At 57.1% G+C, this 57671-nt stretch carries 49 protein-coding genes and 1 tRNA gene (1 of these 50 only partly in view); 25 read left to right on the forward strand and 25 right to left on the reverse strand.

All coding sequences use genetic code 11. The features are described from left to right. The 6 genes from mukF to ACJ8PN_RS04200 form a co-directional block, all read left to right on the forward strand. On the forward strand, window positions 1-336 hold the final stretch of the coding sequence (mukF, locus tag ACJ8PN_RS04175) for a chromosome partition protein MukF (RefSeq protein ID WP_015377335.1). The gene continues 987 nt to the left of window position 1, outside the view; only the last 336 of its 1323 coding nucleotides appear in the window; its start codon lies off the left edge, out of view; its stop codon occupies window positions 334-336. Continuing rightward, on the forward strand, window positions 317-1045 hold the full coding sequence (gene mukE / locus ACJ8PN_RS04180; protein ID WP_004928226.1) for a chromosome partition protein MukE: 729 nt from the start codon (window positions 317-319) through the stop codon (window positions 1043-1045). The genes mukF and mukE overlap by 20 nt, the downstream gene beginning before the upstream one ends. After that, on the forward strand, window positions 1042-5490 hold the full coding sequence (gene mukB, locus ACJ8PN_RS04185) for a chromosome partition protein MukB (RefSeq protein ID WP_131164415.1): 4449 nt from the start codon (window positions 1042-1044) through the stop codon (window positions 5488-5490). The genes mukE and mukB overlap by 4 nt, the downstream gene beginning before the upstream one ends. A gap of 221 nt (window positions 5491-5711) precedes the next feature. Beyond that, on the forward strand, window positions 5712-7520 hold the full coding sequence (ldtD, locus tag ACJ8PN_RS04190) for a L,D-transpeptidase (protein WP_171453711.1): 1809 nt from the start codon (window positions 5712-5714) through the stop codon (window positions 7518-7520). A gap of 180 nt (window positions 7521-7700) precedes the next feature. Next, window positions 7701-8249, forward strand: a complete 549-nt coding sequence (locus ACJ8PN_RS04195) for a YcbK family protein (protein ID WP_004928217.1) — start codon at window positions 7701-7703, stop codon at window positions 8247-8249. A gap of 64 nt (window positions 8250-8313) precedes the next feature. Further along, window positions 8314-8961, forward strand: coding sequence for an MBL fold metallo-hydrolase (locus tag ACJ8PN_RS04200; RefSeq protein WP_015377338.1), 648 nt, complete (start codon window positions 8314-8316; stop codon window positions 8959-8961). 77 nt (window positions 8962-9038) lie between these two features. On the opposite strand, the gene ACJ8PN_RS04205 is transcribed toward ACJ8PN_RS04200, so the two are convergent. The 5 genes from ACJ8PN_RS04205 to ACJ8PN_RS04225 form a co-directional block, all read right to left on the reverse strand. Then, entirely contained in the window at window positions 9039-10229 is a 1191-nt protein-coding gene (locus tag ACJ8PN_RS04205) for an amino acid aminotransferase (RefSeq protein ID WP_131164412.1), read from the reverse strand. Between the two features lie 245 nt (window positions 10230-10474). Next, on the reverse strand, window positions 10475-11602 hold the full coding sequence (ompC, locus tag ACJ8PN_RS04210; RefSeq protein WP_274543117.1) for a porin OmpC: 1128 nt from the start codon (window positions 11600-11602) through the stop codon (window positions 10475-10477). Window positions 11603-11903: 301 nt separating this feature from the next. Then, on the reverse strand, window positions 11904-13304 hold the full coding sequence (gene asnS / locus ACJ8PN_RS04215; RefSeq protein ID WP_004928205.1) for an asparagine--tRNA ligase: 1401 nt from the start codon (window positions 13302-13304) through the stop codon (window positions 11904-11906). Window positions 13305-13519: 215 nt separating this feature from the next. Then, window positions 13520-14725, reverse strand: a complete 1206-nt coding sequence (gene pncB, locus ACJ8PN_RS04220; protein ID WP_004928202.1) for a nicotinate phosphoribosyltransferase — start codon at window positions 14723-14725, stop codon at window positions 13520-13522. A gap of 255 nt (window positions 14726-14980) precedes the next feature. Beyond that, entirely contained in the window at window positions 14981-16681 is a 1701-nt protein-coding gene (locus tag ACJ8PN_RS04225; RefSeq protein WP_442534632.1) for a GGDEF domain-containing protein, read from the reverse strand. A gap of 337 nt (window positions 16682-17018) precedes the next feature. Here ACJ8PN_RS04225 and pepN point away from each other — a divergent pair, with 337 nt between their 5' ends. Next, window positions 17019-19637: an aminopeptidase N gene (pepN, locus tag ACJ8PN_RS04230; RefSeq protein WP_325962035.1), complete on the forward strand. Its 2619-nt coding sequence runs from the start codon at window positions 17019-17021 to the stop codon at window positions 19635-19637. Between the two features lie 57 nt (window positions 19638-19694). Here pepN and ssuB read toward each other — a convergent pair whose 3' ends face one another. The 5 genes from ssuB to ssuE are packed head-to-tail and all read right to left on the reverse strand — an operon-like array spanning window position 19695 to window position 24007. Further along, on the reverse strand, window positions 19695-20468 hold the full coding sequence (gene ssuB / locus ACJ8PN_RS04235) for an aliphatic sulfonates ABC transporter ATP-binding protein (protein WP_351106681.1): 774 nt from the start codon (window positions 20466-20468) through the stop codon (window positions 19695-19697). Beyond that, window positions 20465-21259, reverse strand: coding sequence for an aliphatic sulfonate ABC transporter permease SsuC (gene ssuC, locus ACJ8PN_RS04240; RefSeq protein WP_351106685.1), 795 nt, complete (start codon window positions 21257-21259; stop codon window positions 20465-20467). The genes ssuB and ssuC overlap by 4 nt, the downstream gene beginning before the upstream one ends. Before the next feature lie 11 nt (window positions 21260-21270). Beyond that, window positions 21271-22419 carry an FMNH2-dependent alkanesulfonate monooxygenase gene (ssuD, locus tag ACJ8PN_RS04245; RefSeq protein WP_437189082.1) on the reverse strand — a complete coding sequence of 383 codons (1149 nt, stop codon included), beginning with the start codon at window positions 22417-22419 and terminating at the stop codon, window positions 21271-21273. Window positions 22420-22438: 19 nt separating this feature from the next. Further along, complete coding sequence (locus ACJ8PN_RS04250; RefSeq protein WP_442534633.1) at window positions 22439-23404, reverse strand: sulfonate ABC transporter substrate-binding protein; 966 nt, start codon at window positions 23402-23404, stop codon at window positions 22439-22441. Window positions 23405-23428: 24 nt separating this feature from the next. Continuing rightward, on the reverse strand, window positions 23429-24007 hold the full coding sequence (gene ssuE / locus ACJ8PN_RS04255) for an NADPH-dependent FMN reductase (protein ID WP_004928176.1): 579 nt from the start codon (window positions 24005-24007) through the stop codon (window positions 23429-23431). A gap of 258 nt (window positions 24008-24265) precedes the next feature. On the opposite strand from ssuE, the gene pyrD reads away from it, so the two are divergent. Together pyrD and ACJ8PN_RS04265 are read left to right on the forward strand one after the other, a co-directional pair. Beyond that, complete coding sequence (gene pyrD, locus ACJ8PN_RS04260; protein ID WP_015377348.1) at window positions 24266-25276, forward strand: quinone-dependent dihydroorotate dehydrogenase; 1011 nt, start codon at window positions 24266-24268, stop codon at window positions 25274-25276. A gap of 176 nt (window positions 25277-25452) precedes the next feature. Continuing rightward, complete coding sequence (locus ACJ8PN_RS04265; RefSeq protein WP_004928171.1) at window positions 25453-26001, forward strand: cell division protein ZapC; 549 nt, start codon at window positions 25453-25455, stop codon at window positions 25999-26001. A 6-nt stretch (window positions 26002-26007) separates the two neighbouring features. Here the strand turns inward: ACJ8PN_RS04265 and ACJ8PN_RS04270 are convergent, their stop codons facing one another. Further along, window positions 26008-27111 carry a YcbX family protein gene (locus tag ACJ8PN_RS04270; protein WP_351106691.1) on the reverse strand — a complete coding sequence of 368 codons (1104 nt, stop codon included), beginning with the start codon at window positions 27109-27111 and terminating at the stop codon, window positions 26008-26010. A gap of 103 nt (window positions 27112-27214) precedes the next feature. Between ACJ8PN_RS04270 and rlmKL the strand changes: the two genes are divergently transcribed. From rlmKL to rmf, 6 genes are all read left to right on the forward strand, one after another. Further along, a complete protein-coding gene (gene rlmKL, locus ACJ8PN_RS04275; RefSeq protein WP_121976464.1) occupies window positions 27215-29341 on the forward strand; it encodes a bifunctional 23S rRNA (guanine(2069)-N(7))-methyltransferase RlmK/23S rRNA (guanine(2445)-N(2))-methyltransferase RlmL in 2127 nt (708 codons plus the stop codon). 5 nt (window positions 29342-29346) lie between these two features. After that, complete coding sequence (locus ACJ8PN_RS04280; protein WP_048322769.1) at window positions 29347-31251, forward strand: ABC transporter ATP-binding protein; 1905 nt, start codon at window positions 29347-29349, stop codon at window positions 31249-31251. A gap of 76 nt (window positions 31252-31327) precedes the next feature. Continuing rightward, complete coding sequence (gene pqiA, locus ACJ8PN_RS04285; protein ID WP_369825817.1) at window positions 31328-32641, forward strand: membrane integrity-associated transporter subunit PqiA; 1314 nt, start codon at window positions 31328-31330, stop codon at window positions 32639-32641. After that, a complete protein-coding gene (gene pqiB / locus ACJ8PN_RS04290; RefSeq protein ID WP_049187516.1) occupies window positions 32628-34274 on the forward strand; it encodes an intermembrane transport protein PqiB in 1647 nt (548 codons plus the stop codon). The genes pqiA and pqiB overlap by 14 nt, the downstream gene beginning before the upstream one ends. Continuing rightward, the gene (gene pqiC / locus ACJ8PN_RS04295) at window positions 34271-34831 is read left to right on the forward strand and encodes a membrane integrity-associated transporter subunit PqiC (RefSeq protein ID WP_043137613.1); all 561 of its coding nucleotides are present in this window, start codon (window positions 34271-34273) and stop codon (window positions 34829-34831) included. Before pqiB ends, pqiC begins: the two co-directional genes overlap by 4 nt. Before the next feature lie 270 nt (window positions 34832-35101). After that, entirely contained in the window at window positions 35102-35272 is a 171-nt protein-coding gene (gene rmf / locus ACJ8PN_RS04300; RefSeq protein ID WP_004928150.1) for a ribosome modulation factor, read from the forward strand. A gap of 63 nt (window positions 35273-35335) precedes the next feature. Here rmf and fabF read toward each other — a convergent pair whose 3' ends face one another. The 4 genes from fabF to ACJ8PN_RS04320 form a co-directional block, all read right to left on the reverse strand. Beyond that, the gene (gene fabF / locus ACJ8PN_RS04305; protein WP_351106695.1) at window positions 35336-36613 is read right to left on the reverse strand and encodes a beta-ketoacyl-ACP synthase II; all 1278 of its coding nucleotides are present in this window, start codon (window positions 36611-36613) and stop codon (window positions 35336-35338) included. Continuing rightward, on the reverse strand, window positions 36610-37137 hold the full coding sequence (locus ACJ8PN_RS04310) for a winged helix-turn-helix transcriptional regulator (protein ID WP_351106697.1): 528 nt from the start codon (window positions 37135-37137) through the stop codon (window positions 36610-36612). The genes fabF and ACJ8PN_RS04310 overlap by 4 nt, the downstream gene beginning before the upstream one ends. A 312-nt stretch (window positions 37138-37449) precedes the next feature. Beyond that, complete coding sequence (fabA, locus tag ACJ8PN_RS04315) at window positions 37450-37968, reverse strand: bifunctional 3-hydroxydecanoyl-ACP dehydratase/trans-2-decenoyl-ACP isomerase (RefSeq protein WP_004928144.1); 519 nt, start codon at window positions 37966-37968, stop codon at window positions 37450-37452. A 68-nt stretch (window positions 37969-38036) separates the two neighbouring features. Next, on the reverse strand, window positions 38037-39785 hold the full coding sequence (locus ACJ8PN_RS04320; protein WP_033633428.1) for an AAA family ATPase: 1749 nt from the start codon (window positions 39783-39785) through the stop codon (window positions 38037-38039). 210 nt (window positions 39786-39995) lie between these two features. On the opposite strand from ACJ8PN_RS04320, the gene matP reads away from it, so the two are divergent. After that, window positions 39996-40454, forward strand: coding sequence for a macrodomain Ter protein MatP (gene matP, locus ACJ8PN_RS04325; protein WP_004928138.1), 459 nt, complete (start codon window positions 39996-39998; stop codon window positions 40452-40454). A gap of 102 nt (window positions 40455-40556) precedes the next feature. On the opposite strand, the gene ompA is transcribed toward matP, so the two are convergent. Together ompA and sulA are read right to left on the reverse strand one after the other, a co-directional pair. Further along, the gene (gene ompA / locus ACJ8PN_RS04330) at window positions 40557-41636 is read right to left on the reverse strand and encodes a porin OmpA (RefSeq protein ID WP_004928134.1); all 1080 of its coding nucleotides are present in this window, start codon (window positions 41634-41636) and stop codon (window positions 40557-40559) included. Window positions 41637-41992: 356 nt separating this feature from the next. Further along, on the reverse strand, window positions 41993-42499 hold the full coding sequence (sulA, locus tag ACJ8PN_RS04335) for an SOS-induced cell division inhibitor SulA (RefSeq protein ID WP_015377359.1): 507 nt from the start codon (window positions 42497-42499) through the stop codon (window positions 41993-41995). 229 nt (window positions 42500-42728) lie between these two features. Between sulA and ACJ8PN_RS04340 the strand changes: the two genes are divergently transcribed. Further along, entirely contained in the window at window positions 42729-43385 is a 657-nt protein-coding gene (locus ACJ8PN_RS04340) for a TfoX/Sxy family DNA transformation protein (protein WP_171453721.1), read from the forward strand. 4 nt (window positions 43386-43389) lie between these two features. On the opposite strand, the gene yccS is transcribed toward ACJ8PN_RS04340, so the two are convergent. Both yccS and ACJ8PN_RS04350 read right to left on the reverse strand, forming a co-directional pair. Next, window positions 43390-45525 carry a YccS family putative transporter gene (yccS, locus tag ACJ8PN_RS04345; RefSeq protein ID WP_154870720.1) on the reverse strand — a complete coding sequence of 712 codons (2136 nt, stop codon included), beginning with the start codon at window positions 45523-45525 and terminating at the stop codon, window positions 43390-43392. 26 nt (window positions 45526-45551) lie between these two features. Beyond that, complete coding sequence (locus tag ACJ8PN_RS04350) at window positions 45552-46004, reverse strand: YccF domain-containing protein (RefSeq protein ID WP_004928120.1); 453 nt, start codon at window positions 46002-46004, stop codon at window positions 45552-45554. 166 nt (window positions 46005-46170) lie between these two features. On the opposite strand from ACJ8PN_RS04350, the gene helD reads away from it, so the two are divergent. Then, the gene (helD, locus tag ACJ8PN_RS04355; RefSeq protein WP_171453722.1) at window positions 46171-48225 is read left to right on the forward strand and encodes a DNA helicase IV; all 2055 of its coding nucleotides are present in this window, start codon (window positions 46171-46173) and stop codon (window positions 48223-48225) included. Window positions 48226-48257: 32 nt separating this feature from the next. Here helD and ACJ8PN_RS04360 read toward each other — a convergent pair whose 3' ends face one another. Beyond that, window positions 48258-48716 (reverse strand): methylglyoxal synthase, encoded by a 459-nt coding sequence (locus ACJ8PN_RS04360; RefSeq protein ID WP_004928114.1) that lies wholly within the window; start codon window positions 48714-48716, stop codon window positions 48258-48260. Between the two features lie 124 nt (window positions 48717-48840). Further along, on the reverse strand, window positions 48841-49506 hold the full coding sequence (locus tag ACJ8PN_RS04365) for a DUF2057 family protein (RefSeq protein WP_171453723.1): 666 nt from the start codon (window positions 49504-49506) through the stop codon (window positions 48841-48843). 256 nt (window positions 49507-49762) lie between these two features. Between ACJ8PN_RS04365 and ACJ8PN_RS04370 the strand changes: the two genes are divergently transcribed. Continuing rightward, on the forward strand, window positions 49763-50176 hold the full coding sequence (locus ACJ8PN_RS04370; RefSeq protein ID WP_171453724.1) for a CoA-binding protein: 414 nt from the start codon (window positions 49763-49765) through the stop codon (window positions 50174-50176). A 60-nt stretch (window positions 50177-50236) separates the two neighbouring features. On the opposite strand, the gene hspQ is transcribed toward ACJ8PN_RS04370, so the two are convergent. Both hspQ and rlmI read right to left on the reverse strand, forming a co-directional pair. Beyond that, window positions 50237-50554 (reverse strand): heat shock protein HspQ, encoded by a 318-nt coding sequence (gene hspQ, locus ACJ8PN_RS04375; RefSeq protein WP_004928104.1) that lies wholly within the window; start codon window positions 50552-50554, stop codon window positions 50237-50239. 61 nt (window positions 50555-50615) lie between these two features. Continuing rightward, on the reverse strand, window positions 50616-51800 hold the full coding sequence (gene rlmI, locus ACJ8PN_RS04380; RefSeq protein ID WP_171453725.1) for a 23S rRNA (cytosine(1962)-C(5))-methyltransferase RlmI: 1185 nt from the start codon (window positions 51798-51800) through the stop codon (window positions 50616-50618). 379 nt (window positions 51801-52179) lie between these two features. Between rlmI and ACJ8PN_RS04385 the strand changes: the two genes are divergently transcribed. The 3 genes from ACJ8PN_RS04385 to yccX all read left to right on the forward strand — a co-directional run bounded on the left by ACJ8PN_RS04385 (window position 52180) and on the right by yccX (window position 54336). Beyond that, the gene (locus tag ACJ8PN_RS04385) at window positions 52180-52557 is read left to right on the forward strand and encodes a hypothetical protein (RefSeq protein ID WP_171453726.1); all 378 of its coding nucleotides are present in this window, start codon (window positions 52180-52182) and stop codon (window positions 52555-52557) included. Between the two features lie 381 nt (window positions 52558-52938). Further along, on the forward strand, window positions 52939-53901 hold the full coding sequence (locus ACJ8PN_RS04390; protein WP_171453727.1) for an acyltransferase family protein: 963 nt from the start codon (window positions 52939-52941) through the stop codon (window positions 53899-53901). 156 nt (window positions 53902-54057) lie between these two features. Next, a complete protein-coding gene (yccX, locus tag ACJ8PN_RS04395) occupies window positions 54058-54336 on the forward strand; it encodes an acylphosphatase (protein ID WP_049239714.1) in 279 nt (92 codons plus the stop codon). Between the two features lie 34 nt (window positions 54337-54370). Here yccX and tusE read toward each other — a convergent pair whose 3' ends face one another. Beyond that, complete coding sequence (gene tusE / locus ACJ8PN_RS04400) at window positions 54371-54700, reverse strand: sulfurtransferase TusE (RefSeq protein WP_004928095.1); 330 nt, start codon at window positions 54698-54700, stop codon at window positions 54371-54373. A gap of 111 nt (window positions 54701-54811) precedes the next feature. Further along, entirely contained in the window at window positions 54812-55471 is a 660-nt protein-coding gene (gene yccA, locus ACJ8PN_RS04405; protein WP_171453728.1) for an FtsH protease modulator YccA, read from the reverse strand. 225 nt (window positions 55472-55696) lie between these two features. On the opposite strand from yccA, the gene ACJ8PN_RS04410 reads away from it, so the two are divergent. From ACJ8PN_RS04410 to ACJ8PN_RS04420, 3 genes are all read left to right on the forward strand, one after another. Further along, window positions 55697-55784, forward strand: a tRNA-Ser gene (locus ACJ8PN_RS04410). Window positions 55785-56012: 228 nt separating this feature from the next. After that, window positions 56013-56225: a hypothetical protein gene (locus ACJ8PN_RS04415; protein WP_004928089.1), complete on the forward strand. Its 213-nt coding sequence runs from the start codon at window positions 56013-56015 to the stop codon at window positions 56223-56225. An 820-nt stretch (window positions 56226-57045) separates the two neighbouring features. Then, window positions 57046-57642, forward strand: a complete 597-nt coding sequence (locus tag ACJ8PN_RS04420; protein WP_369825806.1) for a fimbrial protein — start codon at window positions 57046-57048, stop codon at window positions 57640-57642. Window positions 57643-57671: the final 29 nt, after the last annotated feature.

Raw genomic sequence — 57671 nt, forward strand, 5'->3', positions numbered from 1 at the left:
GAACTGGCGCTGCGCAGCGATGAAGTGACCGGGGAACTGCCACCGGATCTGGAGTTTGAAGAGTTCAGCGAGATTCGCGAACAGCTGGCGGCGATGATCGAAGAGGCGCTGAAGGTGTACCAGGAACAGCAGATGCCGCTCAACCTTGCGGCGGTGATGCGCGATTATCTGGCGCAATATCCGCGTGCGCGTCATTTCGACGTGGCACGTTTAGTGGTCGACCAGGCAGTGCGCCTCGGTGTGGCTGAAGCAGATTTCTCAGGGTTGCCGGCGGAATGGCAGGCAATCAATGATTACGGAGCCAAGGTCCAGGCCCATGTCATCGACAAATATTGAACAAGTAATGCCAGTCAAGCTGGCCAAGGCGCTGTCCAACTCGCTGTTTCCGGCATTGGATAGCCAACTACGCGCGGGTCGTCACATCGGTATCGATGAGCTGGACAACCACGCCTTTTTAATGGATTTCCAGGATGAGCTGGAAGAATTTTACAACCGTTACAGCGTCGAGCTGATTCGGGCGCCGGAAGGTTTCTTCTATTTGCGCCCGCGCTCCACCACGCTGATCCCGCGTTCGGTGCTGTCCGAGCTGGATATGATGGTGGGTAAGATCTTGTGCTACCTGTATCTCAGCCCCGAGCGCCTGGCGCACGAGGGCATTTTCAGCCATCAGGAGCTGTACGACGAGCTGCTGAGCCTGGCCGATGAGAACAAGCTGCTGAAGTTCGTCAACCAGCGTTCTACCGGTTCGGATCTCGATCGGCAGAAGCTGCACGAAAAGGTGCGCACCTCGCTGAACCGTCTGCGCCGCCTCGGCATGGTCTATTTCATGGGCAATGACAGCAGCAAGTTCCGCATTACCGAGGCGGTGTTCCGCTTCGGCGCCGACGTGCGCAGCGGCGACGATCCGCGTGAAGCGCAGCTGCGCATGATTCGCGACGGCGAGGCGATGCCGGTTGAAACCAGCCTGTCGCTGAACGATGAGAATGACGCTGAGGATCAGCAGGTTGATAACGCTCCTGACGGTGCAGAGGATGAACAGGAATGATTGAACGCGGTAAATTTCGCTCGTTGACGCTGGTTAACTGGAACGGCTTCTTCGCCCGCACCTTTGATCTGGATGAGCTGGTGACCACGCTGTCCGGCGGTAACGGGGCGGGGAAATCCACCACCATGGCGGCCTTCGTCACCGCACTGATCCCCGACCTGACGCTGCTGCACTTCCGTAACACCACCGAAGCGGGCGCCACCAGCGGTTCGCGCGACAAGGGCCTGCACGGCAAGCTGCGCGCCGGCGTGTGTTACTCCACCCTTGACGTCGTCAATTCACGCCACCAGCGCGTGGTGGTTGGCGTGCGTCTGCAGCAGGTGGCAGGGCGCGACCGCAAGGTCGATATCAAACCGTTCACCATTCAGGGGCTGCCGACCGCGGTTCAGCCGACTGAATTGCTGACCCAGACCGTGGGTGAGCGCCAGGCGCGCGTGCTGTCGCTGCAAGAGTTGAAAGAGCGCGTGGAAGAGATGGAGGGCGTGCAGTTCAAGCAGTTCAACTCCATCACCGATTACCACTCGCTGATGTTCGATCTGGGCGTGATCCCGAAACGCCTGCGTTCGTCCGCCGATCGCAGCAAGTTCTACCGTCTGATCGAAGCGTCGCTGTACGGCGGTATCTCCAGCGCCATCACCCGCTCGCTGCGTGATTACCTGCTGCCGGAAAACAGCGGCGTACGCAAGGCGTTCCAGGACATGGAAGCGGCGCTGCGCGAAAACCGCATGACGCTGGAAGCGATCCGCGTCACCCAGTCGGATCGCGACCTGTTCAAGCATTTGATCTCCGAGGCCACCTCCTATGTGGCGGCGGACTATATGCGTCATGCCAACGAACGCCGCATCCATCTGGACGGCGCGCTGGCGCTGCGCAGCGATCTGTTGGGCAGCCGCAAGCAGCTGGCCGCCGAACAGTATCGCCATGTGGAAATGGCGCGCGAGCTGAGCGAACAGAGCGGCGCCGAATCCGATCTGGAAACCGATTACCAGGCCGCCAGCGACCACCTGAATCTGGTGCAGACGGCCATGCGTCAGCAGGAGAAGATCGAACGCTATGAAGCCGATCTGGAAGAGCTGACCTACCGTCTGGAAGAGCAGAACGAAGTGGTGGCCGAGGCGAGCGAACAGCAGGCCGAAAACGAAGCGCGCGCCGAAGCGGCCGAGCTGGAAGTGGATGAGCTGAAGAGCCAGCTGGCCGACTACCAGCAGGCGCTCGACGTGCAGCAGACCCGCGCCATTCAGTATCAGCAGGCGCTGCAGGCGTTGGAGCGCGCGCGCGCGCTGTGCCAACTGCCGGATCTGACCGCCGACAACGCCGAGCAGTGGCTGGATACCTTCCAGGCCCGCGAGCAGGAAGCGACCGAAGCGCTGCTGATGCTGGAACAGAAGCTGAGCGTGGCCGACGCCGCGCACGGCCAGTTCGAGCAGGCCTATCAGCTGGTGGGTAAAATCGCCGGCCAGGTCAGCCGTAGCGAAGCCTGGCAGTGCGCGCGCGAATTGCTGCGAGACTGGCCTTCGCAGCAACACCTCGCCGAGCGCGTTCAGCCGCTGCGCCTGCGCCTGAGCGAGCTGGAACAGCGCCTGCGCTCGCAGCAGGACGCCGAGCGCCTGCTGCAAGAATTTTGCAAACGCCATGGCCAAGAGTACCAGCCGGACGATCTCGACATGCTGCAACAGGAGCTGGAAGAGCGCCTGGAAGCGCTGTCGCAGAACGTCAGCGAAGCCGGCGAACGCCGCATGGAGATGCGCCAGGAGCTGGAGCAGATCCAGCAGCGCATCCGTGAGCTGACGGCGCGTGCGCCGGTGTGGCTGGCGGCGCAGGACGCCCTGAGCCAGCTCAGCGATCAGAGCGGAGAGCCGCTGGAAAACAGCCAGCAGGTGACCGAATACATGCAGCAGCTGCTGGAGCGCGAGCGTGAAACCACCGTCGAGCGCGACGAAGTGGCGGCCCGCAAGCGCGAAGTGGAAGCGCAGATCGAACGTCTCAGCCAGCCGGGCGGCGCGGAAGATCAACGCCTGGTCACCTTGGCCGAACGTTTCGGCGGCGTGTTGCTGTCGGAAATTTACGATGACGTCACCATCGACGACGCGCCTTACTTCTCGGCGCTGTACGGCCCTTCGCGCCACGCCATCGTGGTGCCGGATCTGTCGCTGGTGCGCGAGATGCTGGAAGGGCTGGAAGATTGCCCGGAAGATCTCTACCTGATCGAAGGGGATCCGCAGTCGTTCGATGACAGCGTATTCGCCGTCGAAGAGCAGGACAAAGCGGTGGTGGTGAAAATCGCCGATCGCCAGTGGCGTTATTCCCGCTACCCGGAAGTGCCGTTGTTCGGCCGCGCGGCGCGCGAAAACCGCCTGGAAGTGCTGCATGCCGAGCGTGAAACGCTGGCGGAACGCTACGCCACGCTGTCGTTCGACGTGCAGAAAACTCAGCGTTCGCACCAGGCTTTCAGCCGCTTTATCGGCACCCATCTGGCGGTGGCGTTCGACGCCGATCCGGAAGCGGAGATCCGCAATCTGAACGCCCGTCGCGGCGAGATCGAGCGTGCGCTGAACAATCACGAAGCGCAGAATCAGCAGCAGCGTCAGCAGTACGACCAGGCCAAAGAGGGCATTTCCGCGCTCAACCGCCTGATGCCGCTGGTGTCGTTGCTGAACGATGAAACGTTGCAGGATCGCGTCGACGAGATCCGCGAAGAGCTGGAAGAAGCGCAGGACGCCGCGCGCCACATTCAACAGCACGGGGTGTCACTGACCAAACTGGAGCCGCTGCTGTCGGTGCTGCAGAGCGATCCGCAGCAGCATGAACAGCTGCAGCAGGACTACGCGCAGGCGCAAAGCGTGCAGCGTCAGGCCAAACAGCAGGCGTTCGCGTTGACAGAAGTGGTGCAGCGTCGCGCACACTTCAGCTATACCGACTCCGCCGGCATGCAGAATGCCAACAACGATCTCAACGACAAGCTGCGCCAGCGTCTGGAACAGGCGGAAGCCGAACGCGCCCGCGCCCGTGAGCAGCTGCGTCAATATCAAACCCAGTTCACCCAATACAGCCAGGTGCTGGCCTCGCTGAAAAGCTCGTATGACGCCAAGCGCGACATGCTGAAAGAGCTGAGCCAGGAGCTGGTGGATATCGGCGTGCAGGCCGACGCCAACGCCGAAGCGCGCGCGCGTCAGCGCCGCGACGAGCTGCATGCGGCGCTGAGCAACAACCGCGCTCGCCGCAATCAGCTGGAGAAACAGCTGACCTTCTGCGAAGCCGAAATGGATGGCCTGCAGAAGAAACTGCGCAAGCTGGAACGCGACTATCATCAGCTGCGCGAGCAGGTGGTGACCGCCAAGGCGGGGTGGTGCGCGGTGATGCGCCTGGTGAAAGACAACGGCGTGGAACGCCGCCTGCACCGCCGCGAGCTGGCGTACATGGATGGCGACGAGCTGCGCTCGATGTCGGATAAGGCGCTCGGCGCGCTGCGTCTGGCGGTGGCGGACAACGAACACCTGCGCGACGTGCTGCGTCTGTCGGAAGATCCGAAGCGGCCGGAGCGTAAGATTCAGTTCTATATCGCGGTGTACCAACACCTGCGCGAGCGTATCCGCCAGGACATCATCCGCACCGACGATCCGGTCGAGGCCATCGAGCAGATGGAGATTGAGCTGGGCCGTCTGACCGAAGAACTGACCGCGCGCGAGCAGAAGCTGGCGATCAGTTCGAAAAGCGTGGCCAACATCATTCGCAAAACCATTCAGCGCGAGCAGAACCGTATTCGCATGCTGAACCAGGGTCTGCAGGCCGTTGCCTTCGGCCAGGTGAAGAGCGTCCGTCTGAACGTCAACGTGCGCGAAGCGCATGCCACTCTGCTGGACGTGCTCTCCGAGCAGCAGGAACAGCATCAGGATCTGTTCAACAGCAACCGCCTGACCTTCTCCGAAGCGCTGGCCAAGCTGTATCAGCGCCTGAATCCGCAGATCGACATGGGGCAGCGCACGCCACAGACCATTGGCGAGGAGTTGCTGGACTACCGCAACTACCTGGAAATGGAAGTTGAGGTGTACCGTGGTTCCGACGGCTGGCTGCGTGCGGAAAGCGGCGCGTTGTCTACCGGTGAAGCCATCGGTACCGGGATGTCAATCCTGGTGATGGTGGTGCAGAGCTGGGAAGAAGAATCCCGCCGCCTGCGCGGTAAAGATATCTCGCCGTGTCGCCTGCTGTTCCTCGATGAAGCGGCGCGTCTGGATGCCAAGTCGATCGCCACGCTGTTCGAACTGTGCGATCGTCTGGAGATGCAGCTGATCATCGCGGCGCCGGAAAACATCAGTCCGGAGAAGGGCACCACCTATAAACTGGTGCGTAAGGTGTTCCAGAACCACGAGCATGTGCACGTGGTGGGGCTGCGCGGTTTCGCCGGCGAGCCGCCGGCGCTGGGCACTGCGCCGGTCGAAACGCCGTAACGCAGAAAAACGCCCTAAAAATCCGAAAATAGCCGCCGCAGGGTGGCTATTTTTTTGTGCGCGTGGATGATAGTCCTGCTTTTTTATCCGTTGAAAAGCGGTTAGTTTAATCACATAAACAGTTATTCGACGCCCGCAGGGCGAAACGGCCTTTCTGTTTGTATACTGAAACTATATGCAGTTTTTGACGTTTTTTTTTGTGAGCATACAGGGGGCAAGGGATGTTGCTTAAAAAGGGAAACTCTCTACGACGTTTGGCGCTGAGTGGCGCTATCGCCTGTAGTCTTGTGTCGTCGTTTTCCGCCTTGGCCACCGTAACGGCGTTACCGGTGGCAACAGCAGGCATGTCCGTTGCGCAGAGTCGTTCTGAACTGCTGGCCGCGTTGCCGCGCGGTATGGATCTGCACTACCTTTCCACGCTGGCGCCGCTGTATGCGGCGAATCATATGCAGCCGATGTGGCAGGATCGCGAGGCCGTTCAGCAATTTCAACAGCAGCTGGCCGAACTGGCGATGTCCGGCGTACAGCCGCAGTTCACCCAGTGGGTGAAGATGTTGACCGATCCGGCGCTCAGTGAAGCGGGCCGCGATGCGGTGTTGTCCGATGCGATGCTGGGCTATTTGCAGTTTGTATCCGCCATCGGCGCCAACGGCAACAACTGGCTGTACAGCAATATTCCTTACAAGCTTGGTTTGCCGCCCACGGCGGTGATCAATCAATGGCAGTTGGCGGTGCGCCAGGCGCGAACCCTGAGCTACGTGAATTCGCTTGCGCCGCAGCATCCGCAATACGCCAAGATGCATCAGGCGCTGCGTGACATGCTGGCGGACAACCGCCCCTGGCCGCTGGTGGGCAGTGGCCCGAGCCTGCGCCCAGGCCAAATGAGCAACGATATCCCGGCGCTGCGTGAGATCCTGACGCGCACCGGCATGCTGGCCGCCTCGGCGCCGGAAGCGGAGCCGGAGCCGGCGGTAGTCTCGGCGAAGAGCAATGAACCCGACGACGGCGGGCTGACGGTAGACGAAGAGAAAAGCCGCGTGACGGTCAGCCCATCGGCGGCGCCGGTGACGGAGTTGACCGCGGAACAGACGCCGCCGCAGATTGGCAGCGTGGTGAGCGACAACCTCTATACCAACGAGCTGGTGGAGGGCGTCAAGCGTTTCCAGAAATGGCAGGGGTTGACGGCGGACGGCGTGATCGGCGTGCGCACCCGCGAGTGGCTCAACGTGTCACCGAAAACCCGCGCCGCGCTGTTGGCGCTGAATATCCAGCGCTTGCGCATCTTGCCGGGGCATGTCGGCACCGGCATTATGGTGAACATTCCCAACTACTCGCTGACCTACTATCAGAACGGCAACGAAGTGTTGTCCTCCCGCGTTATCGTCGGGCGGCCGAGCCGCAAGACGCCGTTAATGAGCAGCGCGTTGAACAACGTGGTGGTCAACCCGCCTTGGAACGTGCCGACTACGCTGGTGCGTGAGGATATCGTGCCGAAGGCGATGCGCGACGGTAACTATTTCCAGAAACACGGCTATACCGTGCTGTCAGGCTGGAGCAACGATGCGGAAGTGATCAACCCGGCGATGATCGACTGGAGCATGGTTTCTGCGCGCAACTTCCCGTATCGCGTCCGTCAGGCGCCGGGGGCCACCAACTCCCTGGGGCGTTTCAAGTTCAATATGCCGAGCTCGGATGCCATCTACCTGCACGATACCCCGAACCACAGCCTGTTCCAGAAAGACATCCGCGCGCTCAGCTCCGGCTGCGTGCGGGTGAACAAGGCTTCCGATTTGGCGAATATGCTGCTGCAGGATGCCGGCTGGAACAATAGCCGCGTTTCCTCCACGCTGAAAGAAGGCAATACCACTTATGTGAATATTCGCCAGCGTATTCCCGTAAAACTGTATTATCTGACCGCCTGGGTTTCGGATGATGGCCAACCGCAATTCCGTACAGATATTTACAATTATGATAATACGGTGAGATCGGGCGCACAAATTTTGGCTCAGGCCAAAAAATTAATGCAGTAAATGCAGTAATTATAAATAAATAACGGTCAGAATGTTTGGCTATACCGCAGGCCCTCGTAGCCGGGGGCCTGTAAACCTAGGCGTATCGCGGGTTGACTCAGCATACGCAGGCGGTTATGGTTCGGACAGTGCGCTGCTTTGTGCATTTATTTTGACATTCTTGCCGGGTTTAACAGAGTCATGGACAAAATTGATCATCATCGCCGTAAATGGCTGGCGCTAGGTGGCGCCGCTATGGGCATAGCACTGCTTCCAGGGCAGGCATTTGCCAGTCTTTCCACCGCTCGACCGCGTATTTTAGTGCTGAATAACCTGAATACCGGTGAATCTATTAAAGCCGAGTTCTTTGACGGCAAAGGCTACAATAAAGAAGAGCTGGTTCGGCTAAATCATCTGTTCCGCGATTATCGCGCCAACAAGGTTAAATCGATCGATCCTAGCTTGTTTGATCACCTCTATCGCCTGCAGGGGCTGCTGGGTACCAGCAAGCCGGTGCAGCTGATCTCCGGTTACCGTTCCGTAGATACCAATAACGAATTGCGCGCGCACAGCCGTGGTGTGGCCAAGCACAGCTACCATACCAAGGGCCAGGCGATGGATTTCCATATTGAAGGTATCCAATTGAGTAATATCCGTAAAGCGGCGTTAAAAATGCGCGCTGGTGGTGTAGGATATTACCCACGTAGCAACTTCGTGCACATCGATACCGGCCCGGTTCGGAGCTGGTAATCGCGGTGCCCTCAGTGAATAACGCCGCTCCTTGCGGAGGCGGTGTTATTGTCGTTGGAGCCTTATGAAATACCATCTTATTCCCGTTACCGCCTTTAGCCAGAATTGCAGCCTGATCTGGTGTGAAAACACGCAGCAGGCGGCGTTGGTCGATCCCGGCGGCGAAGCGGAAAAAATCAAAGCGGAAGTGGCGAAACAGGGTGTGACAATCACGCAGATTTTGCTGACGCACGGCCATTTGGATCACGTCGGCGCGGCGGCGGAGCTGGCGGAACATTATCAGGTGCCGATTTACGGCCCGGATAAAGAGGACGCTTTTTGGCTGGATGGTTTGCCGGCGCAGAGCCGGATGTTCGGGCTGGAAGAGTGTGCGCCGCTGACCCCGACCCGTTGGTTGTCGGAAGGCGATGAGATGCAGGTGGGCGAGATGACGCTCAAGGTGTTGCATTGCCCTGGGCACACACCGGGCCACATCGTCTTTATCAATGAGCAGGCGCGTTTGGCGCTGGTGGGTGACGTGCTGTTTAACGGCGGCGTGGGGCGCAGCGACTTCCCGCGCGGTGATCATCAGGCGCTGATCGCCTCTATTCGCACCAAGCTGCTGCCATTGGGCGACGATATGCGCTTTATTCCCGGCCACGGCCCGATGTCGACCTTTGGCCACGAGCGCCAGACCAATCCGTTCCTGCGCGAAGAGCCGGCGGTGTGGTAACGATTATTTCCCGGCCGAAATAATCAAGGGCGCATAGAGCGCCCTTTTTTTATGACTTATGACCTGCGTCGATGCTTTTAGAGCACGGCGACGATGGCTTCACACAGCGGTGCCATGTTGTCCGGCGTCATGCCGGCCACGTTCACCCGGCCCGAGTTCACGGCGTATACACCGAACTCTTCACGCAGACGCAGCACCTGTTCTTTGGTCAGGCCGCTGAATGAGAACATGCCATTCTGCTGGATGATAAAGCTGAAGTCCTGTTGTGCGCCTTTCTCCTGCAGGGTGTTCACGAACAGCTGACGCATGCGGTGAATGCGCTGGCGCATGTCGGTCAGCTCCTGCTCCCACATCGCGCGCAGGGCGTCGTTGCCCAGAATGGTGGCGACAACGGCCGCGCCGTGCGACGGCGGGTTAGAGTAGTTGGCACGAATGGCCGCTTTCACCTGGCTGAAGGCGCGATCGGCGGTTTCGGCATCGGCAGCTACAATGGTGCAAGCGCCGACGCGCTCATTGTACAGGCCGAAGTTTTTCGAGTAGGAGCTGGCGACGATCAGCTCTTGATGTTTGGCGGCGAAAATACGCAGACCCTGCGCATCCTCTTCCAGACCGTTGGCGAAGCCCTGGTAGGCGAAGTCGAACAGCGGCAGCCAGCCATTGGCGGCGGAAAGCTCAGCCAGCTGTGCCCACTGTTCCGCCGTTGGATCGATACCGGTCGGGTTATGGCAGCAGCCGTGGAACAGCACAACATCACCGGCCTGAGCCTGTTTCAGGCTGTTCAGCAGGCCGTCAAAATCCAGCGCGTGGTTGGCTGCGTCGTAGTAGGCGTACTCCAGCACTTCCAGACCAACGGCGCTAAAGACGTTCTTGTGGTTCGGCCAGCTTGGGTTGCTGATCCAGATGCGTTTGGCGCTGGTCTGGTTGGCGATAAAGTCTGCCGCCACGCGCAGGCCGCCGGTGCCGCCTGGCGTCTGTGCGGTGCGCGCGCGACGATCGGTGACGATCGGGCTCTCTTGACCGAACAGCAGCTCTTGCGTGCAGCTGGCAAACGCCGGGATGCCTTCAATGCCGAGATAGTTTTTGGTGGTCTCGTTTTCCAGCAGATACTGTTCAGCTTTTTTTACGCTGGTCAGCACCGGGGTTTTGCCGGTTTCGTCTTTATAAACGCCAATGCCTAAATTGATTTTATTCGGGCGGGCGTCGGCGCGGAAAATGTCGGTCAGGCCCAGGATCGGGTCGGCGGGTGCGGCGGTGATTTTTTCAAACATGTCAGGTGCTTCCAAATCTCGGAGTTAAGCAGACAGAAGCATCAGGGTAGCGCCAGTTATCGGCTTTGCCAACCGTTTGCGATAAAAACACCGCGATCTTGTGAACGGGAAGGATTCGACAGAAAAAATGAGGGATAAGGGGAAATCTGCAGGATAAAACGTTACCGGCAGACACAAATAAAAACAGGGCCGAAGCCCTGTTTTTTTAACTTAGCCGACGGTGAACCGCCGTTAAGCGAGACAACTTAGAACTGGTATACCAGACCAACAGCTACGATATCGTCGGTAGCGGTGCCGGTTGCTTTGGTGAACTCGTTGTCATCCAGCAGGTTGATTTTGTAATCAACGTAGGTGGACATGTTCTTGTTGAAGTAATAGGTGGTACCAACAGAAACATATTTAACCAGATCCTGGTCAGAACCCACGCCTGGGACGTTCAGGTTTTTACCTTTAGATTGCAGGTAAGACACTTCTGGACGCAGACCGAAGTCGAACTGGTACTGAGCAGTCACTTCGAAGTTCTGAGTTTTGCTCGCGAAGCCGCCGCACTTGTCATCGGTAGCTGCACAGCCTGCACCGAAGTTACCGCCGCCGAACGGAGTCATGTTACGGGTTTCTGCGTACATCGCCGCCAGGTAAACGTTGTTGGCGTCGTATTTCGCACCCACGGTCCATGCGTCAGCCTTGTCGCCACGCTCGTTGGAACGCAGTTTTTGGTCGTCGGTACGGTTAGAAGACGCGTATGCAGCACCGAAGCTTACGCCTTCGCCGATGTCATAAGTAGAGGAGATGCCCCAGCCGTCGCCGTTTTGTTTCTTGACGTTACGGCCGTCGTTCTGGTTTTTGCCCTGGTACTGAACGGCGAAGTTCAGACCGTCAACCAGACCGAAGAAGTTGTTGTTACGATAGGTCGCAACGCCGTTGGTACGGCCGGTCATGAAGTTGTCGGAGTAGGTGTAGGTATCGCCACCGAACTCTGGCAGCATATCGGTCCAGCCTTCCACGTCGTACAGTACGCCGTAGTTACGGCCGTAGTCGAAGGAGCCGTAGTCAGCGAATTTCAGACCCGCGAAGCCCAGACGGGTTTTGGTGCCTTCGGTGCCCTGAGATTCGGAGTGGTTAGCCTGGACGTTGTATTCCCACTGGCCGTAACCGGTCAGTTGGTCAGTAATCTGAGTTTCACCTTTGAAGCCGAAACGAACATAGGTCTGATCGCCGTCATTACCTTTATCGTCGGAGAAGTAGTGCAGACCGTCAACTTTGCCGTACAGATCCAGCTTGTTGCCGTCTTTGTTGTAGATTTCAGCTGCGTTTGCTGCACCAGCAGCCAACAGAGCCGGGATAACCACTGCAAGAATGTTGCGCTTCATCATTATTACCCTCATTGGTGTTATTCGGACACCTTTGCCACTGCCGCCAATAATTCCTTGGGAACTATTGTTGATAGATTGGTGTCGTCCTGTGTCTGAACGCAGTGTTCCATTCACAGGCGGGTTAATCTAGGACGAAAATGATACCAATGTCGCAATGAGGTTGCAAAAGGAAAGTATGTGTAACTAAATGTAATTTTTCGGGAACTTTGTGACGTGCGTCAATATTAAAAAATGCGAAAGGCCAGCGAGGCTGGCCTTTGTTTTGTAACGAAATCGTTTAAAAAACGTGTGATCGTATAAATTAGAAGCTTGCGTTACGTGGGGTGCGTGGGAACGGGATCACATCGCGCACGTTTTGCACGCCGGTGACATAGGCGATTAAACGTTCAAAGCCCAGGCCGAAACCGGAATGCGGCACGGTGCCGTAACGACGCAGATCGCGATACCACCAGTAGTCTTCCTTATTCAGGCCCATCTCTTCCAGACGCTGATCGAGCACGTCGAGACGTTCTTCACGCTGAGAGCCCCCGATGATTTCACCGATGCCCGGCGCCAGCACGTCCATGGCCGCGACGGTTTTGCCGTCTTCGTTCATGCGCATATAGAACGCTTTGATGTCTTTCGGGTAGTTTTTCACCACTACCGGCGCCTGGAAGTGTTTCTCCGCCAGATAACGCTCATGTTCGGAAGAGAGATCGATACCCCAGGAGACCGGGTTTTCGAAGGTTTGGCCAGAGGCCAGCAGGATCTCAATGGCGTCGGTGTAGTCTACCTGGGCGAAATCGGAAGAGACGAAGCGCTCCAGACGCGCGATAGCGTCTTTATCCACGCGCTCGGCGAAGAATTTCAGATCGTCTGCACGTTCATCCAGCACCGCCTGGAACACATACTTCAGCATGCTTTCGGCCAGGCCGGCGACATCGTCCAGCGTCGCGAAGGCCACTTCCGGCTCGATCATCCAGAATTCAGCCAGATGGCGGCTGGTGTTGGAGTTTTCAGCGCGGAAAGTTGGGCCGAAGGTGTATACCTTGGACAGCGCACAGGCGTAGGTTTCGCCGTTCAGCTGGCCGGAAACGGTGAGGAAGGCTTCCTTACCGAAGAAGTCTTCGCTGAAATCGACGGCGCCCTTGTCGGTGCGCGGCAGGTTTTCCAGATCCAGCGTGGACACGCGGAACATCTCGCCGGCGCCTTCGGTGTCGGAGGCGGTGATCAGCGGGGTAGATACCCAGAAATAGCCATTTTCATGGAAGAAGCGGTGGATCGCCTGCGCCAGGGTATGACGCACGCGCGCCACGGCGCCGATCAGGTTGGTGCGCGGGCGCAGGTGGGCCACTTCGCGCAGGTATTCGATGCTGTGACGTTTGGCCGCCATCGGGTAAGTATCCGGATCGTCGACCCAGCCGACCACTTTGATCGCGGTGGCCTGCAGCTCGAAGCTCTGGCCTTCGCCCGGTGAGGCGACGACCTTGCCGGTAACTTCAACCGAACAGCCGGTGGTCAGGTGCAGCACTTCATCTTGATAATTCGGCAGAGAATTATTAACGACGGCCTGTAACGGATCAAAGCAGGAACCGTCATAGACGGCCAGGAAGGAGATACCAGCTTTTGAATCTCTCCGGGTACGTACCCAGCCGCGTACGGTGACTTCACTGTCAACCGCAGCACGACCTTGCAGTACGTCGACTACAGGCACTACGCTCATAGATTTCTCTCTTTAATAATTTGGTTTAGAAATAGCTTACAACCCAAGAATATGGGGGTAATGGCTATGTTACTTGCCGCGGTGCAGAGCACAAGCAGAAATCATCGGATTGGCGCAACATTTATCGCGGCTGACTGAAAAGAGGGCGTTCGGGATAAAAACAAAAAAGCCGGCGCGTGAACCGGGCCGGCTTTCTCTCTTTATATAAAGAAGGCTCAGCTGGCTTTCTTCACCAGCGGCAGATCGAAGGCCTTGCGCAGAGCCCTGACGAACGCCTGGTCCTGGCAGATGGTCTTGCCGGGGCTGTCGGAGAGTTTGGCCACCGGCTTGCCTTTGCACTCGACCAGCTTGATCACGATATTTAACGGCTTAACGCCGGGAATATCGCAGGTCAGGCGCGTGCCGATGCCGAAGCCGAGATTAATGCGCTGATAGAAATGGCGATAGAGCGCCAGCGCTTTTTCCAGATCCAGATTGTCCGAGAACACCAGCGTTTTGCTCAGTGGGTCGATGCCCAGTTTCTGATAGTGGGCAATGGCCTTTTCACCCCACTCGACGGGATCGCCCGAATCGTGGCGAAGCCCCTGATAACGCTCGGCGAACTGCGGGCCGAAGTCGCGCAGGAAGGCATCCATGGTGATGCAGTCGGTGAGCGCGATGCCAAGCTGGTCCGGATATTCATCCAGCCAGGCCTGCAATGCGGCGCGCTGGCTGTTGGCCAGCACCGGGCTTATCTGCTGATGCGCCTGGAACCACTCATGCGCCTGCGTGCCGACCGGCGCCAGACCCAGCTGGTGCGCCAGATCGTAATTGCTGGTGCCCGACAGGTACGGGAATTCGGCCTGCAAGGTGCTGACGATGGCCTGTTGCACGCCCTGAGAGAAACGGCGGCGGGTGCCGAAGTCCATCAACTTGAAGCGCGAAAGATCCAGATCGCCCGCCAACGTCTTGAACTGCGCCAGCTTGGTTTGCAGATGCGCCACCGCCTGTTCCGGCGTCGCCAGCGGCGAGCGCCGGCGGTGCACCACTTCGCTGATCACCGCCAGCAATGGGACTTCCCACATGATCACTTCACGCCAGGGGCCGGCGATGCGGATTTGCAGCTTGCCGTCGCGGTTGTCGATGGTGACCTGCTGCGGATCGTAGCGGAACGTTCGCAGCCAGTTCAGGTAATCTTGACGGAAGAAGGGCAGGCCCGAAAGATAAGCGAATTCGGCGTCGGTTAGCGCCAGCCGGCTCATCAGCGCCACCTGCGCGCGGATCTCGTCGGCATATTCGCCCAGCAGTTCGTCGCCGCGGCAGCGGAATTCCGCCGCCACACTGATCGCGGGATAGCGATGGAACACTGCTTGCTGCATATGAAGCTTATAAGCATCGGTATCAAGCAGTGATGTCAAAATCGGGGAAGCGTATTGAGTCATAGCGCGTTACAGCATCCTCGTCAGGCGCGTGTCCAAATCCGGATAATCATAAAAGTGGGGGTGGAGTATACCCGGATTATCCTGTTATTGAAGCTGCATCACACCATAAATCACCGAAGCGGGTCGAGGATTAAACGTGCCTTTATGGCAGCCGGATAGCGGCGGGGAGGAAAAAAAGCCAGATATGCCTGTAAGGTGAATGACTTAGCCTAATTAGTCATAAAAATTATAATGTTAATTATTTTAAACAGCGAATCAGATAAAGCCGGCCTGGGTATGCACGCTGACCCGATCCTTGCCGTTCTTTTTGCAAAAGTAGAGCGCTTCGTCCGCCTGTTTGATCGCCGCCTGCAGCGCAGTGAACGCCCTGACTGGCGCAATGCCGCAGCTGGTGGTGAAACGCACTTGCCGTCCGTCGGCCAGATTTAGCGTCAGGCGATGAGTACGGGCGCGCAATTGCTCCATGATGTCCCGCGCGTTGTCCAACGAACAGTTACCCAGCAGCACCGCGAACTCTTCGCCGCCATAGCGGCAGAAGATGTCGCTGGCGCGGAACGCGCGTTGCAGCAGATGGCCGAAGGCCACCAGCGCCCGGTCACCCACGTCGTGGCCGTAGCTGTCGTTGAGTTGTTTGAAATTATCGATGTCGATCAGGCAAAAGGCCTGTGGGTAGCTGGCGTTGCCCAGCAGTTGACATTCAAGGAAGAATTTACGGCGGTTGTAGATATTGGTGAGCGGATCGAGGAAGGAAGAGGCCTCGAGCTCTTTAATCAGCAGTTGTTTCTCGCTCTCCAGCGAGACCTTGTCCAGCTGGTATTGCCTGAGCTGCTGAATGGCGTCGCTGATGGCGATCAATTCCTGGCTGTAGAAGGCGTCGTTGCGATCGATATTCATCTCACCGCGCGACAGCCGCACGATATTGTTGTGGGTCTTGGTCAGCCAGCGGTTGATGCTGGTGCAGAACACCAACGCCGGCAAAATGAACAGCAAAACCACCAGGCCGGCGAGTGCGATCATGCCGTAAATGGTCGTCTGGCTGTCGTAAATCTTGTGGCGCGAGGCGAGGGTTTCCAATTCGAAACTGCGTTGATACAGCGCCTGCGAAAGCCCGCTCACATCGTCGACATAGCGCGAAATAAGCGCTGTGGGGTAGGGCTTATGGGTATCGATAGCGGTATACAGCCCATTGGTAATCTGCTGGAGGCGTTCAGCGGACACCTGGGCGAGCAACGCATTGACGATGTTGGTGATTTGTCCATCGTCGTAGTTGATCTTCATGAAGATCAATCGGGTGCTCAGCGCGTTCAGCACGCCGGTTAGCTGAATGGACTTCAGATAGGCGTCTTTGCGAACGAGCTGGCTGACGTTGACGTCGATAATCTGATCGCTCAATTCCGTCAATGACATATTTAGCCGGTTATTGAGACGGATGGCCTCGAGAAACATAAAGGAGTCGGTATCCACCATCCGGGTATCGTAGGTGTAGCGGTAATAACTCTTGCTGGTTTGCGAGATGTAATAGGCGCTGTTGATGTTGAACAGATTGGCGTTGGTGTTATTGACCTGCGAAAGCTGCAGGTTGTCATTATCCAGCAGCTGTTCCATCAAAGTGATCATCGACAGCGCGGCGATTTTTTGCCGCACCCCGAGCTGTTTGGCGACCTCATCGTCCAGATGTTCGCGGATCCGGGTGATTCTCTCACGCGCCACCCGATCGGCGGCCAAACATTGCGCACGGGTGATTTGCGGATCGATCAGGCTCAATCGTTTGAGGCGATGAGCCAGCAACGCAGCCTGAAAAGCTTCGGAAATTTCTTTGGCGCGATCAATTTTGTACAGGTTTAGCTGGTTGTCGCGGTAGTCGGTATGGGCTTCGAGCAGCTCATCGACGATGAACAGAGAGAAGGAAGTCATCAGGCACAGGGTAAAAAAATAGATTGCGTATTTAATTTTCATAGTGCGAGTCATCCCTGAGCCTGATGCCGCAATTATACCACCATGCCGCCGGTGTCGCCTCAACTATGCCGGCGCGCCGCGATGGCGGTTTTTTAGCATTAAATGCTGATTTTTATTTGGCCATTGGTCACCCGCACTGCCGCCTGCCGGGCGATTTATGATTTGCCTCTGATTTCTCTCTCCTGGTCGCCCTGCGGCTCTGGGCTTTTCGGCCAGCTGTGATACAGTTTATTCACAATTCAGGCTCACCGCGCGCCGCAGGGGAACATACCGGCTGCGGTACGAAGGAGAAGAGCAGCCTGGCACCTATAACTCACTGAGACGTCTAAGGGTTTTTATGACACAACAGCCACAGGCAAAATACCGCCACGATTATCGCGCGCCCGATTACACCACGACCGATATCGATTTGGACTTCAGTCTGGACGCGGAAACCACGCGCGTGACCGCCGTCAGTAAAATCAAACGTCAGGGTGCGGCCGGCGCACCGCTGGTGCTGGATGGCGAAGATTTGACGCTGGTGAGCATTCAGGTGGACGGCCAACCGTGGAGCGCCTACCGTCAGCAGGATAACCAGCTGATCATCGAAGAGTTGCCGGCACAATTCACTCTTACCATTGTCAACGATATTCACCCGGCGAAGAACACCGCGCTGGAAGGGCTGTACCTGTCCGGCGATGCGCTGTGCACGCAATGCGAAGCCGAAGGCTTCCACCACATTACTTATTACCAGGATCGCCCGGACGTGCTGGCGCGCTTTACCACCCGCATTGTGGCCGACAAGACGCGCTATCCGTTCCTGCTGTCGAACGGCAACCGCATCGGCCAGGGCGAATTGGCCGATGGCCGCCACTGGGTGCAATGGCAGGATCCGTTCCCGAAACCTTGCTACCTGTTCGCGCTGGTGGCGGGGGATTTCGACGTGCTGCGCGACAGCTTCACCACCCGTTCCGGCCGTAAGGTCGCACTGGAGCTGTTCGTCGATCGCGGCAACCTGGATCGCGCCGACTGGGCAATGACTTCGCTGAAGAACTCGATGAAGTGGGACGAGACCCGCTTCGGCCTGGAATATGATCTCGACATTTATATGATTGTGGCGGTCGATTTCTTCAATATGGGCGCGATGGAGAACAAAGGGTTAAATATCTTTAACTCCAAATATGTGCTGGCGAAGGCGGAAACCGCGACCGACAAGGATTACCTGAACATCGAAGCGGTGATCGGCCACGAATACTTCCACAACTGGACCGGTAACCGCGTGACCTGCCGCGACTGGTTCCAGCTCAGTCTGAAAGAGGGGCTGACGGTGTTCCGCGATCAGGAATTCAGTTCCGATCTGGGATCGCGTTCGGTCAACCGCATCGACAATGTGCGCGTGATGCGCGGCGCGCAGTTTGCCGAAGACGCCAGCCCGATGGCGCACGCCATCCGCCCGGACAAAGTCATCGAGATGAACAACTTCTACACCCTTACGGTGTATGAAAAGGGTTCCGAGGTGATCCGCATGATGCATACCCTGTTGGGGGAGGAGAACTTCCAGAAAGGGATGCAGCTCTATTTCGAACGCCACGACGGCAGCGCCGCTACCTGCGACGATTTCGTTCAGGCGATGGAGGATGCGTCTAACGTCGATCTGTCGCGCTTCCGCCGTTGGTATAGCCAGTCCGGTACGCCGCTGTTGACGGTGCGCGACGAGTACGATGCGGAAACTCAGCAATATCGCCTGCATGTCAGCCAGAAAACCGCGCCGACCGCCGATCAGCCGGAGAAGTTGCCGCTGCATATTCCGCTGGATATCGAACTGTACGACAGCGAAGGCAATGTCATTCCATTGCAAAAAGGCGGCTTGCCGGTCAACAACGTGCTGAACGTCACCGAAGCGGAGCAGACCTTCGTGTTCGACGGCGTGGCGCACAAGCCGGTACCGTCGCTGTTGCGCGAATTCTCCGCGCCGGTGAAACTGGACTATCCGTACAGCGATCAGCAACTGACCTTCCTGATGCAGCACGCACGCAATGAATTTGCACGTTGGGATGCGGCACAGAGCCTGCTGGCGACCTATATCAAGCTGAACGTGGCGCGGCACCAGCAGAAGCAGCCACTGTCGCTGCCGCTGCACGTGGCCGATGCGTTCCGTGCGGTGCTGCTGGACGAAAAACTGGATCCGGCGCTGGCGGCGCAGATCCTGACGCTGCCGTCGGAGAACGAAATCGCCGAGCTGTTCGCCACTATCGATCCGGAAGCGATCGCCGCGGTGCACGAAGCGATCGTCCGCTGCCTGGCGCGGGAGTTGGCCGATGAGTGGCTGGCGGTGTATCACGCCAACAAGACCGACGGCTACCGCGTGGAGCATGCCGAGATCGCCAAGCGCGCCTTGCGCAATGTGTGCCTGGGCTATCTGGCGTTCGGCGAAGATGTGGCGCTGGCGGACCAGCTGGTGAACGAACAGTATCGCCAGGCGGACAACATGACCGACTCGCTGGCGGCGCTGTCTGCTGCGGTCGCGGCCCAGCTGCCGTGCCGCGATGCGCTGCTGGCGGCGTTCGACGAGCGCTGGCATCAGGATGGCCTGGTGATGGACAAATGGTTCGTGCTGCAGGGCAGCAGCCCGGCGGCAGACGTGTTGAGCAAGGTGCGCGCGCTGTTGCATCACCGTTCGTTCAGCCTGAGTAACCCGAACCGCACCCGCTCGCTGATCGGCGGCTTCGCTTCCGGCAACCCGGCGGCGTTCCATGCCGCGGACGGCAGCGGCTATCAGTTCCTGGCGGAGATCCTCAGCGATCTCAACCAGCGCAACCCGCAGATCGCCGCGCGCCTGATTGAACCGCTGATTCGCCTGAAGCGTTACGATGCCGGCCGCCAGGCGCTGATGCGCAAGGCGTTGGAACAGCTGAAAGGGTTGGAAAACCTGTCCGGCGATCTGTACGAGAAGATCAGCAAGGCGCTCGACGCCTGATCTTTTCGCGCTGAATAGATAAGGGGGACGGCCTGCGCCGTCCCCTTTTTCATCCGTTCAGTTCACCGCCCGGCGGGGACTGGCCGCTGCGGCCGGCGGCGATAACACCCGTTCCAGCACTTCGGCCTCCAGTTCCGCCAGCCTGGCCGAGCCTTTGCGGCGCGGCCGCGGCAGATCGATGGCCAGATCCAGCCCGATATGCCCCTCTTCGATCAGGATCACCCGATCCGCCAGCGCGATGGCTTCGCTGACGTCGTGCGTGACCAGCAGTACGGTAAAACCGTGCTGTTGCCACAGCGTTTCTATCAGCCCTTGCATCTCGATGCGCGTCAGGGCATCCAGCGCCCCGAGCGGTTCATCCAGCAGCAGCAGGCGGGGGCGGTGGATCAGCGCGCGCGCCAGGGCGACCCGCTGCTTTTGTCCGCCGGACAGCGCCGCCGGCCAGTCGCCGGCGCGATCCGCCAAACCGACCGCGGCCAGCGCCTCCAGCGCCGCGTCGCGCCAGTGGCCGCGCAGCCCCAGCCCCACGTTATCGATCACCGTTTTCCATGGCAGCAGGCGCGCATCCTGAAACATCAGCCGGGTATCCTCTTTAGCGGCGGTAAGCGGCACGTTGCCGCTGAGCAAAGCGCCGCTGCTGGCCTGTTCCAGGCCGGCCAACAGGCGCAGCAGGGTGCTCTTGCCGCAGCCGCTGCGGCCAACCACCGCTACGAACTGCCCGGCGGAAATGCGCAGCTGAATATTGTCCAACACAGTGCGGTTGCCGTAACGTTTGCCGATAGACTCCAGCGTCACCGGCGTGCCTTGCGCAAGGCGAGCGGGAAGGGTCATTGCGCTTCTCCCTGTTTCAGTTGATAGGCCGGATGCCAGCGCAACCAGACGCGCTCCAGCAGCTGCGCGCCCACGTCCGCCAGCTTGCCGAGCAGGGCGTACAGCACGATCGCCACCACCACCACGTCGGTTTGCAGAAATTCACGCGCGTTCATCGCCAGGTAGCCGATGCCCGAATTGGCCGAGATGGTTTCGGCGACGATCAGCGTCAGCCACATGAAGCCGAGAGCGAAACGCACGCCGACCATAATCGACGGCAGCGCGCCCGGCAGCACCACCTGTGTAAACAGGCGAAAACCGCTCAGGCCGTAGCTGCGGGCCATCTCCAACAGGCCGCGATCGATGTTTTTGATGCCGTGATAGGTATTGAGATAAATCGGGAACAGCGTACCGAGCGCCACCAGAAAGATCTTGGCGGATTCATCGATGCCGAACCACAGGATCACCAACGGGATCAGCGCCAGATGCGGCACGTTGCGGATCATTTGCACCGAGCTGTCCAGCAGGCGTTCGCCCCAGCGCGACAGCCCGGTAATAAAGCCGAGTATCAGTCCGATGCTGCCGCCGATGCCAAAGCCTAACAACGCGCGCTGGCTGCTGATGCTCAGGTGCTGCCACAGTTCGCCGCTTTGGCTCAGGCGCCAGAAGGCGGCCAGCACCGCACTCGGCGCCGGCAAAATGCGGTTGGAGAGCCAGCCGGTTTCGACGGCGATTTGCCAGATGATCACCAGCGCCAACGGCAGCGCCCAGGGAGCCAGCCGATACAGGATGCGTTGTACGTTATTTGCCATCGGGGCGCTCCTCAGCTCTGCGATACTTTTTGCGGAACATAGATGTTGGCCACCACTTCGCCCTGCGGACGCACCGGCTGAAGGCGAGGGGGCGTTTCCTCCTGCGCCAGATCGAGGTGCGGGAACAGCAGTTCGCCGACGCGGTAGGCCTCTTCCAGATGCGGATAGCCGGAGAGAATAAAGGTGTCGATGCCCAGATCGGCATATTCCTGCATGCGCGCCGCGACCGTCGGGCCATCGCCCACCAGCGCGGTGCCGGCGCCGCCGCGCACCAGGCCGATGCCGGCCCACAGGTTCGGGCTGATCTCCAGGTTATCCTTTTTGCCGCCGTGCAGCGCCGCCATGCGCCGTTGGCCGACGGAGTCGAAGCGCGCAAAGGCCTGCTGCGCGTTGGCGATGGTTTCCTCATCGAGGTGGGCGATCAGCCGGTCGGCGGCGCGCCAGGCTTCTTCGGTAGTTTCCCGCACGATGACGTGCAGCCGGATCCCGAAACGCACCTGGCGGCCTTTCGCCGCCGCTTTGGCGCGCACCTCTTCGATCTTCTCCTTAACCTGCGCCGGCGGCTCTCCCCAGGTGAGATACATTTCTACCTGCTCGGCGGCCAGATCCTGCGCGGCGGCGGAGGATCCGCCGAAATAGAGCGGCGGGCGCGGTTGCTGCACCGGCGGGAACAGCAGTTTGGCGCCTTTCACCTGAATATGCTTGCCGTGGAAATCGACGGTTTCCCCTTCCAGCACCCGGCGCCAGATGTGGGTGAACTCGGTTGAGGCTTCGTAACGCTCTTCATGACTGAGATGCAACCCCTCGGCCGCCAGCTCTTCCGGATCGCCGCCGGTGACCAGATTGAACAGGGCGCGCCCGTTGGACAGGCGATCCAGCGTCGCTGCCTGGCGCGCCGCCAGCGTAGGGGAGATGATGCCCGGCCGCAGCGCGACCAAAAACTTCAGCCGCTGGGTGACCGGGATCAGCGAGGCGGCCACCAGCCAGGAGTCTTCGCAGGAGCGGCCGGTGGGGATCAGTACTCCGCCGAATCCCAGCCGATCCGCCGCCTGGGCGATCTGCTGCAAGTAACCGTGATCGACGCTGCGAGCACCCTGTGCGCTGCCAAGATAGTGGCCGTCGCCGTGGGTGGGTAAAAACCAGAAAACGTTCAGGCTCATCGTCAATGCTCTCCCGTATTTATTGCGCGCTTGGGCGCCAGATGCGTTGCGAGATGTCGACCTTCACCGGCACCAGCCGGTTGGCGTAAAACAGGTCGGCGGTTTGCTGCTGCGCGGCGATCGTATGCGCATCGAGCGGTGTGATGGCGGTCGGGGGGCGATGATCCAGATAGCTGGCGATCACCGGTTCCGGCAGCCCCATGGCGTTGGCCAGCAAGGTCACGCTTTGCGCCCGGTCGCTGCGGGTGAGCGCATCGGCCTGGGTCAGCACCGTCAGGACCTGGCTGATAAAGGCGCCGTTGGCTTCGACGTAGGGGCGTGCCGCCAGATAGAAGGAGCCGGTCTGGTTCAGATCGGTGCCGTCGCCGAGCACCCGAACGCCGCCCTGCAGCAGCGCGGCGGAATAATAAGGATCCCAGATCGCCCAAGCATCGACGTTGCCCTGTTGGAATGCGGCGCGCGCATCGGCGGGCGTCAGATAGGCGGGCTGGATATCCGTAAATTTCAGTCCGGCTTTTTGCAGCGATCGCAGCAGCAGGTTATGTGAGCTGGATCCTTTCTGGAACGCGACCTTATGGCCTTTCAGATCGGCGACGGTTTTGATCGGGCTGTTTTCCGGCACCAGGATCACTTCCGCCTTCGGTTTGGGCGGCTCAACGCCGACATACAGCAGATCGGCCCCGGCGGCCTGCGCGAAGATCGGCGGAATATCGCCGGTGCTGCCCAGATCGATGCTGCCGACGTTCAGGGCTTCCAGCATCTGCGGGCCGGCGGGAAACTCGATCCAACTGATGCGGGTGGCGGGGAAACGTTCCTCCAGCAGCCGGTGGCTCTTCGCCAGCACCAGACTGACCGATCCTTTTTGGTAGCCGATGCGGAACTGCGTCGGATCCTGAGCGACGGCGGCGTTGGCCCAAACCAGCGACAGCAGGCCGGTGAAGGCGGCGGCGCTCAGCCAACGCCGCAAAGCGATGCGTTGTTTCATTCAGGCTCTCCTTTTCCAGGCGTTTCAGGCGGTTTGACGCGCCGCCAGTGGCGAGGCGACGCGCAGCGCCGGCGGTTTGCGGCGGCCAAGCGCCAGATAGAAACTGGCCAGTGCCTCTTCCAGCCGGGCGGCCACGGCGTCGGTGAGCGTGGCGCCTTCGTCGGTCAGCTGGATCTGGCTGTCGTCGGCGAACACGCCGTGCAGCACCTCTTGTGCTTTCAGCGCCGCCAGTACCGGTTTCAACGCATAGTCCACCGCCAGCATGTGGCCGATCGAACCACCGGTCGCCAGCGGCAACACCACCTTATGATCCAGAGCGCGTTCCGGCAGCAGATCCAGCAGGGTTTTCAGCGCGCCGGAGAACGACGCTTTATAAACCGGCGTGGAAATCAGCAGGCCGTCGGCCTGCGCCAGCTGCTCGGCAAACGCCTTGATCGCCGGACTGTTGAAGTTGGCGTACAGCAGATCTTCGGCGTCAAAGTCGTGCAGGGTATAGGCCGTCACTTCCACCCCTTGCTGCCGCAGCCAGTTCTGACTCAGCGAGAGCAGCGCGGCGGAACGTGATGGGATGCGTGGGCTACCGGCCAGTGATATAACGCGCATTGCCACTCCTTATAACTAAAAGTTAGGTTTAATTAGAAAATCAATGGGAAGTGTTTTAAACCTACCAGCAACCGGGCGCGTTTTTTAAATCTCATTTTTTGATTTGGATATGCGCAAAAGCGGATTAGCGCCGATTTGGCGGTGAAGAGGGAAAACGATTGCGTAAAAACGGTTTTTTTTGCCTTTAATCAATTCCAATTAGGCGGGGGATACCGGATAATACGCCCCCGGTTTGCAACCGGGAAATCAGGAGAGTCCATGTACTACCCCCTCATCAGGAAAGCGTTGTTCCAGCTCGATCCGGAGCGCGCGCACGAAGTGACCTTTCGTCAGCTCAGCCGTATTACCGGCACCCCATTAGCGTTTCTTGTCCGTCAGTCCGTGCCGACCAAACCGGTCAACTGCATGGGGCTGTCGTTTAAAAACCCGCTGGGATTGGCCGCCGGTCTGGATAAAAACGGCGAATGCATCGATGCGTTCGGTGCGATGGGCTTCGGCCATGTGGAGGTCGGCACCGTGACGCCGCGTCCGCAACCGGGCAACGACAAGCCGCGCTTGTTCCGCGTGGTTGAGGCGGAAGGCCTGATTAACCGCATGGGGTTCAATAACCATGGCGTGGACAATCTGGTTGAAAACGTTAAGAAATCCCATTTCGGCGGCATTCTTGGGATCAATATCGGCAAGAATAAAGACACGCCGGTCGAGCAGGGAAAAGACGATTATTTGATCTGCATGGATAAAGTTTATCCGTATGCCGGATATATCGCGATTAACATCTCTTCACCGAATACGCCGGGGTTACGATCCTTACAGTATGGCGAAGCGCTGGACGATCTTTTGGCTGCGATTAAAAATAAGCAGCAGGAATTACATGCGCGTCATCACAAATATGTGCCGGTGGCGGTAAAGATCGCGCCGGATCTTTCAGAAGAAGAATTGATCCAAATTGCCGATAGCCTGGTGCGGCATAATATCGATGGCGTGATCGCCACCAATACCACGTTGGATCGAAAATTGATCCAGGGGTTGAATTACTGCGAACAAGCGGGCGGGTTAAGCGGGCGTCCGTTGCAATCACGCAGCACCGAAGTTATCCGTCGTCTCTCCACCGAACTGCAGGGGCGCCTGCCGATTATCGGCGTAGGCGGTATCGATTCGCTGACGGCGGCGCGCGAAAAAATGGAGGCCGGCGCGAGCCTGCTGCAAATTTATTCCGGATTTATCTATCACGGCCCGCGTTTGATTAAAGATATCGTTACCCATATCTAATATTTTTCCTCTCATTTTATTCCGGGGGTTTATTTCTGCCCCCGGCTCGTCTATATTTTGTTCGTTAGCTTAAATATCGTTCGCGGAATTATCCGATGTTTAAGCGATTTCATCGGTGATAAAATCGCCTTTTAGGGTGAGTGCGGCGTTGGCATAGGCAGCGAGAAGGATACGAAATGAAGATAAAACCTGACGATAATTGGCGTTGGTATTTTGATGCCGAACACGATCGGCTAATGCTGGATTTAGCTAATGGTATGATCTTTCGTTCACGTTTCCCGGCCAAAATGTTAACGCCGGACGCCTTTGATGAATGTGCTTTTTGCGTGGATGACGCCGCCCTTTATTTCACCTATGAAGAACAGTGCAAGCAGGTCAAGCTTAGCCATGAACAGCGTGCCGAGCTGGTGCTGAATGCGCTGGTCGCCTATCGCTTCCTGAAACCGCTGATGCCGAAGAGCTGGCATTTCTCGCAGCAGCATTACCCGCTGCAGCCGAAAAACGGCGAGCTGGCGGCGGTGAAAGTGATGGAGAGCGGCGCGGAAGCGCGCTTGCTGGTGGTGGAGGCCGGGGATAACGCCAGCCTGTGCCTGCTGGCGCAAAATCAGCTGACGGTCGCTGGCCGTACCATGGTCTTGGGCGACGCCATCAAGGTGATGCACGATCGGCTGAAACCCTGCGCGCAGGATGAAAGCGCCGCCCCGGCTTACGACAGGGCGGTATAAGGCGGATTACGCCAGGGTCAAATCACTTTTCGGGATGCAGCTGCAGCACAGGATGGTGCCGTTGTCGCCCAGCGCGCTTTTCTTCAGGGGGGCGACTTCACCGCTCAGCAACGTAATGCGGCAACTGCCGCAAATCCCGGCGCGGCAGGAGTAAGGTACGCGGATGCCTTGCTGTTCCAACTGTTCGAGCAAGATCTGCTGGTTGTTACCGGTAAACACCTTTCCTTCATATTCGATCGTGACGCTGTGCGCGCTGTCTTGCGGCGCTTGCACGCTCTCCACCACTTTGCCTGCGCCATAAGGGCGCGGCGGCTTGGTCGACAGCACTTCCACCGTATCGCCCACGCGGATGATGCCGCTGTTGCGGGCGATCATATTCTGGCCGAAATCGATATCGCCGTTGTCGGCGGAGCGGAATTTTTGCAGCGTGCTGAGCGGTTCGCCGCTCGGGTGCTTGCGGCCGCGCTCGGTGCTGACGGTGGTAAGCACGCAGCGGCTGCAGGGTTTCACCAGATCGAACATTACGTCGCCGACGCGGATCACCTGCCAGCCGTCCTCGGCCCAGGCGGTGGCGCCACTCACCACCAGATTGGGGCGGAACTGCTCCAGCTTGATGCTGCCGGGGCAACGCTGCTGCAGATCGTTAAACGAAGCCTGGTTAATCAGCAGATAAGGATAGCCGTCGGCAAACGTCAGCGGGATTTCGGGGTGCTTCTTGACCCGGCGGGTCAGCTCAGGCCCCAGCCAGCGCAGCTGTACGTCGCGCTGGAAATAGCCGCTCAGCCAGCGGTTGATCTCATCTGGCGCGATCAGCGCGGTGAAATGGTTGCCCCACACCTCGGTCGGCTGCGGCGCGGCCGCGAAGTCGCTGAAGCGAATGGCGGCGCTTTCGCCGTCCGGCGCGGTCAGGAATAGCCCTTCCGGCAGCAGCGCCGGCGTGAACAGCACCATCTGCGGGTATTGGCGCGCGGTAATAAAGGTGCCATCCGGCTCGGTGATCATAAAGTTGCGGTCGAAGGCCAGACCGCTGCTGCCGACCAGGGCGTAAGAAAGCTGCAGGCCGCGCAGTGATTTAACCGGATGAACGTAGAGTCTGGAAAGCGTGATCACCCTTATCTCCGTACGATGATTAAATAGAAGGGAGCAACTTTATGACAAGCGGTGCGGATTAGCTATAATGCGCAACAATTTTCTTTTTGGTGATAAGTACGATATGAACTCTCTGTTTGCCAGCACGGCGCGTGGATTGGAAGAACTGTTAAAAAGCGAGCTGGAAGCGCTTGGCGCTCACGACTGCAAAGTGGTGCAGGGCGGGGTACATTTTCAGGGTGACGATCGTCTTCTGTACCAAAGCCTGCTGTGGAGCCGCCTGGCTTCGCGCATTCTGTTGCCGCTGAACGAATTCCGCGTGCACAGCGATCTGGATCTGTACCTCGGGGTGCAGGCGATCGACTGGCCGAGCATTTTTGGCGTGGATAAAACCTTTGCCGTGCATTTCAGCGGCGTGAACGAAGAGATCCGCAACAGCCAGTATGGCGCGCTGAAGGTGAAAGACGCCATCGTCGACAGCTTCACCCGTAAACTCGACCAACGCCCGACGGTCGCCAAACAGCAGCCGGACATTCGCGTTAACGTCTTCCTGCAACGCGATATGGCCAGCGTGGCGCTCGATCTGAGCGGTGAAGGCCTGCATCAGCGCGGCTACCGCGATCTCACCGGCCAGGCGCCGCTGAAGGAAAACCTGGCGGCCGCCATCGTGTTGCGTTCCGGTTGGCAGCCGGGCACGCCGATGCTCGATCCGATGTGCGGCTCCGGCACGTTGTTGATCGAAGCGGCGATGATCGCCGCCGATCGCGCGCCGGGCCTGCACCGTCAACACTGGGGCTTCAGCGCCTGGAATGGCCACAACGCCGACCTGTGGCGTGAAGTCACCACCGAAGCGCAGGTGCGCGCGCGCCGTGGCCTGCAGGAAACCGCCTCTCGCTTCTTCGGCTCCGATATCGATCGCCGGGTGATTGAAATGGCGCGCGGCAACGCCCGCCGCGCCGGCGTCGCCGAGCTGATTACCTTCAACGTCGGCGACGTCGCGCGCTTGACCAATCCGCTGCCGGAAGGCCCGCACGGCACCGTGATCAGCAACCCGCCGTACGGCGAGCGTCTGGAAAGCGAACCGGCGCTGATCGCGCTGCACAACATGCTGGGCCGCGTGATGAAAAGCGCCTTTGGCGGTTGGCAGCTGTCGCTGTTCAGCGCCTCGCCGGAACTGTTGAGCTGCCTGCAGCTGCGCGCCGAGCGCCAGTTCAAGGCGAAGAACGGCCCGCTGGAATGCGTGCAGAAAAACTATCAGCTGGCGGCAAGCCCGGCCGGCACCGCTACCGGCGGCGTGCAGGTGGCGGAAGATTTCGCCAACCGTCTGCGCAAGAATTTGAAGAAGCTCGACAAGTGGGCGAAGCAGCAGGGCATTGAATGCTACCGCCTGTACGATGCCGATCTGCCAGAATATAACGTCGCGGTGGACCGTTACGGCAGCAAGGTGGTGGTGCAGGAGTATGCGCCGCCGAAAACCGTCGATGCGCAGAAGGCGCGTCAGCGCCTGTTCGATGTGATCAACGCGACGCTGGCGGTGCTGGAATTGCCGTCGAATCAGCTGATCCTGAAAACCCGCGAGCGGCAGAAGGGCAAAAACCAGTACGAGAAGCTGGCGCAGAAGGGCGAGTTCTTGCTGGTGGAAGAGTATAACGCCAAGCTGTGGGTCAACCTGACCGACTATCTCGATACCGGCCTGTTCCTCGATCACCGCATCGCGCGTCGTATGCTGGGCGAGATGAGCGGCGGCAAGGATTTCCTCAACCTGTTCGCCTATACCGGCACCGCCAGCGTGCACGCCGGGCTGGGCGGCGCGCGCAGCACCACCACGGTGGACATGTCGCGCACCTATCTGGAATGGGCGGAGAAGAACCTGCGCGCCAACGGCCTGACCGGCCGTCAGCATCGGCTGATCCAGGCCGATTGCCTGTCTTGGCTGAGCAACGCCAATGAACAGTTCGACGTGATCTTCATCGATCCGCCGACGTTCTCCAACTCCAAGCGGATGGAAAACACCTTTGACGTGCAGCGCGATCATCTGGCGCTGATGAAAGATTTGAAACGGTTGCTGCGCCGCAACGGGACCATCATGTTCTCGAACAACAAGCGCGGTTTCCAAATGGATATGGCAGGGCTGAGCGCGTTGGGTCTGGAGGCGAAAGAGATCACCGCCAAGACGCTGTCGCAGGATTTTGCCCGTAACCGTCAGATCCACAACTGCTGGCTGGTGACTCACGCCGGCGAAGGAAAATAATTACTATGTCGTTAATCAGCATGTCCGGCGCCTGGCTCTCTTTCAGCGATGCGCCATTGTTAGACAACACCGAAATTCATATTGAAGACAACGAGCGCGTGTGTCTGGTCGGGCGCAACGGCGCCGGCAAATCCACGCTGCTGAAGATCCTCGGCAAAGAGATCCCGCTGGACGACGGCCGGGTGATCTACGAACAGGATCTGATCGTGGCGCGTCTGCAACAGGATCCGCCGCGCAATATCGGCGGCAGTGTGTTCGACTTCGTGGCGGAAGGCGTTGCGGAGCAGGCAGAACACCTGAAGGCCTATCACGCGATCTCCCACCTGGTGGAAAGCGATCCGAGCGAGAAAAACCTGGCGCGCATGGCGCAAATCATGGAGATCCTCGATCACCAGGGGCTGTGGCAGCTCGACAGCCGCATCAGCGAAGTGCTGCTGCAGCTGGGGCTGAACGGCGACGCCGAGCTTTCCTCACTGTCCGGCGGCTGGCTGCGTAAAGCGGCGCTGGGCCGCGCGCTGGTGAGCTCGCCGCGCGTGTTGTTGCTCGACGAACCGACCAACCACCTGGATATCGAAACCATCGACTGGCTGGAAGGTTTCCTGAAAGAGTTCGACGGCAGCATCGTCTTCATCTCGCACGACCGTTCGTTTATCCGCAACATGGCGACGCGCATCGTCGATCTGGATCGCGGCAAGCTGGTTTCCTGGCCGGGCAACTACGATCTCTATCTGCAGAGCAAAGAAGAAGCGCTGCGGGTGGAAGAGCTGCAAAACGCCGAGTTCGACCGCAAGCTGGCGCAGGAAGAGGTCTGGATCCGTCAGGGCATCAAGGCGCGCCGCACCCGCAATGAAGGCCGCGTGCGCGCGCTGAAGGCGCTGCGCGTCGAGCGCTCGCAGCGCCGCGAAGTGATGGGCACCGCCAAGATGCAGGTGGAAGAGGCGACCCGCTCCGGCAAAATCGTGTTCGAGCTGGAAGACGTCAATTATCAGGTTGGCGAAAAGGTGCTGGTGCGCGGTTTCTCCGCCCAGGTGCAGCGCGGCGACAAGATTGCGCTGGTGGGGCCGAACGGCTGCGGCAAAACCACGCTGCTGAAACTGATGCTCGGTCAGCTGAAAGCCGACAGCGGCCGCGTGCACTGCGGCACCAAGCTGGAAGTGGCCTATTTCGACCAGCACCGCGCCGATCTCGATCCTGAGCGCACGGTGATGGACAACCTGGCGGAAGGCAAGCAGGAAGTGATGGTCAACGGCCGTCCTCGCCACGTATTGGGCTATCTGCAGGACTTCCTGTTCCACCCGAAACGCGCGATGACGCCGGTGAAGGCGCTGTCGGGCGGTGAGCGTAACCGCCTGCTGTTGGCTAAGCTGTTTCTGAAACCGAGCAATCTGCTGATCCTCGATGAACCAACCAACGATCTCGACGTCGAAACGCTGGAGCTGCTGGAAGAGCTGATCGACGGCTATCAGGGCACCGTGCTGCTGGTCAGCCACGATCGTCAGTTCGTTGACAACTCGGTGACCGAGTGCTGGATCTTCGAAGGCAACGGCGTGATCAATGCCTTCGTCGGCGGTTACTACGATGCGCATCATCAGCGCGCGACGGCGAAACCGATTCGTCAGGCGGCGCCGAGCGCGAGCAAACCGGCGGCGGAGAAAAAGGCCGAACAGCCGAAGAAAACGGCGGCCAAGCTGAGTTACAACCTGCTGCGTGAGCTGGAACAGTTGCCGCAGCGGCTCGAACAGCTGGAAGCGGAAATCGAAGCGCTGCAGGCGCAGATGAGCGACGCCGACTTCTTCACGCGGCCGCATAGCGAAACGCAAGAAGTGCTGAAGGCGCTGGCTGATGCCGAGCAAGCGCTGGAACAGGCTTTCGCCCGTTGGGAAGAGCTGGAAGCGATGAAAAACGGCTGACCGTTGCGATGCCGCCCGCGCGCTGCTGCGGGCGGCATCGACGTGCCGGTGAGCGACGTTATTTAGGAGGAATATGGTGTGTTCCCACAACAATCATCAGCAGCATAGTCATTCCGCACCCTCGGCGGCGCAGCAGGATAACCTGATGCTATGTCCGCAGTGCGACATGCTGGTGGCGCTGCCGCCGCTGGCCTATGGCAGCAAAGCGGTATGCCCGCGCTGCAAAACCACGCTCAGCGCCCGCTGGGACGAGCCTCGCAAGCGGCCGATCGGTTACGCGCTCAGCGCCTTGTTCATGCTGGTGCTGGCCAACATTTTCCCGTTTATCAACATGCGCGTCGCCGGCCTCGGCAACGAAATCCGGCTGATCCAAATCCCGGAAGTGATGGTGGCGGAAGACTACGCCAGCATGGCCACCTTGTTTATGGTGTTCGTGCAGCTGATCCCGGCGTTTTGCATGGTGGCGATTATCCTGCTGTGCGCCAGAGTGCGCTTGCCGCTGGGGCTCAAAGAGTGGATGGCTCGGGTGCTGTTCCAGTTCAAGACCTGGTGCATGGTGGAAATTTTCCTCGCCGGGGTGCTGGTCAGCTTCGTCAAGCTGATGGCCTACGGCGATATCGGCATCGGCAGTAGCTTCGTGCCTTACTGCCTGTTCTGTCTGCTGCAGGTGCGCGCCTTCCAGTGCGTGGATCGGCGCTGGCTGTGGCAGGATATCGAACCGGCACCGCGACTTAATCGCCCGCTGACGGTGGGGCGCACCGGCATGCGCCAGGGCGTGCGCTCCTGCGCGTGCTGCACGGCGATCCTGCCGGCCGATCAGGTGCGCTGCCCGCGCTGCCACACCAAGGGCTACGTGCGGCGTCGTCACAGCCTGCAGTGGACGCTGGCGCTGCTGGTGACCTCTGTCATGCTGTATATTCCGGCCAACCTGATGCCGATCATGGTGACCGAGGCGCTGGGCAACAAGATGAACTCCACCATCATGGCGGGGGTGATCCTGCTGTGGGGGGACGGCTCTTATCCGGTGGCGATGGTGATTTTCATCGCCAGTATCATGGTGCCGTCGCTGAAAATGTTGGCGATCGGCTGGCTGTGCTGGGATGCGAACGGCAGGAAGAAACCGCGCGCCGACAGCGAACGTATGCATCTGATTTATGAAGTGGTCGAATTCGTTGGCCGTTGGTCAATGATCGACGTGTTTGTGATCGCCGTGCTGTCGGCGCTGGTGCGAATGGGGCAGTTGATGAGCATTTATCCCGCGACGGGCGCCGTGCTGTTCGCATTGGTGGTGATCCTCACCATGTTCGCCGCCATGACATTTGATCCCCGGCTGACCTGGGATCGCGCAAGTGAAACAATCAACAAGGAGCCGCAAGGTGACGGAAAATAATCATAGCGTCGCGGACGTCGAGAAGATCAAACGCTGGTCGCCGGTGTGGATCATTCCCATCGTGACCGCGCTGATCGGCGCCTGGATCCTGTTTTACCACTTCAGCCATCAGGGGCCGGTGGTGACGCTGGTGACCTCGACGGCGGAAGGGCTGGAAGCGGGTAAAACCAAAATCAAAAGCCGCAGCGTTGACGTCGGGGTGGTGGAAACCGTCACGTTGAGCGATGACCTGAGCAAGGTGATGGTGCAGGCTCGCCTCAATTCCGGCATGGAAAAATTGCTGCGTCAGGATTCCGCCTTCTGGGTGGTGAAGCCGCAGATCGGCCGTGAAGGCGTCTCCGGGCTGGGCACGCTGCTCTCCGGCGCCTATATCGAACTGCAGCCGGGCAACAAAGGCAAAGACGGCAAAGACAACTATCAGCTGCTCGATGCGCCGCCGCTGGCTTCCCCGGATGCCAAAGGGTTGCGCATCGTGCTGGACAGCGAGAAATCAGGCCAGCTCAACGCCGGCGATCCGGTGCTGTTCCGCGGTTATCGCGTCGGGTCGGTGGAAACCAGCTACTTCGATCCTAAAGAGCGCGCTATGCGCTATCAGCTGTTCATCACCGCGCCTTACGATCAGTTGGTCACCACCAACGTGCGCTTCTGGAAAGACAGCGGCGTGGCGTTTGACATGTCGGCGCAGGGCATGCGGGTGGAGATGGGCTCGTTGACCACGCTGTTCAGCGGCGGGGTCAGTTTTGACGTGCCGGACGGCTGGGATCGCGGCGATCAGGCGAAAGAGAAGGCGGAATATCAGCTGTTCGACAACCAGCGCAGCACGCAGGATTCACTGTATACCGTGCATAAGGATTACCTGCTGTTCTTCTCCGACTCGGTACGCGGCCTGCAGCCGGGCGCGCCGGTCGAGTTCCGCGGCATCCGTCTGGGTACGGTGGCGCAGGTGCCGTTCTATAAAGACGGCATGGCGCAGCGTCTGGATAACGATTACCGCATTCCGGTGCTGATCCGCATCGAGCCTGATCGCTTCCAGAAACAGCTGGGCGGCAACTTCGATATTGAAGGGCACCTGAAAGATGCGGAGTCTCGCGGCATGCGCGCCTCGATGAAGTCCGCCAACCTGCTGACCGGTTCGCTGTACATCGATCTCGACTTCTATCCGCAGGAAAAACCGTGGAAAGGGCCGCGCGAGCTGTTCGGTTATCCGCTGATGCCGACCACCAGCGGCGGTTTGGCGCAGATCCAGCAGAAACTGATGCAGACGTTGGATAAGATTAATTCGATGCCGATCAATCCGATGATCAACGAAGCGACCAAGACGCTGGCGGAAAGTCAGAAAACCATGAAGTCGACGCAGCAGACCATGAAGTCGCTGAATGACATCATCGCCAGCAAAGAGATGCAGGCGCTGCCGCAGGACATGCAGAAAACGCTGCTGGAGCTGAACCGCAGCATGAAAGGGCTCCAGCCTGGTTCACCGGCTTACAACAAGATGGTGGGCGACATGCAGCGCCTCGATCAGGTATTGCGTGAGCTGCAACCGGTGCTGCGCACCCTGAATGAGAAGAGCAACGCGCTGGTGTTTGAAGCCGCCGGCAGCACTGACCCTCAGCCGAAGAAGGCCACGAAATGATGAAATGGATCCCGGTAGCCCTGGCGCTGTTGCTCAGCGCCTGCAGCAGTTCGCCACAGAAGACTTACTATCAGTTGCCGGCGCTGGGTGCGCCTGCTGCGGCCAGCAGCAGCGGCGCTTCCACGCGCCAGCTGTGGCTGGAACACGTGAGCGTGGCGGATTATCTGGCGCAGAGCGGCGTGGTGTATCAGACCAACGATGTACAGTATGTGATAGCCCAGAACAACCTGTGGGCCAGCCCGCTCGACCAGCAGCTGCAGCAAACGCTGGTCACCAACCTGAGCAGCGCGTTGCCGGGCTGGGTGGTCTCTTCGCAGCCGATGAGCAGCGATCAGGATGTGCTGAACGTGACCATCAGCGGCTTCCACGGCCGTTTTGACGGCAAGGCGATCATTCGCGGCGAGTGGGTGCTGAATCGTCAGGGGCGCTTGATCAAACGGCCTTTCAGCCTGGAATTGAAACAGGGTGAAGACGGCTATGATGCCCTGGTGCGTACCCTGGCGCAGGGGTGGCAGCAGGAAGCGCAGGCTATCGCAGCACAGATGGGCGGCATTTAGTCATAATTTGGTCTAAAATCGTCTAATCCCTGTCGGCGTGAAAATCCGTTTTTTCTCGCTGGCAGGGATTTATATTTCATTTCAAACAGTTAACCCCTTTTCCAGCAGATCAGCCACTTAGCACTTTCCTCGGGCGTAGCTCACAAATATGACATTGGCGTGAATTTTGCGCATTGATCTTCTCTTCTTTTAGCGCTATTGATTACTCGTGGCTGCGCAAAAAGCAGCCATTGTTTTCTTTCCACCAGACCAAAATGAGGGAAACGAGGCATGAAGAGACAGAAACGCGATCGTCTGGAAAGGGCGCATTCGAGAGGGTATCAGGCAGGTATTTTAGGGCGTTCCAGGGAACATTGTCCCTACCAATCATCGGTGGACGCCCGGTCTCAATGGCTGGGAGGTTGGCGAGAAGCCATGGAAGACAGGGCTGTGACCGCTTAAGCGGCTCCCTGTCAAATAAAAGGAATAACCTCCGCCCTTGGCGGAGGTTTTTGTTTGTGCCGTTTACTCGTCCTGCCAGCGTTTCAGTAGAATACTCGCATTCACGCCGCCAAAGCCGAAGCCGTTCGATAAGGCGTAGGTCATATTCATCGATTCAGCCCGTTTCGCGACCAGGTGTAAACCTGCCGCCGCCGGATCGGGATTGTCCAGATTCAGCGTCGCGGGGGCGATCTGATCGCGCAGCGCCAAGGCGGTAAAGATGGTTTCCAGCCCCCCGGCGGCGCCGAGCAGGTGCCCGGTGGCGGATTTTGTCGAGGTTACCGCGATGCTCCCTGTCGTGCCAAACAGGTGTTTGATGGCATTGATTTCACCCAGATCGCCCACGGGCGTTGAGGTCGCGTGTGCGTTTAAATGCTGGACCTCTTCTGGGGCGACGTTCGCCTGTTTCAACGCGATTTTCATCGCCCGATAAGCACCGTTGCCGTCTTCGGCACCGGAGGTCATGTGGTAGGCGTCGGCGCTGGTGCCATAACCGACGATTTCCGCGAGCGGTGTGGCACCGCGCGCCCGCGCGTGTTCCAGCGTTTCAATCACCAGCATGCCGGCACCTTCCCCCATGACAAATCCGTCCCGTGCACTGTCGAAAGGCCGGGAAGCCTGCCTTGCCAACTCGGCCGGTGCGGTGGACATAGCGCGCGCGGCGGCGAATCCGCCCAGGCTGACGGTGTCGATAGCGGCTTCGGTACCGCCGCACAGCGCGATATCGGCCTCATCATTGCGGATCAGACGCACAGCGTCGCCAATGGCTTGCACGCCGGCCGCACAGGCGGTGACCGGTGCGCCAATCGGGCCTTTGAAGTGATGCTTGATGGAAACATGGCCGGCCGCCAGATTGACCAGGAAAGAGGGGATGGTGAAGGGCGACAGGCGCTTGGCGCCGCGGTTGTCGGTGGTGCGTACCGCCTGGGCAATCGCCGGGAAGCCGCCAATGCCTGAGGCGATGACGGTGGCGGTGCGCTCTTGTTTTTCCTCCGTATCGGCTATCCAGCCGGCCTGACGAATGGCTTCGTCCGCCGCCGCCATGGCAAACAGGATAAAGCGATCCATTTTCTTTTGGTCCTTGGGGGCGACGGAGGCGTCGGGGTTGAAGCCCGCTTCAGCATCCTGCGCCAGCGCCGGGACCTGTCCTCCGACCTTGACCGGTAAATCTGCAACGATCTCGTTAGGCAACGCTCGAATGCCGGATTCTCCTTTTAACAAACGTTGCCAGATGGCTTCAACACCGCACCCTAGCGGTGAAACGGCGCCCATGCCGGTAATGACGATACGACGATTGCTCATGATGGCTCCTTGGTAAATTCGGGTAAATCGGCGAGGCGCCGTTGCCGCATCAGTGCGGCGCGTTGATGTATGCCTTCATTTGCCGCAGGCCCTGGTGCCAACGTAATAAACTGCGGCGGCACCTGCTGTTGGGTATCGACATTGACCAATTGGAGCTGGATCGGCCGATCGGTGCGGCCGTCGACTAACAAGGCGCTAATGTCACCGTCGATCAAGTGGCGATTGCCCCATTCTGAGAGAGCTGCCAGCACGGGGAGAAAATCGTTGCCGCGTTCGGTGAGCAGATACTGATAGCGAACCGGCCGCGTTTGATAACGTTGCTTATGCAGAATGCCGTGGGCTACCAAATCCTTCAGTCGCCGGGCCAGGAGAGTCGGTGACATCCCCAGACTTTGTTGGAATTCGTCGAATTTGGATAACCCTTGAAAGGCATCACGCAGGATCAGGATGCTCCACCATTCTCCGACACGATCTAATGAACGTGCGACGGGGCAAGGTGCATCGCTAAAGCGGGTTTTTTGCATATCGGCTCTTGGTTGGTACATTTATTGTAGTTACATGGGTGGCTATACTAGGTGATTTTAAGGGGCAAGAAAATAACCGGATGCAAAAAACGCTATCGTGTCGATAGCTGGCTGTGGGGAGGGGGCTCAAACTGGCCTGTGGCTTTGACCGTTTCGGGTAGGAAAAGGGTAGAGACAGGAGGGATAAATCGGTTCGGTAGCGGGCGATTAAAGGAGGTAGGTGGTAAGAGAAAGAAATGCCATCACGCTGGGTGTGATGGCATGCGAAGAGCATTAGCAAAGAAGACGATGGCCGCCCTCTCGTCTGCGTGATTAGAACGCTGTGGTATCCTTGAACAGACCCACTTTCAGATCGGTGGCGGTATAGATCACTTCGCCGTCAACCAGCACTTCGCCATCGGCGACGCCCATGATCAGCTTACGGGTGATGACGCGTTTGAAGTTAATACGGTAGGTCACTTTTTTCGCGGTTGGCAGCACCTGGCCGGTAAACTTGACTTCACCAACGCCCAGCGCGCGGCCTTTGCCTTCGCCACCCAGCCAACCGAGGTAGAAACCAACCAACTGCCACATCGCATCCAGGCCCAGACAGCCTGGCATGACCGGATCGCCGATAAAGTGGCAACCGAAGAACCATAGGTCCGGATTAATATCCAGCTCCGCTTCCACATAACCTTTGTTGTGAGTCCCGCCGTCTTCGGTCATCTTGACCACGCGGTCCATCATCAACATGTTACCTGCCGGCAACGGTGGGCCACCGGCGCCGAACAGCTCGCCACGGCCGGATGCTTCGAGGTCTTCTTTCGTATAGGAATCGCGTTTATCTACCATGTTCTCAGTAAGCCTTATTTTAATGAAGGACGCAGGTTAGCTAACACGTGTACGCTGAACAAGTCCGATCAGCCGTGGTTGAACCAGTTGAGCCAGCGCAGCGGCCACGGACGACGGCGTTCCTGCAGGCTCACCTGCGCAATCCGTTCCTGAATGGCCGCCAACAAATTCGGCTGTTGTTCGTCAGAGTAGAGGCAACCTGTGAGCAAAGGCAAGGCTTCCGCCGCGCTCTCTACCGCCCACAGATGGAACTGCCCCTCGCGCACCGCATCGACGATATCTTGACGCAGACACAGATGGCGCACGTTGGTCACGGGCAATACGACACCCTGTTTGCCCGTCAGGCCGCGGCGTACACAAACCTCGAAGAAACCTTCGATCTTTTCGTTAACGCCACCTATCGGCTGTACGTTGCCGAATTGGTCGACGGAGCCGGTGACGGCGATCTGCTGGGTGATCGGTTGCTGTGACAGGGCGCTGACCAATGCGCATAGCTCAGCCAGCGAGGCGCTGTCACCGTCCACTTCACCATAAGATTGCTCAAAGACGATGGAAGCGGAGAAGGGCAGCTGCTGATCAAGATCCAGTTCGGCGATCAGAAACGCCTGCATGATCATCATGCCTTTAGCGTGCAGGTTGCCGCCCAGTTCGGCTTTGCGCTCGACGTCGGTGAACTCGCCGTCGCCGAGATGCACAACGCAACTGATCCGTGACGGTTCGCCAAAGCTGCGTGGATGACCGGGATAATCCAGGACTGACAGACCGTTGATCTGTCCGACCACTTCACCCTCGGTCTCAATCAGGATCTGACCCAACTCAATCTCATCCTGCATACGCTCGGCCAGATAGCTTTCACGCCATTCTCGGGCATTTAACGCCGCCTCGAACGCTTTGGCCGTAATGCGATCTTCTTCGGCATACAGTGCGGCTTCGGATAGCTGCTGGCCAAGCCAAACCGGCGAGAGTGGCAGAATGCCCTGATCGCCACTGTAACGCACCGCCTGGACGATCAGCGGCGGCCAGGCGTCGTTCGCCAGCATCGGCAATTGCTGGTCGGCAATCACGCCGTTGACGTAACCGCACCACTGCGCCATATCATCAACTTCAGTCAGCTGCAGATCGTCTTCGAATTCACCGTAGATCGCTTGTTCACTCAGTTCCGGCTCGATATCGTGAAAATCGGCCAGGCCGTGACGGTCGCCGACTACAATCAGCCGCAGATCCAGCGGCATCGGTGGAATGGCTACCGGCAGCGGGCGGGTTTCGTCTGGCGAAACCCAGTGGAACTGGCGCTGGCCGATCATTTGCTTCAGCCGCAGCCACAGCAACGGCTGAGCAAGCAGCGCCCGTGCCGACAGAATCAGAATGCCACCGTTGGCCTGGTGCACCAGACCCGGCTGCAGGGTAATGTCGCCATTGTGGATCCGTACGCAGCCAAACAGCTGTTCCGGCTCAATCCACTCTTGGAACAGACAAGCGCCGCCGGCGGCAAAAGGTTCATCGCCACGGCTGGCAGGCTCGACGCTGACCTTGCCATCCTGAATGACATAGTGGCTGCCGCGGCATGCCGTATTTTTCGGCAGCAGTGGTTTGACGGCGTGAGCGATCAGTTCCAGATACTCTCGCGTTTCTTGCGCTTTCAACAGCATGAAACGCGGTGGCGATTGGGGGTGGCAAAATAGCGTCAGGGCATTTTCCAGCCGAGGCTGAATGGCGGAAAAGGGCACGGGTGCCAACTGAGCGGCGGTATCAAATATCGCCTGATAAGGCGTTACGTCCGGCAATAAAGATTGCCATTCAAGTCGGTTATTGGTCAAAGTGTTAGATGCAATCGTTAAAAAGGGAAAGGGCGATTATACAAGAATAACGGCGGCTTGATACATGTGGAGTGCCAGTTGGCATCAGGGAGTTTGACATCGCGCGGTGACTGTGCAAAAAACAGTCTAAAAGACGGTTTAATTGCCGGGGAAATTCGGCGCAAAGCTGTTATGCTTATTTGAAGTTACGCGGTCACTGAAGAGCTCAAGATGAAATATCAGCAACTGGAAAATCTGGAGAGCGGTTGGAAATGGAAGTACCTAGTGAAAAAGCATCGGGAAGGGGAACTCATTACCCGCTACATTGAAAACAGCGCTGCTCAGGAGGCGGTTAACGAGCTGCTGAAGCTGGAAAATGAGCCGGTAAAGGTACTTGCATGGATTGCCGCTCATATGAATCCGGAACTGGATAACCGGATGAAACAAACGATCCGCGCCCGCCGCAAACGTCATTTTAACGCAGAACATCAGCATACGCGTAAAAAATCTATCGATCTGGAGTTTTTGGTTTGGCAACGATTGGCTGCCCTGGCGCGCCGCCGTGGCGTTACGCTGTCGGAAACCGTCGTGCAGCTTATCGAAGACGCTGAACGCAAAGAAAAGTATGCGAACCAGATGTCGTCGTTGAAAGAAGACTTGAAGGCGATTCTTGGCAAAGATCCAAAGTAAGCGCGTGAGAACGCCTCTATGGCGCCAGGCATTGAATGTTCTGGCAACAAGAGGACGAAAAAAAACCCCGCATTGGCGGGGTTTTTTATTAGGCGAGTAAACTTAGCCCTGAGGCTGAGTTACAACGTCTTTAATACCTTTAACTTCGATCTCTACGCGACGATCTGGTGCCAGGCAAGCGATCTGAGCTTTGGTAGCGCGGCCAGATTTGTAGCCACAGGTGTTGCCTGTAACTGCATCTGCTTCACCCATACCACGTGCAGAGATTTTGTCTGACGGGATGCCTTTGGAGACCAGGTAGTCAACAACGCTCTGTGCGCGTTGTTCAGACAGTTTCTGGTTGTACTGGTCAGAACCAACGGCGTCGGTGTAGCCCAGAACAACTACGGAGCCGTCTTTAGGATCCATGGAGCTCAGCTGGGTGTACAGCTGATCCAGAGCCTGCTGGCCTTCTGCTTTCAGAGTCGATTTGTTGAAGTTGAACAGCACGTCAGACTTCAGAGTGAAACGCTTGGTTTCAACAACTGGAGCTGGAGCCGGAGCTGGTGCTGGAGCAACTACGTCATCCTGACCGAAGCGGTAAGAAACGCCCAGGCTCAGCATGGTGTTGTCTGGACGTGCGCCAACGGTACCTGCGTCACCGATGTTGCTTACGAACTGGTAATCCAAGCGGGTAGCCCAGTTTTTGGTCAGTGCGTATTCAACACCAACAGCAGCCAGCGGAGAAACGCCGGTGTCGTGGTCGCTCAGACGCTGACCAGTACGGCCGTAGTTAGCTTTGGAGTCTGCACGCCATACCATACCACCCAGACGAGTGTAGATGTCCAGATCGTCAGCAATTGGGTAGCTCAGTTTAGCGGCCAGTTGAACGCCCTGCGCTTTGAAAGCACCGTTGTTCACGCTGCCTTTGTAAGGCATGCGGCCGAGCCAGTCATAGCCCAGCTCGAAGCCCAGGTATTGGTTTGCCTGGTAGCCCAGGAACGCGCCGGCACCCAGCTGATCTTTATGGGTTGGGCCGTTGCCGATACCGTTCTGGTAACCGTTGCCGTAGAAGCCAACGTCATGGTACTGGGACCAGCCCAGTTTAGCACCGGTGTACCAGGTGTTATCTTTTGGAGCGGCTTGCGCTACGGTAGCGAAACCTGCCAGTGCCACTGCTAATGCGATAGCTGTCTTTTTCATTTTGCGCCTCGTTATCATCCAAATAGGCAATGAGCTTTAAAGCTGTTTAAGCCCTTGGTTAAATTCCTTCGCCAAGGTTTAAGCCCTCGTTTGTTACTCGCCAGTTTTTCTGACGTTATAGAGCAACCTTGGCGATGTAAAGTCTACAACGTGGCGCGAAAGTTACAAGTGTGATGTGATAAGGCTCTAAAAAAAAACGCGGAATCGTACATATTTGCTAACATTCTTAGCCTAAAAAAGCGGCGATTCATCGAGCGTTTTTGCCTGCCAAACCGCAGCCGGACTCGCTTTTTGCCTTCCCCCACAAAGGTTCCGCTTAGGGGGTGCGAAAATGATGGGAAAAATCCTAAATTTACTTAATGATACAAAGAAGAGTGAATTTTTAGGGTGGAACAGTGTCCGTGAGTCGGGCTAATGTCACGTTGAGGGCGCATGATAAACCCATAGGCATTACCCAATTCTGCCGCACGTCTTAATTTTAGACGATCCTCCTCCGTTAGCTCGGGCAACCAGCCGAGAACCACGCTGTAATTTCCCGTTTGCAGCGCTTTTTCCATCGCCTCGACCGTATTCACCGGGCTGATCTGGCTCAATTGCACCATTTTATCTACGGGCAGGCCGGATTGCTGCAGCCATTGCTTGCTTAATTTTTGCTGCGGCGTCAGCCACAGAAGCCAGCGAGACTGCTTGCCCAATTGCAGCAGCAGGGGCAACAGTAATTGAGCCACTGCGGGCTGGCGCTCGTTGTAAACAAGTTCACTGATCAAGCCATTCTCTTTGCCGATATCCGTGTTCTTCGCAACATTGCGCGTTGTATAAGAGCCATGGCCGAAATGAGGTTGGTAGAGTGATTGAGTACGCATAAAGTTCCCGCCCGTCGTGTTACTGTATGTTTATACAGTATCCCTGATTTAGGATAAGATCAACTCAAATTTTCGTAACGGCTCGCATAATTGCGATCATTTTTTGTACCGACGATTTTTGTGATTGGCAGGCGGGCGGATAGTGCGTATTTTTCTAATTAGTTGTTCACGTTACTTTTTTCATTGATGAGAGAAATAATACGGCCAGAACCTAAAAAGGAGGAACGCTATGAAAAGGATGTCGACGAGAAGAATCGCGCAGGCTAAAAATTGCTTTGCGGCGCTGGGCGCCATCACAACACGATCACAGTTTGGCGGCTATGGGTTGCTGGCTGAAGGGGTAATGTTTGCGGTGGTAGCTGAAGGTGAATTGTACTTGCGGGCTACGGCGAGCATGGAACCGGCCTTTCGTGCTCGGGGCATGGTCAATATGGTCTATTCCAAGCGCGGTGTGCCCATCACCTTGCGCTATTACTGGGTTGACGAGTCGCTGTGGCGGGAACGCAACGAGCTGGTAGGGCTGGCCTGGCAGGCCATCAGGGAAGCACGCCGAGAGCAGCGGCTCAAGGCTGGCGATCACGGCAGATTGAAGGCGTTGCCAAATATAGATGTCAACATGGAGCGCTTGCTATGGCGAGCGGGTATTCGCAATGCCTATGACCTGCGGCTGCATGGCGCTAAACGTAGCTATCTTCGCTTGCTGCAACAGCAGACCAATCTGGGTCTGCGCGTGCTGCTGTCGCTGGGCGGCGCGATAGCCGGTTATCATCAGGCGGCATTGCCGACCGAATTGCGTAACGAATTGGTGCGCTGGTTCGATCATACGATGGCTATGCGCCGCTATGGGCATGAGCCAGTAGTTCAGGGCCCATCAAGCGGGCCCTGAATAATTAGGTTGCCTTATTGATTTGGGTATGGAGTGCGGTGAGTTCCGGCAGCAGCTCGAGCATTAGCCCCACCTGCTGCAAGACCAACTGTTCTTTGCTTTCAGGTTCTGGAACGGCTTTACGAATACGCTCCGCCAGCTGTTCCAGCGCTTGCGCAATGCGCTGGCTGTTCCGTTCTTCCTGATGCAAGGCGCCGTCCACGTAACACACGGCATCATTGAGCAGATCGAGTGTGGCAGGGGTATTCAACCGCTCGCGGTGCGCCCCCAACGCCGAGATATAACTCAGAAGAGTGTGGTTCAGGCAGAGCAGACGGAAGGCGGCTTCTTGCAACGCCTTGTCGGCCTTGGGATCGGCGGACATGTTGGAGATGACCGAAGCCAGTTCTGCATCGCTGTTGTGGGCATCTCGCCGCGCGATGCGGTAAGCGAGCCCGTTATCCTTACCCTGATGATATTGCACCAGAATGGCGTCCAGATAGCGACAGTTGGCATTCAGCGTTTTATCCACTATCGCCGGCAGTTGGCGGAACTTCCAGTCCGGCCAGATAAAGCTGACCGCCGCCCAGGCGATGGCGCAACCCAACAAGGTATCGTAAACGCGCGGGGCTGCTACTTCGAAACCTTCACCCAACAGGTTAAAGCACAGCAACACAAGCAGCGTAATGAACATCGTTGCATGGGCATACTGCACGGTGCGAAAAGCGAAGAACAGGACACCGGTGATGACGATCAACACCAGTTGTCCTTCTACGGAAGGCACGAAATAGAGGATTGGCAGGCCGATCAGGATACCGGCCAGAGTGCCGATGATGCGCAGCGCCAGGCGCCGGCGGGTTGCGTTGTAGTTCGGTTGACAGACGAACAGGCTGGTCAACAGGATCCAGTAACCGTGTTGCATACCGGTGAACTGGATGAAGGCGTAACCCACACACAGCACTACCGACATGCGGATCGCATGGCGGAACAGGGCCGACTGCGGCGTCAAATGGCGGCTGATGCGCAGTCGGATGTCGCTCCAGCCGGTTAAGCGATCGTCGGCCAGGCTGTTCTCTTCCGCCTGCCCGCTGGCCAGCGTTTGCTCTGACTCGATATTGGCCAGCTGCGCATCGATCGCATGCAGGTTTTTCAGCAGGTGCGCCAGCGCTTTGGTTTGCTCTGAATTGCCCTGGGTTTCGGCTATGCGTGCCAAGGCCTCCTGAATGCGGCTGAAGGCTGGCTCAAAACGCGGGTTGTGCTGGTATTTTTGCCGCAGCAGGATCGATTGTGCCAGCTGGCGGCAGGCGCGCGCCTGCATGCTCAGCAAACGCTGGAAGCGGAATAAAATATCGCTATGACGGAATTGCCGGCTGAGCGCGTGGTACTGAACATGGGAAGAGCTGGCGCGTTCGTGGATATCCTGCGCGACAAAATAGTAGTGCAAGGTGCGGCGGGTACCGCGTTGGCCGCGATCGCCTTTCAGGCGCGTCAGCAGCGAGGCTTTGGTCTGGTTCAGCAACGCGACCAACGCGCTGTTGGCCATCGCGACATCCATCCATGGCAGGTCGGCGTCGCGTTCGGCGTCGGGATCGAACAGGTTGGCCTTGGCATCCAGATAGTTGGCCAGCTGCTCGTAGCAGCGCGCCAGGTTCTCTTGCAGCGGCCGGATAGGGAACAGCAGGTGGCCCGCCAGCGTCAGCAGGTTATACCACAGCGCGCCGATCACCAGCAGCAGCGGTTGCTGATACCAGGCATCGTACATGGCGGTGCCGAGCATGGTGTAAACCGCGATCAGCAGCGCGCCGAAGGCGATGGTGGCGTAACGTTGCCCTAAGGCGCCCAGCAGGATAAAACCGCAGGTTGAGGTGGTTAAACCAAGGGCGAACAACCAGGGATAGGGAAACAGCAGCTCGATTGAAGCGGAGGCGACAAAGAAGCACACCAACGTGATCAGCAGGTTGCGTAACCTGCCGGCCAGGCGGTCGTCCAAATCGGTCAGTGCCGCTGCCACCACGCCCAGCGTCAGCGGGATAGTCAGCTTGGGAATGCCCAGCCACCAGGGAACGGCGGTGGTGCCGATCAGCGCAATAAGAATGCGCAGGTGGTACAGCAGATTGCTGTTGTAGGTATAACGACGTACTGCGGGTGCAAAAGAGAGCACAAAAAACTCCTTAAACGGAGAAAAAATTAACGCTGATGATAGTGGCGGCGAGCATTCTCAATACGCGCTTGCTGAGCCATTTCTACCGAGACGACGCGGCGCCCCACCGGCCACAGCGCGATGGCGGCTATTTTGAAATTGGCGATACCGACCGGAATGCCGATGATTGAAACGCATTGCACGATACCGGCGGCGATGTGTGACAGGCACAGCCACCAGCCGAACAGCACCAGCCAGATAATGTTGAGCAGTGAGCCGCCGGCGGAGAGCAGCGCATTGCTTTTCTCCGGGTACAGTTCATCGACATGTATCGCCTCGTTGCCGAACGGCACCAGCGACAGCTTGGTGATTTCCCAGCAGGAGCGAGTGAGCGGCAGCGTGATGACCAGCAGCACGCTGAACACTGTCGCAATGAGCCAGCCTAGCGTGGTGAAGAAACCGCCCAACACAAAATTAAGAATATTCAGTACAGTACGCATAGACGTCATTCTGCTCTAATGATAGCCAAACCGCGATGCGGGCGTATTCACGATAAAAACGCAAAATCTATTCTACCCTTTTTTTAGCGCTAGAGTGCCACTGCTTATCGCAGGTAAACTGGCAGATATCCGTTATTTACTCTCAACATAGTCATGGCGCGACGATATGGAACTTAAAGCGACATCGCTGGGGAAACACCTGGCTCAGCACCCTTATAACCGCGTGCGGTTGCTGCACGCCGGCGTTGAGGTGAGCGGGGAAAAACATGAATACCTGATCCCCTTCAATCAACTGATTCAGGTCAGGTGCAAGCGTGGCATCGTCTGGGGCGAGCTGGAATTTGAATTGCCGGACGAAAAAGTGGTGCGGCTGCACGGTACCGAATGGCAGGAAACGCAGCGTTTTTATCACTATCTGCAGCAGGCGTGGCAGCACTGGAGCGCCGAAATGAGTGAGGTCAGCGCCGGCGTGCTGCAACAGCAGGTGGCACAGATTCAGCGCATTGAGCAGCAAGATAAATGGTTCAAAAAGTCTGAGCTGGGCAAGCTGCAGCAGCAAATTCGTGAGGCTTTCTCCGCGCTGCCGATGCCGGTAGCGCGCCTGGATGAATTCGATAACTGCCGGGCCGATTACCATCTGTGTCTGCAATGGCTGCAGCAGGGGCAACGCAGCGTTGAACAACGCAACCGGCAGTGGACCGATCGCATGCTGGAGCAACATCACGACTTCTTCCAGATCGTCGAGAGCTCGCCGCTCAACGACGCCCAGAGCAGGGCGGTGGTCAATGGCGAGGATTCCGTGCTGGTGTTGGCCGGCGCCGGCAGCGGCAAAACGTCGGTGCTGGTGGCGCGCGCCGGCTGGCTGCTGCGCCGTCAGGAGGCGGAGCCGGGGCAAATCTTGCTGTTGGCGTTCGGCCGCCAGGCCGCCGGCGAGATGAACGACCGCATCAAAGAACGTTTGGGCGATGTCGGTATTCAGGCCAAGACCTTCCATGCCTTGGCGCTGCAAATCATTCAACAAGGCAGCCGCAAAGCGCCGGCCATCAGCCGGTTGGAAACCGATGCCAACGCGCGCAAAGCGCTGCTGATTACCCATTGGCGCCAACAGTGCGCGGAGAAGAAAGCCCAGGCCAAGGGGTGGCGTCAATGGTTGACTGAGGAGCTGGAATGGGAAGTGCCGGAAGGCGACTTCTGGCAGGATAAACGCCTCGCGGATCGGCTGGCGGGCCGGCTCGAGCGGTGGCTGGGGTTGATGCGCATGCACGGCGGCAGCCAGGCGGAAATGATCGAGCAGGCGGATGAAGACATCCGCGATCTGTTTTCGAAACGCATCCGGCTGATGGCGCCGCTGCTGAAAGCCTGGAAAAGCGCCTTGAAAGAGGAAGGGGCGGTGGACTTCTCCGGCCTGATCCATCAGGCAGTCAACATTCTCGACAAGGGGCGCTTCGTCAGCCCGTGGAAACATATTCTGGTCGACGAATTTCAGGATATCTCACCGCAGCGTGCGTTATTGCTGGCGGCATTGCGCCGACAGAACAAGCAGACCTGCCTGTTTGCGGTGGGGGATGACTGGCAGGCGATTTATCGCTTCAGTGGCGCAGAGTTGACGTTAACCACGGCTTTTTCCACCCACTTCGGCGAAGGGGCGCAGTGCGCGCTGGACACGACTTATCGCTTCAACGAACGTATCGGCGAGGTGGCCAACCGGTTCGTGCAGCAAAATCCGCACCAGCTGAAAAAGCCGCTCAACAGCCTGAGCAAGGGCAATAAAAAGTCGGTGGCGATCTTGCCGCACGAGCAGTTGGAACCCTTACTGGACAAGCTGAGCGGCTACGCCAAGCCGGATGAACGCATCCTGGTGCTGGCACGTTACCATCATCTGAAACCGGAAGCGTTGGCGAAAGCGGCCACCCGCTGGCCTAAACTGAATCTGGAGTTTATGACCATCCACGCCAGCAAGGGGCAGCAGGCGGAATACGTCATCATTGCCGGTTTGCATGAGGGGCGTGACGGTTTCCCCGCCGTGGCGCGCGAGTCGGTGTTGGAAGAGGTGCTACTGCCACGGCCGGAGGATTTCCCGGATGCCGAAGAACGCCGTCTGCTGTATGTCGCGTTAACTCGCGCTAAACATCAGGTATGGCTGTTGCAGGATCGTGAGCACCCTTCGGTATTCGTTGAACACCTGCAGGATCTTGGCGTACCGGTGCAGAAAAAACCGTAAGCTCGGGCCTGGCGGCAGCCAGGCCGTGAGGACTACTTCAGGCGGTCTTGCAGGTAGCGCTGATAGTCGGGGATAGCGATCTCCACCTCGCTTTTGAACAGCGGAGAGTCGATCAGAAAGTCCGCGGTCGAGCGGTTGGTGGCCACCGGAATATTCCATACGGTCGCCAGCCGTAGCAGCGCCTTCACGTCCGGATCGTGCGGCACTGCGTTCAACGGATCCCAGAAGAAGATCAGCATGTCTATCTTGCCTTCCGCAATCAGTGCGCCAACCTGCTGATCGCCGCCCATCGGGCCACTCAGCATGCTGGTGACGGGAATGCCGCTGGCGCGCTGTATCAGGTTGCCGGTCGTACCGGTGGCGTACAGCTGATGCTGCGACAGAATAGTCTTGTGGCTTTCTACCCACTCCAACAGGGCCTGTTTGCGGTGATCGTGCGCCACCAGCGCAATGTGTTTGCGCGCGGCGATAGTGCGGGTAGTCAATTCCATCTCGGTGTCCTTCGCTAATCAGGGGGATGTGCGACAGATTACTGAAACTGTTTTTCACTGCCTAGCGTTTGCGCCTGAAAATGCGAAGAAAAGGCGCCTTTGCGGGGAAAGACGCCGGGAGGGATCAGCGAATCGGTTGTTTATTGGCCCAGCGCAGGAAGCGCTTCTGTGTTTCCTTGTCGGCCTGTTGGAACCAGTATTGCAACATCTGTTCCGACACGTTTTCACCTTTCAACGTCACCGTCGGGGCATTCAGCGGTGCGCCGGCCAACGCGGGGGTTGAGGGATTGCCTGCGTTCGCCTGCACAAAGGTCGGAACGGAGGCTGGGCGGTTCTGGCGGTTGTAATCGGTCATCACCTTTTCCAAATCGGTATTGAAGGTGATGCTGTCGGGATGCAGCGCATCATGCCGGAATGGCAAGGCGTTGCCGTCTTTATCGACCACCAGATAATTTAACGTTCTGTCAAAGCGTTGCGCATCACGATCGTTCTCGATGCGCGGCAGTTCGATCGCTACTTGGCTGATCTTTTGCGTATTGAAGCTGGCAACCAGCGGCAGGGAGGTATAGGCCTGTGTATGCTGGCCGGAACGTACGGTTTTGGTCACTTTAAACAGCAACTGGTGCTGCCCGCCATCCAGTTCAAGGCTGTCGGCACCTTTTAACAACGAACCTGTCATTTTCTTGCCGTCGACCACCAGCAGGTCGATGTCCGGGGAGAGTTTCAGGGTCGTAGCCGCGGCAGGCATACTGATGCTGAGCAACGCCGCAACCACCAGACCAAATTTCATCATTATCTCCTTATAAAGTGACGTAGCTCTAAGTGTTGAACACGGCATAGGTTGTGTCAAAATTTTTCAATCGGGTATTTTGTTTACATTTTTACATATTTTATCGCGATTAGACACGACCGTGCGCAGCTGAACCGCGACAGCCTCTGACCATAAGATTGCGGTGAAGTTTCCTTCGCATTAGCGTTTAACCGAGCGAATGTCGATCGGTTACACTCGAAATGGAAAGTGACGCAGTGATAAACGGGAGTTGAAGATGCAAGATCAAGAGATTGTTGAGCTGTTGCAGCAGGTGAAAACCATCGCGCTGGTCGGCGCCAGCGATAACCCGTCGCGGCCCAGTTATGGTGTGATGGCATATCTGTTGGCACAAGGGTATCAGGTGATCCCGGTCAGCCCAAAACTGGCGGGGCAGACGCTGCTGGGGCAGCAGGTTTACCCTACGCTGGCCGCTATCCTACAGCCGGTGGATATGGTTGACGTGTTTCGCAATTCGGAGGCGGCTTACGGCGTGGCGCAAGAGGCGATAGCGATCGGCGCCAGAGCGCTGTGGTTGCAGATAGGGGTGATCAACGATCAGGCGGCAGCGCTGGCGCAAGAGGCTGGGCTGCGCGTGGTGATGGATCGCTGCCCAAAAATAGAGATCCCGCGTTTAGGGCTGGAGCGCTAAATAAAAAAAGGGCCAGGCGCGATGCCGGGCCCTCTCGGAGTTTCTCAGGTCTTGGCGCGGTCAATTGCGCAAACGTGGCGCCTGTAACTGGTGACGGATAGATTCCGCCAGTTCATCCAGCGATGGTTGCTCGGGATGTGCTTCCTGGGGCTCGCCATCCAGCTGCGCTTCCGCCAGATAGGTGTGCACCGGTTGGCCTTCCTCGTCTTCCATCACCACGTGGTACCAAGGGGCGGAACGCAGTTCGTCGTTCGCCGCTATCTCGTCAGCTTTGGGTTGTTCTAAAGAGTATTCTGGGTCGATATCGATAACGACCCCCAAATACCCCAGCAGTTTATGCCTAACCTGTTGTCCGATACCGAATTTGCTGGCAATCATGATGACCTCCTGAGAAACAATGCCTTGCTCATATATGGGGGGCAAGGCAGCGCATTTCAAGTTACATCACCCGACAAGCGAAGCCTTTCAGATACAGCCCCTCAGGATACGTGGCGATCACCGGGTGATCGGCAGCCTGGCGGAACTGCTCTATAAATTGTACATCACGTCCGGCATCTACAGCGGCATCGGCCAAAATTTTCTGGAACAGGTCGGTCGGCATCAGGCCGGAGCAAGAGAAGCTGAGCAGAATGCCGCCTGGATTCAGCAACTGCAGCGCCAGCATGTTGATGTCTTTGTAGCCGCGGCAGGCGCTGGCCAGCTGATTCTTGTTCTCGACGAACTTAGGCGGATCCATGATGATCAGATCGAATTTTTCGCCTTGAGCGCGGTAGTTGCGCAGCAGCTGGAACACGTCATCGCGAACGAACTCCGCCTTGTTCAGATCAAGCTTGTTGAGTTCGACGTTCTGTTTGGCGATGTCCAGCGCCGCCTGCGAAGTATCCACGCTGATCACCTGCGCGCAGCCGCCCATCAGAGCGGAAACGGCGAAGGCGCCGGTGTAGGAGAAGCAGTTCAGCACTCGACGGCCGGCAGAGTAGTTCCGCGCCGCCAGGCGGCTGTCGCGTTGGTCGAGGTAGAAACCGGTCTTGTGCCCTTGCTGAATGTCCACCAGCAGCTTCATGCCGTGCTCGGTAATAGGCAGCAGTTCCGGCGGCAGATCGCCCAGCACCGGGCCCTGCGCCAGCGGCAGGCCTTCTTTTTTACGCACCGCAACGTCGGAGCGATCGTAAATCGAACATTCCGGGTAGCAATGCTGCAGGGCGGAAAGCAGGGCCGGGCGCTGGTATTCGGCACCGGCGGACAGCAGCTGCAGCACCAGGAAATTCTGGAAGCGATCGATAGTGATGCCCGGCAGGCCGTCGGACTCGCCGGCGATCAGGCGGTATCCGTCCAGACCGTCACGCTGCGCGACCCAATCACGCCAGCTTTGCGCTTGCTGCAGGCGGCGAATGAAGAAATCGATGTTAATCTCTTCATCCTGTTGGAAAGTCCAGACGCGTGCGCGGATCTGCGACTCGGGCGAATAGGCGCCGCGCGCCAGCCACTTGCCCTGGCTGTCGAGAATATCGATGGTTTCACCGGAGAGGGCTTTACCCTCAACACGTTGAACGGCGCCGGAGAACACCCAAGGGTGGCGACGGAGTAAGGACTTTTCACGTCCTTTGGCGAGATGTAAGCGCATGGTTAAACTACTTTTTATTCAATGGGTTAATTGGCGGGTTTGAAGAATTGCCAAAATAAGTTCGTCATCATAGCTGAATCTTACGGTGTTCACTACCGCGTTGGCTCGGATTGTATCGCGTTATCTCTGCTGACGTCACACCGAAGAGAGAGAAAGTGCAGCCGTCAAACTGAAGAAATGACAGCTTAAATAGGTGTATTATAGCGAGGTAGAGGTGAACGCACGTCGATTAGCGTGTGAAGGCGCCTCGTTACCTGTAGGCGCCGATATTCGTCTGAGGCATTATGCTTTATAGGAAATAAGGCTGAATAGTAATGTTTTATTTTAATTAAGAGTGTTGCTGATTGTTTTTAAGATATGAATTGAAGGGAGTGCACCAGTGAGGATTTTTTTGTTTTTAATTTTTTTTATGACGACTAACACAGTATTAGCTAACGAGTGGGTTTTTCATGGTGATGAAAACGCTATAAGTGATGGAGTATTAAAGATTTCGGTTCAGGCTGGGCATTATAAAATTTCATTTCCACCCACTGCGAACCCAAACTCAGGTGCTGTGTTGATTAACGGCGAGCGATTTTACGGCAACCGTTATTTTGGATTCGACGGCGAGCAAGCGGACAAAATGATTGATAGGTTATTAAAGGTAAAAAATGCTCGGGTTGAATATGATGATCGTTTTAAAACGAAAGTCGTTCGCAAGTTGGTTGATTTATCTGATATTACATCATCCCTCGATAATTTGAAAAAAAATCATTGACGCCTCTCATATAATCGTCAATGGAGCAGATGGCTTTACTCGAAATAGGAATAGCGCTACCGCTTGGTTGTCCGACGGTAAGTGTAACAACGACGGCGGGTCGACGGTGCGCTTTCTTGTGAGCAAGCAGAGCCTATCATTCAAGGGGGGGGAGATTAATTTGTTAATTAATTTTTTGATTTATATCGTTTTTGTTGTCGTGGTAATTGACTTCAGGCTGTCGTTTTCCTCACGGAGGAAAGCCTATCCTTCTGGCGACGATTTGTAAGTTTTTTGTAAGTTTTTTGTGATTTTTAGGTTTTTTCGCATTGACAAAAATCTTAACTTAATCTGTTATTGAGCACCTGATGTTTATTGTTTAGATGTTAGGATTTTTCTTAAATGACTAAAGAAAGAAGCTTATCGTTTGATTTTTTGAAAGGGTTGCTTATCTTGCTTGTCATCGTGGGACATGTATTGCCTGGCAGTGCTGATGTTGGTTTACGTGGGGCAATATATTATTTCCATATGCCGCTTTTTCTAGGGGTGACGGGCTACTTTGTTCGGCGCTATTTTCTTGATGGCGGCGTGATTAGTGTGCTGAAAAAGTATCAGTGGCGAATGATAATTCCTTATGTGTTGGCGTTCGTTGTTTACAGTGTTTATTCTCTCTACTCCTCAGAAGAAGTAGGCTTAAAGCAACTCATCGGTCTATTTCTCTACCCCTACTATCATCTTTGGTATATCCCAGCAGTGATCATATTTGTGCTATATACTATGGTCATTTACAAGAGTAATTTCTTACTCGGTTTCTTTTTGTTAACTTCCGCCATATTGTCTATTGTCTGGTACTGTTACGCCGACACGCTGGAAAACCAATATGCCTGGCTGAAATTCATTGGTGATAAGCGTTTCTATTATTACTACTCCTTCTTTTTATTAGGCTTCTTGGTGGGGGATAAGAATTTTTACGGTAATCCGCTGGCATTGTTCGCTATCGCGTTGGCCGTAGGTATATTAGGGTATTATGAACCGAGCGGGGCACTACTGGATGCCGCCTCATGGTTTGCATTTAATGCTGCGCTGTTGTTGTTGATGCTGAGTTTGTGTAAGCGCCTGAAGCTAAGAATTGAGGGCATAGTGGTCAAAATGGGGCAGGTATCTCTGCCTATTTATCTTTGGCATGTGTTACCCATTTTGCTTGTCGGAGCAATGGTCGATAAGGATACGTCAGGTTTTTATCTCAGCGTAACGGCCATTATTTTCGCTCTGATCATCATATTTATCCGCTTGCGTGGCAAAAGCAGATTTATCGACTCTTTCTTTTACGGGGAAAGGGGCAACTGGCTACCCGCCGAAAAATAGAACGTCTGTCCCGGCCGAGGGGACTCGGTCGTCTACTTTTTACATAAGCCTCTATTAGACAAATTGTTGTCCTATGGCTCCCCGTCTTTTATCTTTTGATTGAGTTTCTATACTCAATACATCCTTATTCTTTAGACAAGACAACAGGGGGCGATTATGACACAAGTTTGCATTGCGGCGTATGTGTATGGCGTGGTGCAGGGGGTAGGGTTCCGCTATTCCACTCAGCGGCAGGCCGAGGCGTTGGGGGTGACCGGCTATGCGCGCAATCTCGATGACGGCAGCGTTCAGGTGGTGGCCTGCGGCACACAGGCGCAGGTGGATAAGCTGGTGGAGTGGTTGAAACAGGGCGGCCCGCGCAGCGCGCGCGTTGAACGCGTGCTGGTGGAGCCGCAGGGGGGGGCCGATTACGCCGGGTTTGGCATTCGCTATTAAATGTTCGCCTGCAGCGGTGCTGCGGGCTGAGCGGTCAGATGCATTTCACCGGTTTCGGCAAGCCGGCGATTTTGGTGGCTTGTTTGGCCGGCCCTTTCGGGAACAGGCGATACAGATAGCGGCTATTGCCTTTTTCTTCGCCGTATTTCTGCGCCATGGCTTTGACCAGCATGCGAATAGCCGGCGACGTATTGAATTCCTGATAGAAGTCGCGCACGAAGCGCACCACTTCCCAGTGTGCTTCGGTGAGCACGATCTCTTCCTGCGCGGCCAGCAGCGGCGCCAGGCCCTCATGCCAGTCGGCGCTGTTTTTCAGATAGCCCTGCGCGTCAGTGTCGATAACCTGACCTTCAAACTCCAACATACTGCCTCGATAACGGATAATTCGGAACGGCCGCCAGTTTAGCAAATTTTTTCGGCCGCAAAAAACAAAGCCCCGCCGGAGCGGGGCCTGGAAGGCATGCGTAACGCGCGATCAGTTGCTGCGGGCGAAACCCAGAATGCTCAACAGGCTGATGAACATGTTGTAGAGCGACACGTACAGGCTAACGGTGGCGCGAATGTAGTTGGTCTCACCGCCGTGAATGATGTTGCTGGTTTCCCACAGGATCGCGCCGGCGGAGAACAGGATGAACAGCGCGCTGATAGCCAGGTGCAGAGCAGGGATCTGCAGGAACAGGTTGGCGATCACCGCTACCAGCAGCACCACAAAACCGGCCATCATCATGCCGGACAGGAACGACATGTCTTTACGGGTGGTCAGCACATACGCCGAGCAGCAGAAGAACACCGCGGCGGTGCCGCCCAGCGCCAGCATGATCAGATCGCCCGCGCCGGCGTTCAGGAACGAACTGAGGATCGGGCCGAGGGCGTATCCCATGAAACCGGTCAGCGCGAAAGCTGCCAGAATGCCCGTCGGGCTGTTGGCCAGTTTATGGGTCAGGAACATCAGGCCGTAGAAACCGACCAGCATCAGCAGCAAGCCTGGCGCAGGCAGACCCAACATTGTACTGGCGGTCGCGGTCAGGGCTGAGAAAGCCAGGGTCAGGGATAACAGGAAATAGGTGTTGCGCAGGACTTTATGCGTGCTGAGCAGCGAGTCGCGCGAAGAAGATGAGACGACAATGCGGTCCATAATGCTCTCTCTTATCAGGCCATCACAAAATAATCCCGATGATAGGCAGCGCAAGGGCTTGATTAAAGTTTGTTTACCAATCTTTACCCTTAGTTATCATTATGGCAACAGCGGGGTGGGTGTTCGTTTGATCGCCGCTTGCTTTGCCTGCGGCGATTTTTCGTGCGGTTGAACGCGTTCGGGCTTTACAAGCGAATAAGGTCTGTTTATAGTGCGCGTCGTTGCGGAGGGGTGGCCGAGTGGCTGAAGGCAACGGTCTTGAAAACCGTCGACGGGAAACCGTTCCAGAGTTCGAATCTCTGCTCCTCCGCCATACATTCTGACCCCGTGCTCTCTGAGCACGGGGTTTTTTGCTTTTGCGTGCGGATAAACCGGGGCGCTTCTGCAGGAAACGCGATCGGCTATTGATAAGGGCCATGCGTCGGTGAGATTATGCACCTATCAAGGCTGGCCGCTCGGATGCCTGCTGTTGCCAGGCGTTACCGGTGCGACAAGCAACGCCGCCTTATCAATTTTGCTTAATGCTCTTATGGAGACAGAGATGAACTGGTATCAAGTCGCCTTATGGACCATGATCTTTTTGAAGTCCGGCGCTTTCCTGGTGTTCGTATGGTGGTGGATGTTCAAACGCGCGACCAAACCCTATGAGCGTCCGAAAGACGTCGTGGTCGACGAGACGCCGTATGACGATAGCCTTACGATGGAAGAGGTGATGAAGAATCACGGCATCGTACGGACTGAAAAGCCGCTCTGATCGTCGAATGTCTGTGTTGCTATCAACCCGAGCCTGTGGCGCTCGGGTTTTTTATTCCCGCCGTTACTCGCGATGCATCTCTTTTCCCCCATCTTGTTTGACCCCTGTAGCGATTTATTTAAATGAATTATCCTTCAGTATATTTTTTAATATACTTTAAAGGTGGGTTTTATATTGATAGGGAAAGATATATTTTTCTCTGAAAAATTCATCCTTATCAACTGGGCGAAGAAAATTCGGACGCTGTTTCTTGTGTGTCTGAATATTCATGTGCAGAGAGTGTCGCATTCTCGGGCTACTCCTATAGCGGTAGGTCGGATAATTTTTAAGGTAGGGGAAAAGTAAACCTTACGTGAGGGGAGGAAGGGGGTTAAGGAATCTAAGATTTTTCTCTGTGTGTGTTTTTTCTTTTTATATCAATGGTTTTTTTGTTTTTTATGCCACAAGCGCTTTTATGAGGAAATGGCGGCGCTCATTGAACCCGCGCAGTAAGCAGCCTGTCGTACTCACTCTTTTAAGGCGCACATCCTTCCGGCCATTGCTCGATTCATTTTTTTATTGTCATGAAAATTATTTGATTCGATGTTGCAATTTTTTTGTTTTTGGAATTAATATGTCCTGCATCTGGCGGTGAATGAGATTTTTCCCATGCCGGATATCTTTTGGAATACACTTGGATATATATAAATATATACCGTCGCATATAAACTTTTAGATGGCAGGATGCTGTCAATACTCTGCTATTGCCTAAGCTTCGTTAGCCTCTAAACGGTTTAATGGTGTAGGTCATTTTATATATGCTCTCTCAGCGAAGAAAGTAATGGGGTTTATTATGATTAAGCAAGGCATCTCTTTGGCGGTATTGGCTGCCGCGTTAACATCTGTGGGCGCAACGGCGGCAGATAATTCCGCCGGTGGCGTTATTTCGTTTAGCGGTGCCGTTACGGATACCACTTGTACCATCAATGGCGGGAAAAGCGCCGATTTTACCGTTGCGCTCAGCCCGATTTCCGTGACTGATGCGGGCACCGTGGTCGGCCCCATCACCAAAAACAAGAAATCTTTCTCGCTGACGTTCTCCGGCTGCACGCCGGCGGCGGGAACGGCCGGTACGCCGCTGAAGATCTACTTCTCTTCGGCGAATAATATCTCTACCGACGGGAAATATCTGCTGAACAGCTCCGTGAATGAAAGCGACGCCGCCGTAGCGAAAAACGTCGGTTTTTCTCTGGCTGAGCCGGGTTCATCTACGCCGATTCCATTGAACGTGCCTTATGTCACCAAGATCAAAGGCGATAAAACGGCGCCGGATGCCGAAACGCTGACGCTGGACGCCTATTACTACAAGACCAATGCGTTGGAAGCAAAAGTGGGGGAATTGAGTTCCAACGTGACTTACACCATTTCTTACCTGTAATTGCAATTAAGCCAGGCCTACGCCCAAGG

It is taken from the genome of Serratia sp. CY76391 (genome assembly GCF_052166695.1).
Taxonomy (GTDB): Bacteria; Pseudomonadota; Gammaproteobacteria; order Enterobacterales; family Enterobacteriaceae; genus Serratia; species Serratia nematodiphila.

Coding starts and splice junctions, on each gene's coding strand:
- ACJ8PN_RS04370 (WP_171453724.1), top strand. CDS start 49,763: ATGCAAGATCAAGAGATTGTTGAGCTGTTGCAGCAGGTGAAAACCATC.
- ssuC (WP_351106685.1), bottom strand. CDS start 21,259: ATGGCAAATAACGTACAACGCATCCTGTATCGGCTGGCTCCCTGGGCG.
- ACJ8PN_RS04200 (WP_015377338.1), top strand. CDS start 8,314: ATGAAATACCATCTTATTCCCGTTACCGCCTTTAGCCAGAATTGCAGC.
- mukE (WP_004928226.1), top strand. CDS start 317: ATGTCATCGACAAATATTGAACAAGTAATGCCAGTCAAGCTGGCCAAG.
- ACJ8PN_RS04365 (WP_171453723.1), bottom strand. CDS start 49,506: ATGAAATTTGGTCTGGTGGTTGCGGCGTTGCTCAGCATCAGTATGCCT.
- ssuD (WP_437189082.1), bottom strand. CDS start 22,419: ATGAGCCTGAACGTTTTCTGGTTTTTACCCACCCACGGCGACGGCCAC.
- ACJ8PN_RS04420 (WP_369825806.1), top strand. CDS start 57,046: ATGGGGTTTATTATGATTAAGCAAGGCATCTCTTTGGCGGTATTGGCT.
- pqiC (WP_043137613.1), top strand. CDS start 34,271: ATGATGAAATGGATCCCGGTAGCCCTGGCGCTGTTGCTCAGCGCCTGC.
- helD (WP_171453722.1), top strand. CDS start 46,171: ATGGAACTTAAAGCGACATCGCTGGGGAAACACCTGGCTCAGCACCCT.
- ACJ8PN_RS04225 (WP_442534632.1), bottom strand. CDS start 16,681: ATGAAAATTAAATACGCAATCTATTTTTTTACCCTGTGCCTGATGACT.
- rlmI (WP_171453725.1), bottom strand. CDS start 51,800: ATGCGCTTACATCTCGCCAAAGGACGTGAAAAGTCCTTACTCCGTCGC.
- yccX (WP_049239714.1), top strand. CDS start 54,058: ATGACACAAGTTTGCATTGCGGCGTATGTGTATGGCGTGGTGCAGGGG.
- ACJ8PN_RS04310 (WP_351106697.1), bottom strand. CDS start 37,137: ATGCAAAAAACCCGCTTTAGCGATGCACCTTGCCCCGTCGCACGTTCA.
- ACJ8PN_RS04390 (WP_171453727.1), top strand. CDS start 52,939: ATGACTAAAGAAAGAAGCTTATCGTTTGATTTTTTGAAAGGGTTGCTT.
- ACJ8PN_RS04280 (WP_048322769.1), top strand. CDS start 29,347: ATGTCGTTAATCAGCATGTCCGGCGCCTGGCTCTCTTTCAGCGATGCG.
- ACJ8PN_RS04250 (WP_442534633.1), bottom strand. CDS start 23,404: ATGAAACAACGCATCGCTTTGCGGCGTTGGCTGAGCGCCGCCGCCTTC.
- ACJ8PN_RS04415 (WP_004928089.1), top strand. CDS start 56,013: ATGAACTGGTATCAAGTCGCCTTATGGACCATGATCTTTTTGAAGTCC.
- fabF (WP_351106695.1), bottom strand. CDS start 36,613: ATGAGCAATCGTCGTATCGTCATTACCGGCATGGGCGCCGTTTCACCG.
- ACJ8PN_RS04195 (WP_004928217.1), top strand. CDS start 7,701: ATGGACAAAATTGATCATCATCGCCGTAAATGGCTGGCGCTAGGTGGC.
- ompA (WP_004928134.1), bottom strand. CDS start 41,636: ATGAAAAAGACAGCTATCGCATTAGCAGTGGCACTGGCAGGTTTCGCT.
- mukB (WP_131164415.1), top strand. CDS start 1,042: ATGATTGAACGCGGTAAATTTCGCTCGTTGACGCTGGTTAACTGGAAC.
- ACJ8PN_RS04205 (WP_131164412.1), bottom strand. CDS start 10,229: ATGTTTGAAAAAATCACCGCCGCACCCGCCGACCCGATCCTGGGCCTG.
- matP (WP_004928138.1), top strand. CDS start 39,996: ATGAAATATCAGCAACTGGAAAATCTGGAGAGCGGTTGGAAATGGAAG.
- ACJ8PN_RS04360 (WP_004928114.1), bottom strand. CDS start 48,716: ATGGAATTGACTACCCGCACTATCGCCGCGCGCAAACACATTGCGCTG.
- rmf (WP_004928150.1), top strand. CDS start 35,102: ATGAAGAGACAGAAACGCGATCGTCTGGAAAGGGCGCATTCGAGAGGG.
- ssuE (WP_004928176.1), bottom strand. CDS start 24,007: ATGCGCGTTATATCACTGGCCGGTAGCCCACGCATCCCATCACGTTCC.
- yccA (WP_171453728.1), bottom strand. CDS start 55,471: ATGGACCGCATTGTCGTCTCATCTTCTTCGCGCGACTCGCTGCTCAGC.
- tusE (WP_004928095.1), bottom strand. CDS start 54,700: ATGTTGGAGTTTGAAGGTCAGGTTATCGACACTGACGCGCAGGGCTAT.
- hspQ (WP_004928104.1), bottom strand. CDS start 50,554: ATGATTGCCAGCAAATTCGGTATCGGACAACAGGTTAGGCATAAACTG.
- asnS (WP_004928205.1), bottom strand. CDS start 13,304: ATGAGCGTAGTGCCTGTAGTCGACGTACTGCAAGGTCGTGCTGCGGTT.
- pepN (WP_325962035.1), top strand. CDS start 17,019: ATGACACAACAGCCACAGGCAAAATACCGCCACGATTATCGCGCGCCC.
- ACJ8PN_RS04265 (WP_004928171.1), top strand. CDS start 25,453: ATGAAGATAAAACCTGACGATAATTGGCGTTGGTATTTTGATGCCGAA.
- pyrD (WP_015377348.1), top strand. CDS start 24,266: ATGTACTACCCCCTCATCAGGAAAGCGTTGTTCCAGCTCGATCCGGAG.
- fabA (WP_004928144.1), bottom strand. CDS start 37,968: ATGGTAGATAAACGCGATTCCTATACGAAAGAAGACCTCGAAGCATCC.
- pncB (WP_004928202.1), bottom strand. CDS start 14,725: ATGACTCAATACGCTTCCCCGATTTTGACATCACTGCTTGATACCGAT.
- ssuB (WP_351106681.1), bottom strand. CDS start 20,468: ATGACCCTTCCCGCTCGCCTTGCGCAAGGCACGCCGGTGACGCTGGAG.
- sulA (WP_015377359.1), bottom strand. CDS start 42,499: ATGCGTACTCAATCACTCTACCAACCTCATTTCGGCCATGGCTCTTAT.
- rlmKL (WP_121976464.1), top strand. CDS start 27,215: ATGAACTCTCTGTTTGCCAGCACGGCGCGTGGATTGGAAGAACTGTTA.
- ACJ8PN_RS04340 (WP_171453721.1), top strand. CDS start 42,729: ATGAAAAGGATGTCGACGAGAAGAATCGCGCAGGCTAAAAATTGCTTT.
- ldtD (WP_171453711.1), top strand. CDS start 5,712: ATGTTGCTTAAAAAGGGAAACTCTCTACGACGTTTGGCGCTGAGTGGC.
- ompC (WP_274543117.1), bottom strand. CDS start 11,602: ATGATGAAGCGCAACATTCTTGCAGTGGTTATCCCGGCTCTGTTGGCT.
- ACJ8PN_RS04350 (WP_004928120.1), bottom strand. CDS start 46,004: ATGCGTACTGTACTGAATATTCTTAATTTTGTGTTGGGCGGTTTCTTC.